The following is a 57671-nucleotide window of genomic DNA, read 5'->3' on the forward strand; positions in this document are numbered from 1 at the left end:
CTGAAACGCGGTGCGCGTGGGAGCCGGTGGTTCGTCAAAACGCCTGCCGCGCGTCTGCGCCGCGTCGCAGGCATAAGGCGCCAATGTCATAGAGGGAAATGAGCTTCTAGCCCTCGTTGAATGTACATATACAGCTACTCTATTGATAGCAATTTATACACAACAGGCGTTGATGACTTTGCGCACCATTGCGTCCGGCGCACCGCGCACGCTGGCGCGCGATGGCCCATCGATGACGACAAAACGGATTTCACCGGCATCTGCCTTTTTATCCACGCGCATCAGCTCCAGATAGCGCCCGGCGTTGTCGTCCGCGCGTAACCGGGGGCCAACCACGGGTAGTCCGGCCCGCTGAACCAAGGTACGCAGGCGTTGGACGAACGCCGAGTCCACCATTCCCAGTTCACAGGACAACTGCGCCGCCATGACCATGCCGCAACCCACCGCTTCACCATGCAACCATTGGCCATAACCCATACCGGCTTCAATGGCGTGCCCAAAGGTGTGACCGAAATTGAGAATGGCGCGCAAACCCGATTCCCGCTCGTCCTGCCCCACGACCCAGGCCTTGATCTCGCAACTGCGCTGCACCGCGTAGGCCAGCGCGTCCATATCCCGTGCCAGCATGCGATCTAAATTCGCTTCGATCCAGTCCAGAAAGGCCAAATCGGCAATCGGCCCGTACTTTATAACCTCGGCCAGTCCAGCGCTGAGTTCCCTGTCCGGTAGCGTTTTGAGCGTGTCCAGATCGCACACCACGCGCAGTGGCTGGTAAAACGCGCCGATCATGTTCTTGCCAAGCGGATGATTGATGCCGGTCTTGCCGCCCACGGACGAATCCACTTGGGACAGCAGTGTGGTCGGCACCTGGACAAAGGGCACGCCCCGCATATAGCTGGCTGCAGCGTAGCCAGTCATGTCGCCCACCACACCACCTCCCAGTGCAAACAAGATGGTCTTGCGGTCGCAGCCATTTTGCAGGAGCGCATCAAAGATCAGGTTAAGCGTTTGCCAGTTCTTGTGCACTTCGCCATCGGGTAACGTGACAACATGCACGGCCTTGTAGCGGCCTTGCAATGCAGATTGCAAGCGCTGTGCATACAACGGCGCCACCGTGGTGTTGGATACGATCAGTACCGACGTGGCGGCAGGCAGATCAGAAAAGCTCTCGGGATGGTCCAGCAGTGCTGGTGCAATCAAGATGGGGTAACTGCGCTCGCCTAGGTCGATGGCGACGCGCCGCAGGGATGTCGGTGCTTGCATAGACCGGTAGTTTAGAGGATTGAATGGCGAATCACTTCCGCACTCACGGTAAGCACAAGTACCCGGCCCGGGCCAATCCAGTCAAGACGCAGAAATGACGCCAGCCAACTCCAGCTGCATGACAATCATATTCACCAGGGTTGCCACCGAAGGCCGCCCGGTTTCGATCACGAAGTGCGCGGTCTCACGGTAGAGCGGGTCACGCGCAGCGTACAGATCGCGCATACGCCCTAACGGGTCCGCCACCTGCAAAAGCGGACGGTTCTGGTCGTGCCGCAAGCGACGATAGATTTCATCTGCCGAAGAATTGAGGTAAACCACTTGGCCCCGCTCCCGCAGACGCTGCCGCGTGGCTGGCCGGATTACTGCGCCGCCACCGGTGGAAACGACTGCATTGGGAATGAGGGTCAACTCTTCCAGCACCGCCTCTTCCAAGTCTCTGAAATGGTCTTCTCCATCACGCGCAAAGGCTTCACGGATGGAGTAACCAAGCCGCTCCTCAATGACGTGGTCCGAGTCGAAAAAGGGAAGTTGCAGCCGCCGGGCGAGTTGTCGCCCGACGGTGGATTTACCGGAGCCGGGGAGGCCTACTAAGCTGATCACACCAACATCGTCCCAGCAACGCACCACATGAACGCAGGCAAATCAACCGCCACTAGGCTGACTATTGCTTAAACTGCTGCCGGCCAAGCCTGCTAGAGCGCCTCTCCGACGACTCATTGAGCACCCCGCGAAGGCCATCCGTATCTGTCGCGGTAATCACACTTGTTCCCACCCGGCCTGTGGAGTCGAGCACAGTGATAGTGTTTGCGATGCTAGAACCGAGGGATATCGTCAATGGGTTGCTAAGAAGGGTTGGAATCCGGCAGTGTCAGTGAAGTTCCATTGGGCGGATAACTGTTGTCGACCCAGAAGCGGAATAACATTGGTGTTCCCCCCGTCAGAACGATGGTCCAGGTTCCAAGCATCTGATCGGTGTCTGTCGGCAACCCAGTATTCGTGGTGAAAACTTGCAGTGGGCCATTTGCACCATAAACCAGAAGTGATAGATCAGGCGTATTGGGGGCCCGATGGTACGGTGTTCCTCCTTTGATAAGAGCCTAAAGATAACACCAATGGGGCCTTTAAGTTCCTGGGGTTCATTGTCAAGTGGCGCTGTTCCAACGGTTACTGACGTAGTCAACGTAGCACCGGCTGCATCACGAATAGTAATGGTTGCCGCTGTAGTGCTTATTTGAACACCCGTAATGGTCATTTGATTGCCGCTAATTGATACAGTAGCGACAGAAGGGAAACTGCTGGTTGCTACATACGGCGCTGTTCCACCTCCAAGCGTATACGTTCGCGCAAATGCGACTCCCGGAGTAATTGTGATGTTCGAGGCTGCCGTGGTGTAAAACGCGGTGCTGGAGCCAGCTGTCACCGCGATATTTACTTTGGTTCCCGCTGCATCCGATACAGTAATCGTGACCTTCCCTGGCACAACGGTTCCGACATACAGAACACCATCACCACCAATCCAGCCAACCGCAACGGCTGGGTCGCTGCTAACCACCGAATAGGGCTTCACCCCGCCTTGAATGGCATAGGGCTGCAGTGAACCGACTTGCAGCGTAACAGCGCCGGGGCAACCACAGTGAATGTCGAGTTTGGCCCCGACGTCGATCCCGGCGAACCACCGCCACCGCCGCAAGCAGCAAGCACAACCGAAACAAAGAAGGCCAACAGGTATGAAAGTAAGCGCATAGTGAACTCGTGTGAAATCTAGTGAATCGGATTAACGCGTTGCGCCGCGTTCAGCTATCAGCTTGGGCGTAATAAAAACCAGAAGTTCCTTCTTCGCATTCGTTTTGGTTTTTGATTTGAATAGGTACCCCACTCCTGGCAAATCACCAAGTAAGGGTACCTTGGTTTCATCGGTGTTCTCGGTTTCTTCAAAAATGCCGCCAATAACCACCGTTCCACCGTTGTCTACCAAAACCTCTGTTTTGACATGCTTTGTGTTGATACCAAAGCCGGAGTCAGTTAACCGTCCGACCACGTCCTTGTTGATGTCAAGCTTGAGAATAATGCCACCATCGGGCGTGATTTGAGGGGTTACTTCCAGCTTCAAATTGATCTTTTTGAATGTGATCGTGTTGGTCGTTTTTCCCGTCGCCGCATCAGTTGATACGGTTGCATATGGCAATTCCTCGCCCTGCTCAATTATGGCCGACACTTTGTCTGCAGTTACGACTCTGGGGCTGGAAACTACTTTGCCCTTCCCATCCGCCTCTAGTGCAGATATCTCCATATTCAGGAAACGGTTGGCTGCAGAATTGAATACAGAGAGTGCAAAAGTAGCCGGCGACGCCGCTACACCAAGTGCCGAAGCGGGTAGACTGACAAATTGCCCCCCGGTATCCACGCCACCACCCGCACCGCTGGTTCCAATCGCATTCGCGTAGCTTGTGCCAAATGCGACACGCTCACCGTTATTTCCCAACTGGTAACCGCCGTCACCACCGCGCTGCGCCCGAATATCGCTTGCACCCAGTTTTACTCCGAGCGATTTTCCAAACGAATCCGACGCTTCAACCAGCCTGGCTTCAATCAAAACCTGTCTTACCGGTACATCCACTTTAGAAATAAGGACTTGAATCTGTTCCAGCTTGCTCGGAATATCCGTCACGAACAGTTGATTCGTTCGCTCAATGGCGATCACGCTACCGCGACCACTCAAAAGGCGGGCGTTGGGTGTGGAGATACTGCCGGCAGCTACAACACCACCTTGGGTTAGTTGGGTCGCCAGATCTTTGGCAGAAGCGTAATTGATCTGGAAAAACTGGGTTTTCAACTGCTCCAAGCTTTGGGTCGACGCAACTGATTCCAGATCAAGCTTCTCTTTAGCAACGATTTCGTCTTTTGGTGCTACCCAAAGCACATTGCCGCTCTTGCGCAAGCCCAGACCCTTGGCTTGCAAAATAATATCCAGTGCTTGATCCCAAGGTACATCCTGCAACCGCAACGTAACAGCGCCGGATACCGAATCGGATGTCACGATGTTGAAGTTGGTGAAGTCTGCAATCACCTGCAACAGGGAGCGCACTTCGATGTTCTGAAAATTGAGAGACAGTTTCTGGCCCGTGTAGCCGACGCCTTGTGTCAGCTTCTTCGGATCTGTTTTGATCTCTTTAACCTCGACCACAAATTGTTCGTCGCTTTGATAGGCGCTGTGTTCCCAGTTTCCGGTAGGCTCGATTACCATGCGTACACGGTCACCCACTTGCGTTGTTGTGACTAATTTGATGGGCGTACCAAAGTCCGCGACATCCAGCCGCCTGCGCAACCCTTCAGGCAAGGTTGAGTTCATGAACTCCACAACCAACGTCTGACCCTGCTGACGAATATCAACGCCAACCTGGTTATTCGGCAACGTAACAACAACACGGCCAGCACCATCGGCTGACTTTCGGAAGTCCAAATCCTTCAATGGAGCAGAATCCCGTGTTCGAGTTTCAGCGAAACTGGCATTGATCGGCGCAACCGGCGTGGCTTGCGCCGCTGAGTCCAGCACAATCAGCAATGATTTGCCTTGAATTTCGGCTCTGTAGCCCACTGGGGTTTTCAAGTTCAAAACGACCCGCGTCCGATCGCCCGCCTGTACCACGCTGACGGACTTCAAATTGCCCTGATTCATGTCAACGGTGGAACGCCCCATGGCACTGGTCACGCCCGGAAAATCAAGCGCGATTCGTGCGGGAGACTGGATGGCAAACCCAACAGGTGCAGCGGTCAACTCCTTGGACAAATCGATACGTACGATTTCGGCGCCACCTTGCGTCGACCCGACGACGGATTCAATCACCGTTTGCGCATGCGTCGCAGCACTGAGCAGTAAGGCGGCCGAAAACACAATTCCTTGCCACATTTGCATACCCCATCGCTGATTCTGGTTATTCATTTTGTCTTCTCCTGCAACTGGAGTGTTGCAACGCGTTCAATCCATTCACCGACTGCGTCTTGCACAATTTCACGTAAGGTGACTTCGGTTTCGCTGATTTTGGTGACCCGACCGTAGTTCTGTCCCAAATAGGCTCCTAACTTGACCTGATACAGCAGGTTGTCAACTTTGACCAAGACCACTGGCTGGCCTGCCTTGTAAATACTGCCAACAACGCTCATGGCATCCAGTGGAAAGGACTCCAGTGGCTCCTTGCGCCGCGCCAATTCTGGCGCCACTAGCGCACCATTGGCCGCCACCTGATTGGAATCCCGCTTCAATGCCTGAGTGAGCTTTTCCTTGCTAAACGGCTCCGTTACTGCGGCATTGGTATAGGCCTCCGGTTTGAACTGCTTCGGTGCGGAGATGGGCTCCACCTTGGGGCGCGTCTGATTGCGCTCTTCCACCATCCACTGCCGAATGTTGTCATCGCCGGACGACCCGCACGCCGTCAACAGCGTAGTTCCACACAAAATCGCCAATATGTAGCAATGCCTCATTTCGGGGCTCCCTTGACAGCCTTGCTCTGGGCAGCGATCTCATCCTTATCCAGATAGCGGAACGTCTTGGCGGTCGACTCCAGCGCCAACGAACCATCTGGCCTGGGTGCAATGGTCAAATTGTTCAACGTCACAATCCTTGACAGGTTGGCGATATCCGAGGCAAAAGCGCCAATGTCGTGGTACCGTCCATTCACCTTGATGGCAATCGGTAGTTCAGCGTAATAGTCTCTGACCGCAATTTGTCCTGGCCGGAACAAATCAAACTGCAGACTGCGGCCCAACCCTGCCTGATTGATGTCAGACAGCAACGCATCCATTTCCGCCTTACTGGGTAGCTGCTTTTCAAGCTGCGTCACATACTGCTGCACCTGTTCACGCTGCTTTTTAAGTACGTCAAGATTGACCGCCTTGGTCAACTTGGTCTTGTAGTCTGCGCGGAGTGTGACTTCCTTTTGCTGCTCTTGCTGCAACATTTCATCAGAGCCGCTCAACCAGAGGAACCAAAGCGCCACCACCACAATAATCGCGGTAAGCAAAAAAAGCGCATAACGGGGTATGGACGGCCAAGCCGATGGATCTTTGGGATCAAGGCCACTGAACTGGTCCACCAGCTTCTGCTGCAATTGCGCAAAATCGATGGAACCGGATTTATTGGATGCCATGGGGATTCTCGCTAACTCTTAACTGCGCCACTGGCACTAGAAACTGGTGCAGAAGCAGCCACACCCGCAGGTTCCGCAGCCGCTTTGGCGGCCTTCTCTGCTTCGCTCGCACGCACAAGATGAACCCGAATTGTGAAATTGGACACGCGCCGTTGATCACGCGCCGACAAGTTGACTGTTCCTGCCACAATTTCGACCAGCTCCGGCTTGTTAAACCAAGGTGTGTTGCTGGACAGATTACGCAGCAATTCCGACACCCGCTCGTTGGATTGCGCCACACCATTAATGGTCACAAGCTGGTCAACTTGAACCATTCTGGATATATACACTCCATCGGGCAACTGATTGACAAGTTCGGTCAGCAGATGCACTGGCAGATTTCGATCCGACTGCAGATTCTCCACGGCCTGCTGACGCGCACGTAATGCGGCAATTTCGGCCTCCAGACCAACAATATCCTTGATCTGGCCTTCAAGCTTCTTGATTTCCGTCTGCAACGCAAGGTTGATCCCTTGCTGTTCGGAAATGGCCGCCTGATACCAAAGAAAAATTGCACCAGCCACCAAAGCACCCGCCAAAGCGGAGGCACCCAAAGTTATGTTGAACAAGTCGCGACGGCGCTTGCGTGCCGCTTCGCGGTGCGGAAGTAGGTTGATCAGAATCACTGCGCAAACCTCCGCAGAGCAAGCCCGCAGGACGTCAGATACGACGGCGCTTCACGGGTCATTTTCTTGAGGCGCACACCATCGCCAATTTCCATGCCGTCAAAGGGATTGAGCAAACTGCACGGAAAGGTGGTGTGTTGCGTGACCGCAGTAGTCAGACCCGGCAATGCCGCCGATCCGCCCGCCAACATGATGTAGTCCACTTTATTGTGTGGCGTGCTGGTGAAAAAGAACTGCAACGCCCGGCCAAGTTCCTGAACCATGGTCTCAATAAAGGGGCGAAGCACAGACGACTCATAGTCTTCGGGGAGTTCACCGCTTCGCTTTTTGCTTTCAGCCTCTTCCTGCGAGAAACCATATTGGCGAACAATCAACTGGGTCAACTGCGCACCACCAAAAGCCTGATCCCGATCGTACAAAACCTCATCATCGCGCAACACCTGCATACTGGTGGTCAACGCGCCCACTTCAAACAAGGCAACGATCAAACCAGCTCCCTTGTTGGGCAGGTTCTCGATCAAGCGACCTGCAGCCAAGCGCGATGCGTAGGACTCAACATCCACCACCACTGGCGTCAAACCAGCCGCCTCGGCCAAACCTTGAATATCCTGGACCTTTTCCTTACGGGAAGCTGCAATCAGCACCTCTACGTCACCCGCCGATGTGGCACTGGGGCCAATCACACAGAAATCCAGACTGACTTCATCCAGCGGGAAGGGAATGTATTGGTTGGCCTCGTTTTCAACCTGCTGCTCTAGTTCGGAGTCCGACATGCCCCCGGGCAACACAATCTTTTTGGTAATGACCGCAGACGGTGGCAAGGCCATCGCCACGTTCTTGGTCTTGCTGCCGCTTTTTTTGATCAAGCGCTTGAGCGCACCAGCCACTTCATCGAATTTTTCGATATTGCCGTCCGTGATCCAGCCCCGCTCCAGCGGCTCTATGGCACAGCGCTCCAGCACGAGGTTGCCGGCCTTGTCGCGGCCCAACTCAACCAGCTTTACACTGGAGGAACTGATATCCAGCCCAAACATGGGGGCGGGCTGACGACTGAAAAAAGACCCCAAAGAGATCAAAACGGTCCCCTGAAACAAACCGGTCAAGCACCGGTCAGACTTAAGAAATCACTTCAATGCTATCAGTAAGCTCCTTGTCCCGCAAAGGTTTTTTCGATTTAAGACACTTGCAAGCGTTGCCAAAAGCAGACGTTTTTCTTTCGCGATTGGAATTCGCATGCCGAATTTCACCGGCATTGCATGAAGCGGCAACAATGCATGCGCACCCGCCCAACACACCGATACAGGTCTGCTTTTTATAATGCAGCGCGACCCACAGCTACCGTAAATATGTCCTCCACACCTAATCCGCCTGAAAACGAATCGTCCCCAGTGCGCAAACAAAACGCCTCCATGCACTGGTTGCTACGGCTGGTCTTGTGGAGCGTCGGTATCGCGCTCGCTGGTGCCCTGTCTTTGCTTATCGTCATTGGGTTGGCGCTTGCGGTGGCATTCCCCAATTTGCCCGACATTTCCGATCTATCGGACTACCGCCCCAAGTTGCCTTTGCGGATCTTCTCGGCAGAAGGCGATTTGCTGGCGGAATTTGGCGAAGAACGACGTAACCTCACCCCCATTGCCGAAATTCCCAAGGTTATGACCAACGCGGTTCTGGCCATTGAAGACGCCCGCTTCTACCAACATGGCGGGGTCGACTATCTGGGTGTGGTGCGGGCCGGTCTGGCCAATTTGGGCAAGTCCAAGAGCCAGGGCGCATCCACTATCACCATGCAGGTGGCACGTAACGTGTATTTGTCATCTGAAAAGACCTTTACCCGCAAGATTTATGAAATTTTGCTGACCTTCAAGCTGGAGCACTTCCTGAGCAAGGACCAAATTCTGGAAATCTACATGAACCAGATCTTCCTGGGCAACCGCGCCTATGGTTTTGCCGCAGCCTCAGAGGCCTACTATGGAAAACCGCTGAAAGACATCACGATTGCCGAAGCCGCCATGCTGGCCGGACTGCCGAAAGCGCCCTCTGCCTACAACCCTATCAGCAACCCGCAACGGGCCCGCATTCGCCAGCGCTACATCATCGATCGCATGCTGGAAAACGGTTTCATCACCGAAAAGGAAGCTGAAACCGCTAAAAGCGAGGAACTCAAGATCAAGTCCGGTACTGGCACCCACCAGGTTCACGCAGAATATGTGGCTGAAATGGTGCGCCAGCTGATGTATTCCCAATACGGCGACGAGACCTACACCCGGGGTCTGGATGTACGCACCACCCTGCGAACCGCCGACCAAAACACCGCCTACAAGGCTTTGCGCAAAGGGATCATGGATTACGAACGACGCCAGGTTTACCGGGGTCCAGAGAAGTTTGTCACCATTCCCACCAATGTTCAGGAAGCTGAAGATGCGGTGAACGATGCACTGGACGACAACCCTGACAATGGCGACGTGATGTCAGCAGTCGTGCTCGAAGCCGATACCAAGCACATCAAGGCCATGCGCGCGGGTGGTGTTACGCTGGACATCACGGGTGAAGGCCTTAAACCCGCCCAATCGGGCCTGTCCGACAAGGCGCCGCCGCATATCAAGTTGCGCCGTGGCGCCATCATCCGGGTCGCCATGACACCGAAGGACACCTGGGAAATCACCCAATTGCCCGAGGTGGAAGGCGCATTTGTCGCCATTGACCCGCGCGATGGCTCCATCAAGGCGCTGGTAGGCGGCTTTGACTTCGCCAAAAACAAGTTCAACCACGTGACCCAGGCCTGGCGCCAACCAGGCTCCAGCTTCAAGCCCTTCATCTATTCGGCAGCGCTGGAAAAGGGTTTCACGCCCTCCACCATCATCAATGACGCCCCCTTGTTTTTTGATGCCGGCGTAACGGGCGGTCAACCCTGGGAGCCCAAAAACTACGACGGAACCTTTGAAGGCCCCATGACCTTGCGCCGGGGCTTGGCCAAGTCCAAAAACATGATTTCCATCCAGGTACTGCGGGCCATTGGCCCCCAGTACGCCCAGGAATGGATCAGCCATTTTGGCTTCGACCCGGAGAAACACCCCCCCTACCTGACCATGGCACTGGGCGCCGGTTCGGTCACGCCAATGCAGATGGTGGTGGGCTATTCCGTTTTTGCCAACGGCGGCTTCCGGGTCAATCCCTGGCTGGTGTCCAAAGTGAGCGAGCAACGCGGCAAGGTTTTGGTCGAAACCAAAACGCCCGTGCTGGAAAACCAGCAACGCGCCATTGAACCCCGCAATGCCTTTCTGATGACCAGCTTGTTGCAAGAAGTCACACGCTCTGGAACGGCAGCACGTGCCCAAGCCACCCTCAAACGCCCCGACATCTACGGCAAGACCGGCACCACCAACGACTCCATGGATGCCTGGTTTGCAGGTTACCAGCAGACACTCACGGCGGTAACCTGGATTGGCTACGACACCCCCCGCAAGCTTGGTGACCGTGAAACCGGTGGCGGCCTGAGCCTGCCGGTGTGGATCACGTTCATGGCGAGTGCCCTCAAAGGTGTGCCGGTGATGGAGCCAGCCCCGCCAGCAGGCGTGGTCAATGTCGGCGGCGAGTGGTACTACGATGAATTTTCCAAGAGTGCCGGTGTCTCTAGCATGGGGCTGGAAAACAGCCCTGAACCCGGCACCATTGCACTGCCTCCAGCCGAGGAAAAGAAGAAGATTCTGGACCTGTTTCGCAACTGATCAAGGGGTAAATCGCAACTCGGTTCCCGATTGGGCCGTCGCGTTGGTGGAGAGGGCCTCAAAAAATTCGCCCTGCCCCTTGGTGTCCAGCCACCGACCATCCACGCAACGGTAGTGAAAGCCACCCGCGCGGGTGGCCATCCAGATTTCATGCAGCGGTTTTTGCTGGTTAATAACAATCTGGCTGTGGTTGGAGAAGGTCAGCGTCACCATGCCACCCACGCGCTGGTTGTCCACATCGGCATCGGTTTCGTCGTTGATGCGGTCACAGCCCGACTCCACGGCTTTGAGCAGGGCTTCGGCGAAATCCAGATATTCAGTGTCAGTCATTACAATTTCACCATGTTGAGAGCAAAGCAACTTTTAGTCAGCGCGCTTGTCCTTGTGGTGTGCATGGTGAGCTTGTCGGGTTGTGGGCAAACTGGGTCACTGTATTTGCCCAAACGCCCTGCACCCGTAGGATCTGTTCCCGCTGCAGGAACATCGTCAGCCACCGATATCACCCCGACATTTATCTGAACCCCATTCATGACACCGTTCACACTGCCTGGCGAGCCCCACATTCACTATGCCAATGGCCACCTTCAGATGGAAGACTGCCGATTGGACAATTTGGCCGCCACCCATGGCACACCCTTGTTCGTCTACTCCAAGGCGTCGATGTTGGCCGCACTGGCAGCCTACCAACGCGGCTTCGCTGAGCGCAAATCGCAAATTTGCTACGCCATGAAGGCCAATTCTTCGCTGGCCGTGCTGCAGGTTTTTGCGCAGGCCGGTTGCGGCTTCGACATCGTCTCGGGCGGCGAATTGGAGCGGGCATTGGCCGCTGGTGCTGATCCCGCCAAGATCATCTTCTCTGGCGTGGGCAAGACCCGCCAGGAAATGCGCCGGGCACTGGCCGCCGGTATTGGCTGCTTCAACGTAGAAAGCGAAGCGGAAATCGACGTACTCAATGCTGTGGCTTTGGCCGAAAACAAAGTTGCCCCCATCAGCATCCGCGTCAACCCCAACGTGGACCCCAAGACGCATCCCTACATTTCTACCGGACTCAAGGGCAACAAGTTTGGCATTGCGCATGAGAGCACATTGGCCACCTACCAGCACGCAGCCTCGTTGCCCGGTTTGGCAGTGGTGGGCATTGACTGCCATATCGGCTCCCAGATCACCCAAGAGGCGCCTTACCTGGACGCCATGGATCGGATGCTGGACCTGGTTGCTGCCATCGAGGCAGCGGGCATACCCATCCACCACATCGACTTTGGCGGCGGCTTGGGCATTGACTACCAGGGTGACACACCACCATCGGCCGACACCCTGTGGGCAAAGCTTTTGACAAAACTGGACGCACGGGGCTTCGGCCAGCGCCTCCTCATGATCGAACCCGGTCGCTCGCTGGTGGGCAATGCCGGTGTTTGCCTGACCGAAGTGCTGTTCATGAAGCCCGGCGAACAAAAGAACTTTTGCATCGTGGACGCAGCCATGAACGACCTGCCCCGCCCCGCCCTGTACCAGGCCTACCACGCCATTGTTCCGCTGGAGCAAAGCAAGCAAGCGCGAGCTGACTCACCCGTGTGCGACGTGGTGGGACCAGTCTGCGAAAGTGGCGACTGGATTGGCCATGACCGCCCACTGGCGGTACAAGCTGGCGACCGGTTGGCGGTGCTGTCAGCTGGGGCCTACTGCATGAGCATGTCCAGCAACTACAACTCCCGCCCCCGCGCAGCCGAGGTGCTGGTGGACGGCAGCAGTGCCCACCTCATCCGCAAACGCGACAACTTGGCTGACCAGATGCGGGGTGAACAACTGCTCTGACCGCTCCAGGTACAACGGTAGATCAATTGGTCGCTTCAAACAATTACTACGTTTTTGATAGCTGCTTACGTAACATTGACGGCGGCTGTAGCCTTATTTTTCGTACAAGTTTTAGTACACGCCAACCTAGCAGAACCCCCAGAATGGACGCATAAACCGCCACTTCGGCAAAGTTGTTTTTGCCTGCGCGCATCCAGAAGAAATGCACAATGGCCAGCACGGCAATGACATAAACCAGGCGGTGCAAGAGGGCCCAGCGTTTCCCACCCAGCGCGCGGATAGCACGATTGAACGAGGTCAGCGCCAGTGGTGTCAGCAATACCACTGCCGAAAAGCCAACCAGTATAAACGGCCGTTTGACGATGTCTTTGGCGATATCTACCAGCTCAAAACCCATGTCAAACCAGGCATAAGTCAGCAGGTGCAGCACCGCGTAAAAATAGACAAACAATCCCGCCATGCGCCGAAAACGTGCCAGGCCTGGCAACTGCAAAACGGTACGTACCGGCGTAATGGCCAGTACTACGCACAGCATGCGCAGAGTCCAGTCACCGGTAGAACGTTCCAGTGCTTCGGCTGGATTGGCCCCCAGCCAATCCATGGCGGCGGCCAGCACCAGCCACAGGATAGGCAATAGCGCCAGCACAAAAGTAAACGGTTTGGCAAAGCGGCTGAGCAGCCAACGGTTAATCGATACCTGCATGAACGGTCAGTAGAACTTTTTAAGATCCATGCCAGCGTACAACTGACCAACCTGGGCCTCATAGCCGTTGAACATCAACGTCTTGCGCTTCTTGGTAAACAGGCCATCTTCACCAATGCGACGCTCGCTGGCCTGGCTCCAGCGCGGATGATCGACAGTGGGGTTGACGTTGGAATAGAAACCATACTCATTGGCCGCTGCCTTGTTCCAGGCCGTACCGGGCTGTTTTTCCGTAAAGCGGATCTTGACTATGCTCTTGCCGCTCTTGAACCCGTATTTCCAGGGCACGACCAGCCGCACGGGTGCCCCATTCTGGTTGGGCAGGACTTCACCGTACATGCCAAAAGTCAACAAGGTCAGCGGGTGCAAGGCTTCGTCCATCCGCAAACCCTCCACATACGGCCAGTCCAACACGCGCGAACCCACACCCGGCATGGTCTTGGGGTCGGCCTGGGTGACAAATTCAACATATTTGGCACTGCCCAGCGGTTCAACCCGCTTGATAAGCTCGGCGAGCGAATAACCCACCCAGGGAATGACCATGGACCAGCCTTCGACGCAGCGCAGGCGGTAAATGCGCTCTTCCATGGGGCTGAGTTTCTGCAGGTCTTCCAGCGCCCATTTGCCGGGTTTCTTGACCAGCCCTTCAATCTCGACCGACCAGGGTGTGGTTTTCAGCGTATGGGCATTGGCGGCCGGATCGGACTTGTCGGTGCCAAACTCATAGAAGTTGTTGTACGCAGTAGCGTCTTTGTAACTCGTGGGCTTTTCGATGGTGGAAGCCCCGGCCAGTGTAGACGCGCGAGGATTGAGCGCGGCCAGCTTGCCCGCACGCGGCACAACGCCTTCGGCCAGAGCCTGGCGCGAAGCCCAGCCCGCCATCGCCGTACCTGCCATACCAGTGGCCATCATCTTGAGCAGGTCACGCCTGCGCTCGTAGACAACGCGGTCCGTGATCTCACTGGTTGCCAGGTGTTGAAAGCCGTCGGTGCGATTCTTGATCAGCATGGTCCATATCCTTAGATTGACAGATGGGTCGCCGGCCACGGTGGAAAATACGCACCAGCAAAAGAGGGCAGGCCCACCTTGCGGTGAGTCTGCCCTCTTTGGGTGATTTCTGCCCGATTGGTTCCCTAAAGAACCAAGGCGTAAAAGGTCTATGGCTTAGCGCAAACCGGCAATGTAGTCGGCAACGGCCTTGATTTCACGGTCGTTCAGCTTGGCTGCCTCTTGGGTCATTTGCAGGCTGTTTTGGCGTCCGCCATCACGGAAAGTTGTCAATTGGGCCGCGGTGTATTCCGCGTACTGGCCACTCAGACGGGGGTATTGCGCAGGAATACCAGCACCGTTGGGGCTGTGGCAACCTGCACAGGCGGCAATTTGGCGGTCTGCAATGCCGCCGCGGTAGATGCGCTCACCCAGCATGACCAAGTCTTTGTCGGTAGACGCACCCGCCTTGGCTTTCTTGGAGCCCACAAAATAGGCCACGTTCTTCATGTCTTCATCCGACAGCATGGTGGCAAAGCCCTTCATGATGGCGTTGGCACGCTTGTCCGATTTGAATTCCTGCAATTGCTTGACCAGGTATTCTGGGTGCTGCTGCGCCAGCTTGGGGTAGGCCGGAACGGCAGAGTTGCCGTCGGCGCCATGGCACGCGGCACACACCGATGTAAACATTGCCTCGCCCTTGACCAAATCGGGCTTGGCAGCCTTTGGGGCCGCCTCTGCATGCGCTGCAGGCGCGGGCGCCGGGTCAGCCGCAAAAGCAAAGATTGGCGCGGCAGCCGCTGTGGCGGCGATAAGCAAATGGGCAATCAACTTCATGGTAGAGCAATGTGTTTAGTGGGCAAAACTGCACCATTCTACAATGCCGGCTCGGGTCCCCCGCCTTCAACAATGACTACCAAACCAAACACCCCCCCACTTTCGCGACCCGAGCCTTCCCCCAGCGTTGGCGAGAAGTCCCCGGCGACCATCGCCCTGGGATGGCTGCACACAGCCAAATTCCTCACCACCGCGCCGCAATTGCATTTTTTGCCAGCGCTGGATGTGCCCGAAATCGCATTTGTGGGGCGCTCCAACGCGGGCAAGTCCACCTGCATCAATACGCTGACCCAGCAAAAGCAGTTGGCATTTGCCTCCAAAAAACCCGGACGCACCCAGCACATCAACCTGTTTGCGTTGGGCAAGCAGGGCGTGATGGACGCCGTACTGACCGACCTGCCTGGCTATGGTTATGCTGCAGTGCCCAAGCAGGACAAAATTCGCTGGCAGCAGGTCATGGCCAATTACCTGGTCACCCGCGAAAACCTGATGGGCATCGTGCTGATGTGCGACCCCCGCCATGGCCTGACCGAGTTGGACGAGATTCTGCTGGATGTGATTCGCCCCCGGGTACAAGAAGGCCTGAAGTTTTTGATCATCCTGACCAAGGCCGATAAACTCACCCGCAGCGAGGCCGCCAAGGTTTTGTCCATCACCAAGCTGCAGGCCGGTGGTGGCGAAGTGATGCTGTTTTCTGCCCCCAAACGCATCGGCATTGACGATGTAGCCCAACTGTTGTGGAAATGGGCCCACCCCCAGGGGAAGACACCCGTCACCTTGGAAGCTCCTGCGCCGGCACCAACGCCCGCCGAATGATTAACACCTACCTGCAGCCGCTGCCCCATGGCATCACCCTAAGTTGCCGATCGGCTGGCGAACCCGGTCGCCCGGTTTTGGTGTTTTTGCATGGCTTCCCGGAAGGGGCTTTTGTCTGGGATGCGATGCTGGCGCATTTCTCCAAAGCCGAGAACGGCGGCTACCGTTGCGTGGCACCCAATTTGCGCGGCTTCGAGCAGTCCTCCGCTCCATCGGAAGTGAGCGCCTACCGCCCCAAGCACCTCGTTCAGGACATTGCGGCCTTGGTCGCCATTGAAACCGGCGGTACACAGCCGTTGGCATGCCTGGTGGCCCACGACTGGGGTGGCGCGATTGCCTGGAATTTTGCCAACCAGTTGCCCTACCTTGCCGACAAGCTGGCGATCATCAACTCGCCGCACCCCGGAACCTTTTTGCGCGAACTCAAATCCAATCCTGCGCAACAACAGGCCAGCGCCTACATGAATTTCCTGATCCGCGAGGATGCGGAATCGCTCTTGACCGAGAACGATTTCGCACGGCTGTGGAAGTTTTTGTCTCAGGAGTTTTCGGGTGGTGCCCCAACGCCGTGGTTAACCGACGCGGTGAAAGACCAGTACCGCGCCGTTTGGTCTCAGGGGCTGCGTGGTGGCTGCAATTACTACCGCTCCTCACCCCTGCGGCCGCCCCGACCAGAAGACCCGGCAGCTGCGGCCATCGACCTGCCCGACAGCATGCTCACCATAGACCTGCCCACTTTAGTGGTGTGGGGCATGGATGATGTGGCATTGCCACCCGATTTAATCCAGGGGCTGGACCATTACATTCCCGATCTCACGCTGCACAAAGTTCAGGGTGCCACGCACTGGATCATTCACGAGCAACCGGAACTGGTCATGCATTACCTACAGGAGTTTTTGACACCAAAGCCATTCTGAACAAATGGCCCTGTCCCACTACCACTTGTATCCGAATTCAACCATTCCCATCGCATCGGCATAGTCACCTATTTGCGGAATTAACGTCACATCGGCAAATAGCCCTGTGCGAGCACCAATTCTGATTTTTGGCACCGCATAACAATTTGTCACCATTCGGCTGGTATCTGAGCCGCGCCCTTTGTGGATGCAAGTCAGACGCAGCATGGGAGTGAGCATTCCATAAACAAAATCGGCGTGCGAGACATCGCTGAAAACGCTATAGCTTCTTTTTCCAAACGTATCAATAAAGGTATTGGCACCGCTATCAAATTGATAAGCCTCGTAGCTCGCTTCTTTCGAAACACCAAAATAGTCCATGCCTCCTTCGCGATATCCTGGCTCTCGGTCAACATGCTTCAGGTAGCCATAGAAGTTGACGCTCCAATGGTCTTCAGCGAACGCCGGCTGGCAGCCAGCGCAAACAAGCAACAGGATGCAAGAACGCATAAAAGAATTGGTAAAAATTTTAAACATGCTTCTCTTACCTAGTTAAATTAACCATTTCCTGCAAACGCAATGCGATTCTGCCATCCGACGTAACCGACTTGATCGGTGGTGCCGCCATCTCAATAGGGTGGTGCCTCTCCATTGGGCCGATCCTTGAAGCGCTTGTGCACCCAGTAGTATTGACTTGGGTCAACCACAATATAGCGCTCCAGTTCCTGGTTCATGCGCGTAGTGTCCTGCAACAAGTCTTCCGTGGGAAAATCAGTCCAGGCCTCCAGCACCTGCACGCGATAGCCTTCTGGCGTCATTTGGGTCACGATAGGAACCACCTGGGCCCGCCCCAACCGTGCGAAGCGCGACAGCGAAGGAACCGTGCAGGCACTCACACCAAAGAAGGGCACAAACAGCGATTCCGACGGATCAAAGTTCATGTCCGGCAACAGGTACAGCGGCTCGCCGGCGCGCACGGCAGCGATGATGGGCTTGACACCGTCCAGTCGTGCCACCATTTTGGGTTGCCCAAACCGCTGGCGGCCAGCATGGATCCAGGCATCGGCTTCTGCGTTCATTTGGGGTGAATAAATGGTGGCAAAACGCCTTGGGACCTGCAGCGTCAATGCCGTCCAGGCAGCGTCCAGGCCCATAAAGTGGGGCGCAAACAAAACCGTGGGGGTATTCCCGTCAAGCGCGCGCAGATTGCCATCAAGCCGTAAGCGCTTGCGAAGCACTACATCACTGGCGTGCCACAGCCAGCCCCGATCGAGCCAGCTTTGTGCAAACCGGACAAAAACCTTGCGGGTCTGCACGCGCAATTCTGGCGCCGACCATTGGGGAAAACAAAGCCCCAAGTTGACCTGCACAACCCGGCGCCGCGAGGCCACCAGCGCATACAACAGCAGGCCCAGCCCCACACCGAGTGCCCGCACCACGGGTAATGGCAATTGACCCAACCAAACCAACAGCTTGAGTACCCCACGGGTCAGCACGGGTACAGTTCCTGGTCACCGGTCAATACCCACACTGGCGAAAGTGATGTCATTGCATGCAATTGGCTGCCCTGTCTGAGATAAAATGGCCGCTGTCGCTGAGTTACGGAACTACTTGCAGGGCGACCCACATAATGGTGATTCCTGATCGGGATGCCATTGTGCCTTGTCAATTTTGACGAATCTGCTAAAGCGTTCGCTGCAAGCTCCAAGGCCCAAGCAACGCGACTTGATGTTTTTTTGGAGTATTGACACATGGCGAACGATTTTCTCTTCACATCCGAATCTGTTTCTGAGGGTCACCCCGACAAGGTGTCTGACCAGATTTCCGATGCCATTTTGGATGCGATTTTCAAGCAGGACCCCAAGTCCCGCGTAGCAGCCGAAACGCTGTGCAACACCGGTCTGGTGGTGCTGGCAGGTGAAATAACCACCAACGCACATGTGGACTACATCCAGGTGGCACGCGACACCATCAAACGCATCGGCTACGACAACACCGACTACGGCATTGACTACAAAGGCTGTGCCGTGCTGGTGGCTTATGACAAGCAATCCAATGACATCGCCCAAGGTGTGGACCATGCGTCTGACGACCACCTCAACACCGGCGCCGGCGACCAGGGCTTGATGTTCGGCTACGCCTGCAACGAGACGCCTGAGCTGATGCCCGCGCCCATTTACTACGCCCACCGCCTGATGGAGCGCCAAGCCCAGCTGCGCAAAGATGGTCGCTTGCCGTTCTTGCGCCCCGACGCCAAGAGCCAGGTCACCATGCGCTACCTGGACGGCAAGCCCCACAGCATTGATACCGTGGTGCTCTCCACCCAGCACAGCCCCGACCAGTCTGAAAACCAGACCCACATGAAGGCCAGCTTTACCGAAGCCATCATCGAAGAAATCATCAAACCCGTGCTGCCCAAAGAGTGGCTTAAAAACACCCGCTACCTGGTCAACCCCACCGGCCGTTTTGTCATTGGCGGCCCCCAGGGTGATTGTGGCCTGACCGGTCGCAAAATCATTGTCGACACCTATGGCGGCGCCTGCCCCCACGGTGGTGGCGCGTTCTCTGGAAAAGACCCGTCCAAGGTGGACCGCTCTGCCGCCTACGCCGCACGCTACGTTGCCAAAAACATCGTGGCCGCTGGCTTGGCGCGCCAGTGTCAAATCCAGGTGGCCTACGCCATTGGTGTGGCCCAACCCATGAACGTGACGGTGTACACCGAAGGCACCGGCGTTATCTCTGATGAGCAGATTGCCAAGCTGGTGAGCGAGCATTTCGACCTGCGCCCCAAAGGCATCATCCAGATGCTGGACCTGCTGCGCCCCATCTACGAGAAGACGGCTGCCTACGGTCACTTTGGCCGCGAAGAACCCGAATTCACCTGGGAGCGTACCGACAAAGCCCAGGCGCTGCGTGTAGCTGCGGGATTGAAATAAGCTTGTGGGTCAGACCACTCGCTTAAGCGATGTGCTCTGACCCCAACTGACTAGACCATGAAACTGCAGACACAACGCTTCATCGACCGCTGGGTTGGCCAGTTGCTGTGCGGTGTGGTGTCGGCCTGGGTTCGCTTCACCGGGCTTTTTGGTGCACCCGCACGCATGGGCATAGTACCCAAGAACATTTTGGTTATTTTGCTGTCCGAGATGGGCAGCATCGTGTTGGCCGGCCCGATGTTTGCGCAGTTGCGCCGCCAATACCCGGGTGTGGCCATCCACATCCTGCAACTCAAGAAAAATCAGGAAGTTTCCAAACTCCTGTCGCTGACCGACGTCGCCCACATGCACACGCTGGACGACAGCTCGGGCGGATCACTCATCCGCGACATTCTGGCGGTGAGCCTGGCCATGCGCCGCTTGGGATTGGACGCGGTGATCGACTGCGAGCTGTTTTCGCGCGTGAGCGCGCTGTTGTCATTTTCCACCGGTGCACCGGTTCGGGTGGGCTTTACGCCGCACACCCAAGAGGGGCTGTACCGTGGCAGCTTCATCAACCACGCCATTCCCTACAACCCCTACCAGCACATCAGCAAGCAGTTTTTGTCGCTGGTGGATGCGCTGCAATCACCCGACGGGATGCCGCGCAACCGCGCAGCAGCCATCCGCGAGATCCCGGCCGAGCCCGAACTGGCCGTGCACTTCTCCACAACAGAGCTTGCTGTTTACCGCAGCAAAGTGGAGACCGATCACCCAGTCATCCAGGCGCGCCAGCTGGTACTGGTGTATGCCGGCGGCGGCATCCTGCCCGTGCGTGCCTGGCCTGCCGCCCATTACGTCCGCGTGGTGCAGGGCCTGTGCGCAGCGGGTCATGCAGTGGGACTGATTGGCCTGAAAGACGATGCGGCGTTGGCCAGCGAACTCAAAGCCCAGGTGGGCCATGACGCCTGCATTGACCTCACCGGTTACACCAAAAGCATCCGCGAACTGCTCATGCTCATGCATGCCAGCGCCCTTCTCATCACCAACGACGGTGGCCCCAGCCATTTCGCCACGGTCACACCGATCCAGACCATGGTGTTCTTTGGCCCCGAGACCGGCAAGCTGTATGGCCCATTAGGCAAACGCACCACCATTCTGGAAAGCGGTATTGCCTGCTCGCCCTGCCTGACGGCCTACAACCACCGCCTGACGTTTTGCGATGGTGACAACCAGTGCCTCAAACGCATCGCACCCGACCCGGTGCTGCAACAGGCCCTGGCCTTTTTGCACGCCCCCGCAGTCGCCACCCCATGAGTGCCCATTCGCCGTTGCAACGCGCCACGCTGTGGGCGCTGGGCTGGATTGAGCGCTACCGCTACATCAAGTTCGGCATCGTTGGCGCCAGCGGCACCGTGGTGAACCTGGTGGTGCTGCATCTGGGGCACGAATATGTGTTCAACGCCATTGAGGCGTCCTACAAAAAACCCTATTTCTCACTGGCCCTGGCGATTGCCCTGGCCACGCTGAACAACTTCACCTGGAACCGGCTGTGGACCTGGTCTGACCGCGTGCAAACCTTGGAGGCCGAAGAAGCCGCCCCGCGCGTGAGCCTGCGCATGCTGGGCACCGAGTTTGGCCAGTACGTTACGGCATCAGCCTTTGGCAGCGCGTTGCAATATGTATTGACCTTGCTGCTGTCGGGCAGCATGGACTACCGGCTGGCCAACGTCATCGCCATTCTTGCCGCCAGCGTGAGCAACTTTTTGGCCAACGACCGCTGGACCTTCAAGCGCCGCGGGAAATGACGCCCCCACGCTCCGCCACTACGCGGGTCGCTGCCCCCCAAGGGGGCCGCATTTTTCCTTGGGGCAGCCCGGCGGAAAAACGGTCCGCGCGCTCCACAGTTTCCCGACCCTGGCCCTGGTTGGCGCTGCTGGTAATGGTGACGGGGCTCTACCTGTACGGGTTAAATAGCCCCTATGCACCCACCAATGGCGATGAAATGGTGTACATCCACATCGCCCGCATGACGTCTGAGTCCGGCCACTGGTTGCCGCTGCAAAGCGAAATTGTGGGCACCCGCAACACCAAGCCGCCGCTGTTGTTTTGGCAAGCCATGGTGGCGGGGGATTGGGGCCAACACTGGAACCTGGTCGCACTGCGCTTGCCCAGCATTGCCTATACCTTTTTGACCACGGCCTTGCTGGCATTTTTTGCCCACCGCATCAGTGGCCGTGTGCGCACGGCCTGCCTGGCGGCGGTGCTATACCTGTTGTTCTTTTCCACCTTTCGCTACGGCCGGGTCTACCTGACTTCGGCGCCCGAGACCTTCTGGCTGGCCCTGCCCATGTGGTGGCTGCTGTGGGAGCACCTGCGCGCCGGCACCCAGCGCTTCAGCGCCCAAAGCTGGGGCGATGGAACCTACACGCTGTTTGGCGTGGCCATGGGTCTGGGTTGCGCCTACAAGTCGTTTGCGCTGGCCGCACCCACCGCTGCTGCCCTGTGGTGCGCCGTTTTGCTGTGCGAGGCCCGCTGGTCCTGGCCGGTGGTCGTGCGCACCACGCTGGGTGTGACCTGGAGCACCGTGCTGGCGGTGGGCATTTTTGCGCTGTGGTTTGCGCTGGACCCGGACCCTGCCTCGGTCTGGCAGGAGTTTGTGGTGGCCGAGAACGCCGGGAAGATGTCCAACTCCCAAGGCTACTGGCACAACGCGCTGTTTGGCACCTACCCCATGTGGATCCAGTTGCTGGCCTACCCGGTCAACGCCGGGCTGATGGCCTTTTCTGTGCTCGGGCTGGGCTGGGTGGGGCTCAAAGCCGCATTGCAGCGCACGAATATCAACCGCACCACACCAGCGATGCATCTGTTGTTGGTCTGGCTGGTGGTGTGGCTCATCGTCTTTACCATTCCCAGCCAGCGCTCGGAGCGTTACCTGATTCCCGCCATGCCCGCGCTGGCCATTGTCATGGCGCTGGCGTGGGACAAAATTCCGCGCCTCTGGCACTGGATCACACTGGCCATAACGGTGCCCGCCTTGGTAATGCTGGCGCGCATTGCCTGGGTGATGGGCGATTTGCAGATTGCCAGTTCATCGCAACTGACTATGACTTTGATAGCGGCTTGTGTTGGTCTGACGGGGGCTGGCATTGGATTTATTCATAAGAATTGGTGCCGCAACGCCAGCTTGGTAGCCGTGCTGGCGGTGTACGCGAGCTTTGGCCTGATGGTGCAACCCCTGAGCACCGACGCCGCCGGTTACAGCCCCACCGTCCAGTCCCGCCTGCAAGGCCAGCGCGTGGCGGTGCCCAATGGCTTTACCGGCCAGTACGAACGGTTTCACTTTGTGCTGCCCGGTGCGCGCATCACCCCGTTTGATGCCGAAGGCCGCAACACTGGCGCCCTGCGTCCCGATTTGCCTGCACCGGAGCGTCTGGCTTTTTTGCTGGGCCAGTTTGATGCGGTGGTGTGGTTGCAAGACAGCCTGGAGCAAAGCCAGCCCAGTTGCCTGCCGCACTGCACGCTGCTGGGCACGCGCTGGCATGTGAAGAGCCGCCACAAGGAGGGCGAAATCACCCTGGACAACCTGTGGTACCCGCAGCAATGGTTGTTCCGCCACGAATGGCTGGTGACGCGCCAGCCTGCTACGGCTAAAGACTCATAACGAAATGGGGTTCTAGCCCTCGTCGAATATACGTAGTCAGCTATTATTTTTATAGTTTTTCCAAAGCAACCGCCCCACATGGAATTGCAGCACCAGCCACAGCCAAGGGTCCAGCACGGCATCCCACGCATTGCCGGTGGGCAGGTGCGCAGCCACCAGCAATAGCAGGACCGCCGGCACCACGGCCACGCGCCCAACCCAGCCGGTGCCGCGCGGCGCCAGCAGCGTGGCCGGCAACAATGCCGCCAACGCGATGACCCCCACTGCCAACGGGCTGAAACCCCAGGCGTACAGCTGCAACGGCAATAGCGCAAAGCTGTCCAGCAGCAGTGCCCAACCGGCCAGCACGCCCAAGACGCACAGCGCCATCACGTCGCCAGTACGCCAGGCGCCATCATCCAAAGCAAGCTTGTGCGCAACGCCTGGGTGCAAGCGCCGCACCACGGCACCCGCACACAGCAGCACGGCCACGATACTGGGCGCCTGAAACGCCAAACCCAGCCAGTAGGCCGGCGAGGCCGTGCCTGGCACCCAAGCCCACAGCCCCACTGCCAGCGCCACGATGGCACTCAAACGGGTACTGCTGCGTGCGGAGGGCCAGACGCATTGCACAACCACCAGCGCCAGCCAGGCCAGCACCACGCTCCAGCCCAGATGCAGCCAGATCTGTTGCGCCACCAGCGTGGGCATCAGGGCAGTGTCCGTGGCGCGCACGGCATCCAGCCAGTTCATGGCGTACTCCCCGCACGGGGCTGCAACCGCGCCCAGGCAATGCGATGGCGGTCCACCGTGTAGGTAACCCACAGGCTGCCGTCTTGCCACAACAGGGCCGGGTAAGAAAACTCATCAACGGGCGCGCCATGCTCCAGCGTCTGCACGGGTGTCCATTGCCGGCCATCGCGGGATTGGCTCAGTTCCAGCGTGCCGCGCGAGGCGATGGAGGAGTTGTAGGCCAGCAGCAGTTGCCCTGGCGCCAACCCCAACCCGGCCACTGCTGCATCGGGGTTGTCCAGGTCTAGGTCTGGCAAGTCGTTCCAGTGGCGTCCGCCATCCTGAGTGGCGGCGGCGATGATCTTGCCGTGGGGGCGCTCGTCGCGCATCAGGGCCAGCCAGTTGGAGGACGACTGCATCACCAAAGTGGGCTGCAGCGCATAGGGGCGTTGCGACACCCGCTCCAGCCCCCGGAAATTGCCTTGTGCGTCCATGCGCACCACCACGGGGTATTTCAGGCCCAGCTCAAAATGCACGGGCAGGACCATGCCACCATCTTGCAGCCGCAGGGGCGCGTTGCGCACCAAAAAGCTGGTGTTCCACAACCACGACAAGGGCAGCACGCGCACTGGCGCAAAGGCCAATTCCTGCAAGCTGCTGCCTGCACTGCTTTGGCGCAGGTGCAGCACCCGCGACGCCGCCCAGCCACCTCCGCCCGTGGCCACCACAAACAGGTGGATGCGGCCATCGCCATCCAGCCAAGCCACGGGGTTGCCCAGGCGGCGTAACCCAAAACCCAGCTGCTCGCCCATGGCAAAGCGATTCACCACGAAGCGCGCCGGCGTCCATTGCCCGGTGGCACGCAGGTATTGCGATGCGGCAATCTGCACATTGGGACCGCTCTCGCGGTCACCCGAAAACCAGAATACCGTTAGCGCCGCCGGGTGACCCGCCGGCATGGCCAGCAAGGTACTGGCGTGCGCTGCCGCCATGCCTTCAGGCATGGGAATGGGGCCACGGTCCACCACCCGCAAGGTAGACAAATCGGGCGCCGCCGTGGTCACAGGCCAGGCCGCTAACGCCGGCGGGGGCTGATGGGGGCGCTGCACCACATCCAGCACCAGCAAGGCGCAAGTCGCCAGCAATGCCAGCAGCAAACGCAACAAAACCGAACGACCGAATATTGATTGCAGCAAGAGGGATGCGCCCAAGAATAGAAACACCGGTATCTTAGTGGCTGGACTACCGTAAGAAGACCCCGCAGCCAGCGTGCTCACGCACAGGCTGCAAAAATGGGCATCATGCAAACACCCTCCTCACCCGTATTGAGTATTCAGCCCCTGGGCTTCCCCTGGCAGACTCTGGATCCATTCTTGTTCTGCGTGCACCACAACGACGCCTACCCGCGCGGCAATGCGGCCATGGGGCCGGATGCGCCGCTGGACGGGCGTGATTTGGGCCAGGACTTTTCGCAGAAAGACGGCTGGAGCATGTACCATGGGCAGACCATTCCCGGCTTCCCCTCGCACCCACACCGGGGGTTTGAAACGGTCACCATCACCCGCCGGGGACTGATTGACCACTCCGATTCTCTGGGCGCTACGGCCCGCTTTGGCGGGGGCGATGTGCAATGGCTCACCGCCGGCAAGGGCGTTGTGCACTGCGAAATGTTCCCGCTCGTGCAAACCGGGCAGCCCAACCCGGCCGAGCTGTTCCAGATATGGCTCAACCTGCCCGCCAAATCCAAGATGGTGGAGCCCCACTTCACCATGTTCTGGCGTGAAGACATGACCCGTGTAACAGCGCAGGACGCACAGGGCCACAACACCGAAGTCGTCTGCGTGGCGGGCACCCTGGGCCATGCCAAGGGCCTGCCACCGCCGCCGGATTCATGGGCATCAGAGCCTGATTCGGACCTGGCCATCTGGACCCTCAAAATGGATGCAGGCGCACGCTGGACACTGCCCGCTGCCAGCGGCCAGGGCACGCGGCGCATGCTGTATTTCTTTGCAGGCAGCGCTTTGACCATTGCCGGTCAGGCCGTGCCACCGTCCAGTGCCATCGAACTGGCCGCGGGTCACGTTGTGGAACTGGTTGCCGGCCCCAGCCCGGTCGAACTGCTGGTATTGCAGGGGCGTCCCATTGGCGAACCCGTGGCGCAGTATGGCCCGTTTGTCATGAACACCCAGGCCGAAATCCACCAGGCCTTTGCCGACTACCGCCGCACGCAATTTGGCGGCTGGCCCTGGGGCACCAGCGATCCGGTGCACCCGCGCGAGCAGGGCCGCTTTGCCCGGCACGCAAATGGGCACGAGGAAACCCGGCCATAGCGTTTGGAGAGACAACCGGCTGACTTGATACGATGCGTCCATGCGCTTTGTCTGTCGGTTTTGGGGGAGGGCTCTGCTGCTGTTGTGCTGCAGCACCGCGCTATGGGCCCAGGACGCCCCGTTGGCCCTGGAGCATGCCAAGGCGGAAATATCCATCAATGGTGTCTCGACCTTCGCCACCGTGGATTTGCCCTACGGCTGGGACTTTCACCACAGAGGCCTGTCGGGTGTGGGGCAATTTGACCTCCCATTTGATGGGCCACTAACGACTGATGAAGCCTGGGGGCTGTACTTTTACCGCCTTGGCAATGCGTATCGGGTCACACTCAATGGCAAGTTGCTGGAGGGAGATGGCGACATCGCCGCCCTTGGCATTGGCGACTACGCCAAGGTTCCACGCTTTATTCGCATTCCCGCCGATTTGCTTTTGCCCCACAACCAGTTGGAAGTGGTGATCCGCTCGGACAGTGGCCGACGCTCCGGCATGCCCGTGGTGTGGGTAGGCCCCGTTTCTGGCGTAGAGGACTTGTACCGCAAAGAATTTGCCTTTCGGGTGGGGGGGTCCGCCATACTGGCGGTGTTCAGCCTGGTGGTTGGGGCTTTTGCTGCAGTGCTGTGGATCAGCCAGACCGATCCGCGCCCAGAGCGTCGTGGCGTTCGGGACAACCTGTACCTCTTTGCCGCCTTGGCCGAATTTTCATGGGCTTTTTTTGTGGGCGACACCCTGATTGAGCGCACACCATTGCCCTGGGCGTGGTGGAGTGTGGTGGTGAACATGTCCCTGGGCGTATGGATGAGTGCCCTGCTGCTGTTCTGCCACAACGTGGCCGGCTGGGAACACCACCGCACCAGCCGTTGGGTCAAAGGTCTGTTGACCACTCTGCTGGTGAGCGGCCCGGTGGTGGCCTATGCCGCCATCAGTGTCCCAGCACCCCTGCTGCTCACTCTGTGGCAAATTTCCTTTGCCGTGATTTTTATTCCTTCCACCCTATTATTTTTGGCGCTAGCCGCCAACGCGGCAACAACCATGCACCGCGTGGTCGCGCTGGCGTTTGTGGTGAATGTGCCAATAGGAATCCATGACTTTTACATCATGCGCATTGCAGACTCCTTTACCAACCAGGCCCTGCTGCGCTATTCCGCCACCCTGTTTGGATTGGCGCTGGGCGCCATTGCCATCGACCGGTTCCGCACGGCCAATTTGCGTGTGCGTGACATGCTCGATTCACTTTCCGTGCGGGTGCAGCGCAAAGACCTGGAATTGTCACAAAGCTACCAGCGCATGGAGTTGATTGCCCGTGAACAGGCGCGCACCCAGGAACGCGCCCGCATTCTGCGCGACATGCACGACGGCGTGGGCTCCCACATCAGCTCTGCCATTCGCCAACTGCAATCGGGGCACTCCAATCCCGATGAAGTTCTGCTCACCCTACGCGACTCGCTGGACCAATTGAAGTTGTCGATTGATGCGCTGAACCTGCCGCCCGGAGACATCACCGCTTTGCTGGCCAATTTGCGTTACCGGCTGGAGCCGCGTTTTCGCGCCATGGGTTTGACGCTGGAATGGGCCGTGATCCTCTTGCCCAACCTGCCGCAGCTCGACGCATCGGCCATGCGCCAATTGCAATTCATTTTCTTCGAAGCGTTTTCCAATGTCATGCAACACGCCCACGCCAGCATCTTGCGGGTTGACGCCGCCCCCACACTTACGCCCCGTGGAGCTGGCGCACCCGGCGTGCGCATCCGCATCTGTGACAACGGCGGCGGCTTTGACACCCAGCTGCTTCGCCGCGGGGGATTGAATTCCATGCACGAGCGCGCCCAGGCTTTGGGAGCCCAGCTCAATTTTCAGAGCCGTCCAGGGGAAACCGTGGTGGAACTATTGCTGCACTGAGTGACGGGTCACCTGGGCGTGGGCCCACTGCAACCATGGCAGCAGCGCGCGCAAATCGTCCGCATCCACCGTTGCGCCGCACCAGACGCGAATGCCCGCTGGCGCATCTTTGTAGGCGGCAATGTCAAACGCCACGCCCTGCGCTTCCAGCAATTGCGCCATCGCCTTGACCTGGGCGTCGGTCACATCCACCGTCAGGCAAACGCTGGTGTTGGACCGTGTGGCAGGGTCTTTTGCCAAAAAGGAGATCCAGTCTTGTGCGGCGACAAAATCGGCAACAATCTTGAGATTGGCTTCGCTGCGCGCCATGGTGGCCTGCACACCGCCCAGGCGGCCCACCCAGGCCAGTGCATCCAGGTAGTCGGCTACGCACAACATGGACGGGGTGTTGATGGTGTCGCCCTTGAACAGGCCCTCATTGAGCTTGCCGTTGGAAGTCATGCGAAAGATCTTGGGCATGGGCCAGGGCGGTGTGTACTCTTGCAGCCGCGCAACGGCGCGCGGACTCAAAATCAGCATGCCGTGCGCGCCCTCGCCTCCCAGCACCTTTTGCCAGGAAAAGGTCACCACATCAAGTTTGTCCCAGGGCAGGTCCATGGCAAACACGGCCGAGGTGGCGTCACAAATGGTCAGGCCGGCACGCTCAGAATCAATCCAGTCGCCGTTGGGCACCTTGACGCCCGAGGTGGTGCCGTTCCAGGTGAACACCACATCGTTGTCGAAGTTCACACGACCCAGATCAGGAAGCGAGCCGTAGGGCGCCTCCAGCACGTTGACATGGGGCAGCTTCAGTTGGTGGACGATATCGTTCACCCAGGTGGCGCCAAAGGTTTCCCAGGCCAGCACATCCACGCCGCGCGGACCCAGCAGCGACCACAACGCCATTTCCACCGCGCCAGTGTCAGAAGCCGGCACCGCGGCCACGCGGTAGTCCGCAGGCAAGCCCAGAATGCGGGCGGTCTCAGAACACACCCGCCCCAAAGCTTCCTTACCCAACGCGGAGCGGTGGGAGCGGCCCAGGGTGTCGAGCGCCAGGGTTGATACATCGTAGCCAGGGCGCTTGGCACAGGGGCCGGAGGAAAAGTTTGGATTTTTGGGCTTGACAAGGGGTTGCTGCATCGTCATCTCATGCGGAAAACAGGGCCTCAAGTATCGCACCCCGTTGACGCCAACACCGCAGCGGCGAGGCGATTATTCGGCAGCACCAGCCAGCCGGTGGCCACTCTTGCCATGTGTCTTGACCACGTACATGGCCTGGTCGGCCGCTTTTAATAGCGTCTCACGGGTAAGGCCGTGCTGTGGGTAGATCGCAATGCCGATGGACGCCCCCACCTGAACCGGCAAACCATCGAGGGCAATGGGCGCGCCGATGCTGGCAACAATCTTGTCCGCCAACGACACCACCATGCCGGTACCCGCGATATCGTGCAACAGCAGAATGAATTCATCCCCCCCCAGACGCGCCACGACATCGGTCTGGCGAACCGCATCCTGAAGCTTTTGGGCCACGCGCACCAGCAGGGCATCCCCCACATCATGGCCACAACTGTCATTGACATGCTTGAAACCATCAAGGTCCATGAACAGCACGGCAAACTCGCTGCCATTGGCCTGGGCACGCTGCAAGGCCTGCTCCAGTTGCTCATTGAGACTCAGGCGGTTGGGCAAGCCGGTTAGCGCATCTTGCAACGCCAATACACGAATGCGCTCTTCCGCCTGCTTGCGTTCGGTGATGTCGATATAGCTGGTAACAAAGCCGCCACTGGGAATCACCGTACCGGTCACTTCCAGCCATGTGCCACCCGGACGCGCCCGTTCGATGTGGTGGGCCTGAAAGTTGCGGGCGCGCGCCATGCTGGCGGCAGTCAACGTCTCCACATCGCCGGGGCCGTATTCACCGCGTTGCGCGTTGAAGCGGATCAAATCCTCAAAGTGCACATCGGGCTTTTCAAACAACTGCGCGGGCAGTTCCAGCAAGGTCTTGAATTGCGCATTGCAAGCGGCCATGCGCAGATCGGCATCGAACAAGGAAATGGCCCCGGGGAAGTTGTCAATCACGGTCTTCATCACGTCGCGCTGGCGGGTCAATTGGTCTTCTGTTTGCTTGCGCTCCGTGATATCGGTGTAGGTCGTAACAAAGCCCGATACCTCGCCACCAAACCGAAACGGGAACCCCTCAACCAGTACCGTGCGCCCGCCGGTCTGGGGGCGCTCAAACCGATGCGGCTGAAAGGCCCGGGCGCGATCCACCAGGTCTTTCACATGTTGCTGGGGGTCTCCGGGGCCATATTCACCCCGCATGGCGTTATACAAAAGGAGATTTTCAAAACTTGCATAGCGATAGACCATGTTTTGCGGCAACCCCAGAATTTCAAAGAAACGCCGGTTCCACAGGATGAGTTTCAACTCCCGGTCAATCACGCTCACCCCCTGTGGCAGAGCGTCCAGCAAGGCCTGCATCTGGGTGATGACTTCTTCCCGTTCACTCTCTATGTGCTTGCTTTGGGTGATGTCCTGAAACGTGCCTGCAATTCCCACGATGCCACCCCGTCCCGTCAACGGTGCACCACGGACCACCATATGGGCAGGCTTGGGAGTCCCGTTGGACAGGGTGATTTCGAGGTTGAAGGCCAGACGCTTGGCATGGGCTTGGTCCAGTGCAGCGAGAAGGCGCCGCCGTTCGGCCTGCGGCAGCACCTTCATCAACGAGTGGCATTTGTCGTGGCTGCCGCCCACCATACTGTGCAACAGTTCTTGCGAAGTCTCTGGCAATGCCATGGATTGCGATTGCGCGTCGTATTCCCAATAGCCGACACGCCCCACCCGCTGGATCAGCTCCAGCTGTCGCTTTTCAATGCAATCCTGGCACGGATCTTGTTGCATATAGTCTCCCAATACTGGACACGCTGGCATTATGACCGTGGCCTTGGCTGGCGTTGCCCTATTTTTCTGCAGCGTTCCCTCCAGGCACCAACTCTTTAAAATAGGGTCCATGGCTACCAACACGCTGCGACTGTTCTTTTTGGGGGACGGTGTGCAGGTGACTCGCCCCATCGTCTGGATCATTGGTTTTTTTGCTTTTTTGAACGTCTATTCCGTGCAGGCTGTGCTGCCCATGGTGATGGACGACTTCCACGCCACCGCCCTGCAGGCCGGGCTGACCGTAGGTGCCACGGTGCTGGCCGTGGGCTTGGTATCACCCTTTATGGGCATGTTGTCCGATGCGCTGGGGCGCAAGGGCGTTATCTGCACCTCGCTGTTTGCGTTGACGGTGCCCACGGCACTGATTCCCCTTTCACACGACCTCAATATGCTGATCGCGCTGCGTTTCTTGCAGGGACTGGCCGTACCAGGCATTGTGGTGGTGCTGATTGCCTATCTGTCGGAAGAAAGTCGCGCAGGCAACCTCGCGCGCATGACGTCCACCTATGTGGGTGGCACCGTCATGGGTGGTTTTTGCGGACGATTCATCACTGGCCATTTGGGCCACCTCATGGGTTGGCGCGGCGCCTTTGTGACACTGGCCGTCATGAACCTGGCCGGTGCAGTACTGGTGTGGTGGGCGTTGCCAGCGTCGCGTCATTTTGTGGCCAACCGCAACTTCAGCGGCGTGTTGCAGACGCTGCTGCGCCACCTGCGCAACCAACGCCTCATGGCCGCTTGTGCGGTGGGTTTTTGCGTGCTGTTTTCGCTGGTGGGAACCTTCACCTATGTGAACCTGCATCTGGCGAAAGCGCCCTTTAACCTGACGGCTGCCGGCCTGGCCAATGTGTTCACTGTTTACCTCGTGGGCGTATTCGTTACACCGCTGGCGGGGCGCCATATCGACCAGCTGGGTTTCATGAAATCCATGCTCGGGGCGTTATCCATCTCCGCTGCCGGCCTTGCCCTGACCTTGGCACCTTCACTGTGGTTGGTAGTGACGGGGCTGGCGGTGTGCTCCACCGGGGTGTTTTTGTGCCAGTCGGCCACTATCAGCTCGATTGCCAGGAACGTGAACGAAGGCCGCTCGTTGGCCACCGGCATCTACTACATGAGCTACTACTGTGGTGGTGCGGTCGGCACCTGGGCGGCGGGTTTGGCCTACGAGGGCTGGGGCTGGGATGGATCAGTGGTCACGATTGCGCTGGCGCAGATGCTTGCCGCCGCACTGGTGGCCGCGGTGTGGATGCGGCCCCCGTCTACCAATTGACCCTGCGGTATCGTCAGACCCACAGGCTTGTTACGATTCAGCTTATCCAACGCAACTCAGGAGCACTTTATGGGATTATTTGATTCGGTTATGGGCGCGATGAGCGGCCAACTGCAACAACATGGCGGGCTGACCCAGGTACTGGGCGGCCTGCTGGCCAATAACTCGGAACTGGGCGGGCTCAACGGCCTGACCGAAAAATTCAACCAGGCCGGCCTGGGCAACGTCATCAGTTCCTGGATTGGTAAAGGTCAGAACATGCCCATTTCTGCCGACCAGATTGCCAGTGTGCTGGGCAGCGGCACTCTGGGCAATATTGCCAGCCAGTTGGGTATGGACCCGGCCCAGGCATCACAGCAGTTGTCACATATCCTGCCCGGCCTGATTGACCACCTCACGCCCCACGGCACCGCCCCCGAGGGTGGCCTGGGGCATACGACGGACTTGATGGGCATGCTGGGTTCGTTGATGCAAGCCCGATAGAAGCACTGACAAAGAGCAGAGGTTTACTATACTTTTTATAGTATCTTACGTATGTTTCACGAGGGCTAGAGCCCGATTTTCCATAAACTAGTCCACAGAATGGGCGGGTGCGTCCAGCCACAGCAGGCAAAACTGCCGCGCCGGATCGGTCCAGACCGGGCCCGGTGTCAGCCCAGCCTGTACGGCCAACTGCTGCAGGCCATCCACGGTGAACTTGTAGGAGTTTTCGGTGTGCAAAGTCTCGCCTTCGGCAAATGTGTAGGCGTTGCCTGCCACCTGCACGGCCTGTCGGCAGGTGCTCATCAGGTGCATCTCAATGCGCTGCACAGCAGCGTTGTAAAAGGCGCTGTGGGCAAACTGGTGCAGTTGAAAGTTGGCGCCCAACTCGCGGTTGGCGCGGGCCAAAATATTGCGATTGAACTCTGCCGTTACGCCCAGCGTGTCGTTGTAGGCCGCGTGCAGCACGGCGGGACTTTTGACCAGATCGGCGCCCAGGAGCAGCGCGCCGCCGGTGAGAACCCGCGCGCACTGTCGCAAAAAACGAAATGCCTCACCAGGCTCAAAATTGCCCAAAGTTGAGCCAGGAAAAAACCCCACGCGCCGGCCCCGTGCTGGTGCCTGTTGCGCCAGCACAATCTCCTTCGTGAAGTCTGCAATGTGGGGCTGTACGTCCAGCGACGGATAGGCTTGCCGCAGGCTCTGTGCGCACACGTTCAGGTAGTCGCCAGAAATGTCGATGGGAATGTAGCGGCGCGGCTGCTCCATCGCATCCAGCAGCAGGCGCACTTTGTGCAAAGAGCCGGCGCCAAACTCCACAATTTCCGCATGAATGCCCATGTGCGCGGCCATGTCACGCGCATGCGTTTGCAAAATGCCCAGCTCGGTGCGGGTGGGGTAGTACTCCGGCAGGGTGCAAATGCGATCGAACAGGGTCGAACCTTGCTCGTCATAAAAATACTTTGGCGAAATGCTTTTCTGGCTGCGGGCCAGTCCGGCCTGCAGGTCGTTCAGAAAGCTACTGGGCGCCGCCGCGCCATCGGTATCAACCTCGTTGGCCGCAATGTCATCCAGCGGATCTGCACGATGTGCCGCAAACGCCAAATTGTCTTTCATGGTGCGTCCTTTGCCAGCCGGATGCCTGAGAACTGCCAACGCGCCCCCGGCGGAAAGAAGTTGCGGTAGGTGGTGCGGCTGTGTCCCGGCGGCGTGACCACACTGGAACCACGCAGCACTTGCTGACCCACCATGAACTTGCCGTTGTACTCGCGCACCGCACCGCTGCGGGGTTTGAAACCGGGATAGGGGTCGTACGACGAACGTGTCCACTGCCAGGCGTTGCCCAGCATCTGGGTCATTGCTGGTAACGATGCTGCCGCCTCCCATTCAAACTCGGTGGGCAGGCGGGCACCGGCCCAGTCGGCGTAGGCGGTGGCCTCGTAAAAGCTCAGGTGCGTCACCGGCGCGGCGCGGTCTAGTGCATGCACGCCGCCCAGGCCAAATTGCTGCCACTGGGCGCTGGGCGCGCGCGGATCACCGGGCGCCAGCCAGTAGGCGGGTGCGACCCAACCCTGGTTGTTGACGGCGGCCCAGCCGTCGGACAGCCAGCACTGCGGATTGCGGTAACCGCCGTCCTGAATAAAGTCCAGATACTCGCCACAGGTCACCAGCCGGTTGGCGATCTCAAACGGGTGCATCAGCACCTGGTGCTTCGGTGTCTCGTTGTCAAACGCAAAACCCGCACCCGCATGACCCACGCTGCAAAGACCACCGGCCACTGCCAGCCACTGAAGGGGTGCGGCACAGCCAGCATTCATGCCCACATCTGCCACAGGGGTTTGGTAGGTGGGCAGCAGGGGGTTACAGGACAATAGATGCAAGATGTCCGTCAACAACAGTTCCTGGTGTTGCTCTTCATGCTGCAAACCCAACTCCACCATGTCCGCCAGCGCGGGCCACTGCGCGCAATCAGCCCCTTGCAGCAGGGTCAGCATGGCGGCGTCCACATGTGCGCGGTAGGCCTGCACATCGACCAGCGGGGGACGGGTCAGCAGGCCGCGTTGGGGGCGCGGGTGGCGCGGACCCAGGGCCTCATAATAGGAATTGAAGAGGTACAGGTAACGCGGGTCAAACAGCGCATAACCAGCCTGAAAGTTTTGCAGCACCACGGCCTCAAAGAACCAGCTGGTGTGGGCCAGATGCCATTTGGTTGGGCTGGCGTCCGGCATGGACTGCACGCATTGGTCCTCGGGCGACAGTGGCGCAGACAGCGCCAGTGTGTGGGCGCGCACCGATTGGTAACGTGTGCTCAGCCAAGCACGTGGATCAGACGTTCCCTTGGTACGGGGCGTTTCAGGCAGGATTTGCATTGTTCGCAAGATTGTTACAGTTTATGCAGATGCTTGCTGGTATCAGACGCAAACCAACTATTACATAGGAGCCATTCATGAAGCACGCTTTCAGCAACACCTTCAAGCCTTTCACAACCGCCTCAGGCAAATCCGGCACGCTGGTTTCGCTACCGGCACTGGCCAAGAAGTACCCCAACGTCCACCGGTTGCCCGTATCGCTGCGCATCGTGTTGGAAAGCGTGGTGCGCCACTGCGATGGCAAGCGAGTAACGGCTGACCATGTGGCCGAATTGGCCAACTGGCAGGCGCAGGGCGTGCGCAGCGCGGAGATTCCATTTGTGGTGTCACGCGTGGTGCTGCAAGACTTTACCGGCGTGCCGCTACTGGCCGATCTGGCTGCCATGCGCAGCACTGCCCAGCGCCTGGGCAAAGACCCGAAGTGCATCGAACCGCTGGTGCCAGTGGACTTGGTGGTGGACCACTCCATCATGGTGGATTCCTATGGGCAAAAAGACTCGCTGGACATCAACATGAAGCTCGAATTCCAGCGCAACCGCGAGCGCTACGAGTTCATGAAGTGGGGCATGCAGGCGTTTGACACCTTTGGCGTGGTACCACCCGGCTTTGGCATCGTGCACCAGGTCAATTTGGAGTATCTGGCCCGCGGCGTGCACAAAACCAAGGACAAACTTTACTACCCCGATTCCCTGGTTGGTACCGACAGCCACACCACCATGATCAATGGCATCGGCGTGGTGGGCTGGGGTGTGGGCGGCATCGAGGCCGAGGCCGCCATGCTGGGCCAGCCGGTGTACTTCCTGACGCCCGACGTGGTGGGCTTTGAGCTGACCGGCCGCCTGCGAGAAGGCGTGACCGCCACCGACCTGGTGCTGACCGTGACCGAGCAACTGCGCCGTGAAAAAGTGGTGGGCAGTTTTGTGGAATTTTTTGGCGAAGGCACCCAAAGCCTGGCCGTGCCAGACCGTGCCACCATCGGCAACATGGCGCCTGAATACGGTGCCACCATGGGCTTCTTCCCGGTGGATGAGCGCACGCTGGATTACTTTAGGGGCACGGGTCGCACCAAGGCCGAGATCGACGCCTTTGAAGGCTATTTCCGCGCCCAAGGCATGTTTGGCGTGCCTGGCACCGCCGGCGCACCCAAGAGCCTGCAAGACATTGCCTACAGCCGCGTGGTGCGGCTGGACCTGGGCACGGTCACACCCAGCTTGGCCGGCCCCAAGCGCCCGCAAGACCGTATTGATCTGGGCCAAGTGGCCACGCAGTTTGCCAGCCTGTTCAGCAAGCCCGCCAGCGAAAACGGCTTCAGCCAGCCCAGCGAGCGGCTGCACACGCGCTTTGAGGTGCAGGCCGCACAGGACGGCGCGGGCGCTGTCGCACCGTTGGCGCCGCCGCTACTTGCGGGCAGTGCACGCCCCGCTGTCGAGATGGTGCAAAACCGCCCCACGCTGGAGGCCAGCAAGTCCGTCGCAGTCGCCCCGCAACACACCCACAGCGGTATCCAGGTGGGCCATGGGGACGTGCTGATTGCCGCCATCACCAGTTGCACCAACACCTCCAACCCCAGCGTATTGCTGGCGGCAGGGCTGTTGGCCAAGAAGGCGGTGGAGGCGGGGCTCAAAGTAGCGCCGCACATCAAGACCAGCCTGGCTCCGGGCTCGCGCATCGTGACCGAATACCTGACAGAGGCCGGCCTGCTGCCCTACTTGGGCAAGCTGGGCTTTACCCTGGCGGGCTACGGCTGCACCACCTGCATCGGCAACGCGGGCGATTTGACGCCCGAGCTCAACGCCGCCATCACGCAGAACGATCTGGTCTGCGCCGCCGTGCTTTCGGGCAACCGCAATTTCGAAGCGCGCATCCACCCCAACATCAAGGCGAACTTTTTGGCCAGCCCACCGTTGGTAGTGGCCTATGCCATTGCCGGCAACGTGATGCGCGACCTGATGACCGAGCCCCTGGGTAAAGGCAAGGGCGGACGTGACGTGTACCTGGGCGACATCTGGCCCAGCAGCGACGAAATCCATGCCCTGATGCGCTTTGCCATGAAGGGCAAAGCCTTCCGCGCCAATTACGCCAAGGTGGCCACCGAGCCCGGCGCGCTGTGGGAAAAAATCAAGGGCGTATCGGGCCAAGCCTACACTTGGCCGGCCAGCACCTACATTGCAGAGCCGCCATTTTTTGATGATTTCGCTATGGATTCAGGAGCTGCTCATGTAGATCCGACGAGGGCTAGCGGCCGAAATGATTCCGAACAAGTCCACGGTGCACGCATCATGGCGTTGTTTGGCGACTCCATCACCACCGACCACATCTCGCCTGCCGGTGCCATCAAAGAGAGCTCGCCGGCTGGCCTGTGGCTACAGTCCCACGGCGTGCAAAAGGCCGACTTCAACAGCTACGGCTCGCGCCGGGGTAACCACGACGTGATGGTGCGCGGCACGTTTGCCAATGTGCGCATCAAAAACCTGATGCTGGCGGTCCGCGCCGATGGCTCCCGTTTGGAGGGCGGCGTCACCCTGTACCAGGGGCCGCAAGGTGCCGGAGAACAAATATCCATCTTTGACGCAGCCAGCCGCTACATGGCCGCCAAGATTCCAACGGTGGTGTTTGCTGGCGAGGAATACGGCACCGGCTCCAGCCGCGACTGGGCTGCCAAAGGCACGCAACTGCTGGGCATCAAAGCCGTGGTGGCGCAGAGCTTTGAGCGCATCCACCGCTCCAACCTGGTGGGCATGGGCGTGTTGCCGCTGCAGTTCAAGGCCGGCGAAAGCTGGCAAAGCCTGGGCCTGACAGGCCAGGAAGTAATTGACATTGTGCCCAACGCAAACCTGACTCCACAGAGCGAGGCCCAGCTGACCATCACCCGGCCCGACGGCACAACGTCGCGGCACACCCTGCTGCTGCGCATCGACACGCCAATTGAGGTGGACTACTACCGCGCCGGGGGCATCCTGCCGTATGTGCTGCGGCAGTTGCTGGCGGCGTAGGACGCTTGCGTTACAACAACCGCATCAACAGCCGGCGGCATTGCGGAAGCGGTTCCTCGCAAATGTAGTCGCGCCCAGACTGTTACCCGGCAAAAATCCGGGTGGCGTTGCGCCCTTGCGTCTTGGCAAGGTACAGCGCTTCATCGGCGTGGTGCAGTAACGCTTCCTTGTGCATACCCTCTTCTGGTACGCCTATAGCCACACCACCGCTGATGGTCACCAACCCGTAGGATGACGGTGCGTGCACGATGCCCAGCGCTTCAACGGATTGGCGCACCACCTCAGCCAGCCGGTGGACGCCCTCTGCATCCACATCGGCAGCAACAATGACAAACTCCTCGCCGCCATAGCGCGCCGCCAGCTCGCTGGGACGCCGGGAACAGCCTCGCAGAGCATTGGCAACGGCCTGCAAACAGGCATCACCGGCCTGGTGCCCGTAGTGGTCGTTGTACTTCTTGAAGTGATCAATATCAAACAGCAAAATCGCAATGTATTCGCGGTTGCGCAATGCACGCGCCCATTCGTGGGCGAAGAACACGTCAAAGCGGCGGCGATTGGCGAGCCCTGTCAAACCGTCCGTGTTGGACAACTCCGACAGTACGCCATTGGCCTGCTCCAGCTGTGCCGTGCGCTCGGCCACCTCGAGGATCAAAGTCTCGTTGTAGTCGCGTATCAACGCATCGGCCAACATTTCCTGCGAAACGTCGATTGCGGTGCCGCGAAAACCACGCACACGACCCGTTTCGTCCCGCAGCGGCAGGCCACTGAGGCGAATCCAGCACGGACCCGACGCTTCGTCCACCAGGGTCAGTTCAACCTCCACGTTCTGAAACGCCTCGTGATTGGCCAACGCCTGCTGCAGTGCCATGCGTTGATCTGGCTCAGTTCGCTCACCCAGGATAGACAACCACGAATACCCCAACATAGGCACATCGTGATCCGCCAAGCCGCCGGATGCATTCACCAGAATGCCCTGCACATCACTTTCCCAAAGCAAGTCGTTGGATATGCTGGCAAAGTCACGGTAGCGCAGCAGCAACCGCTCACGGGCATCTACGGCCCCGCCCAGCCACAAACCCACCGCGGCGATGGCAATCATGACGAACTGGTACTGAAAGGCCTGTTCTGCCAGTCCGTTCAGCGCCATCAAAATCACCAGGCCGGAATCAAGGATCAACGCCCCCAGCAAGGCACTGCGCATTCCATACAACATGGTGACCGTCACCAACGGCAACAGCAGAAACAAAGCCATGAGCGGAAAGTGCGCTTTCAACCCCAGATACCAGGGAATACCAAACACCAACACGAGCGATGCCACCATGGCCAGCGCTGTGTTTCGATCCGCCGCTCGGATGGACAAGTGGCTGGAAGTTAAATGAAACCCGTCTCCGTGTTCGATGTAGTGCTGGATGCGCGGCCAAGCCCTTACCAACAGAATGGGAACCAGGGTAATGACGCCAACGAAGTTACCCAGCATCCAGTTTAAATAGGCATCTGGCCATTCGGACCGGGCGATGATGCCGGTGTACAAAAGGCGATAAGAGCCGGCCAGCGCCTCCAGCGCGCACATCACAAAGGCCGACCCTATCAGCAAAGCCGTCGCGCTGGCTTGCGTAAAGTCCCAGGGCACTGGCTTCCAGCGGCGCACCGGCACAATGACCATGAGGAACACCAGAAACGATGCGGCCCCGTGGTAAGCCAGTTCAAACAGCATTTCCCCCACAGTTGGGTGGGACGGCATCAATAACTGGATTAGCCAGAAGCACCCAAACGTGATCAATTCCACGATCATGCCCGGCAGACCGAACACCAGCAGACAGAAATACCGCAGTCCCATTGGCAGGAACCACAGGCTCACGCTATCCGATTGGTTGAGCAGCCCGGCCAGGTACCAGGTGGACAACCAGGTGACGATGTAGACACCGACGACAAACGAAAAACGTCGTCTGGCAGCCGGTGTGGCGAGGAAGAAATACGCGGATTTCATCATGCGGCAGCGCACGCACTGCCCCCCCCCTGTTTATTGGTCTAATGCCAATAGTATGCACCCACTATGCCCAGCGCCGCGCCGCGCCGCAGCCCTGTCACTGGAGCCGTGGACCAGCGAGAACGGGCTGTACAAGCGCTGACATGGTGCCGCGCGCATCGACAATGCGGCACACACCAATGGCGAAATCACAGCAGCCGGGGTTGCGGCTCAATGACTTGCGATTGCTATTACAAATATAGCTGCATGCGAAGATTCTGCGAGGGCTAGCGGCCTATTTGGCATTGAATTTTCTGGCATGCGACGGCCTTGTGCAGGGCAGGCGTTATTCCGCTGGCCAGCTTGGGCCCCGCCAATGGCTGGTTGCAGTGGTTCAGCGGACATTCAAGTAAGTGGCAATGCTGCGAAAGCTGGAGTAGCCCAAAGTGAAAAGAAGTCGTTCAGCCTGCTGAGGGATCGGTTTCAACGCTTGAGTTAGGGCTCAAGTTGCGGGATGCCCAGCGCTTGACGAATGTACTCGGCGCGCTCGTCGGACAGAACGGTTCTACAGTTTCCATGATGCCACCATCCCACATACGTAGAGTTGTTTGCCCACGCCGGCGGCGGAGATGTTTCACCAGCGCTCCTTGTGAACCAAGTGCTTGCTCCGGAGGCTAGCTGTACGAGCGCAATGCCGTGCGCATCCGCAAACTCTATGGCCCCTGATTGAAAAGCAGACGTAGAGAACAGCATTGCCTTTTGTGCTCCAAGCGACAATAGCTTGGCATGCAAAACTTGGACGTCCTGGCGCTCCACTTTGCGCTTGTGGTGCTTGCACTCGACTAGAACGCAAAACTCAGCGCCTAAGGCCTTGAATGTTGCAGTTACGTCAATGATGTAATCGCCGTCCGCCGCGGACAGAGCATCGAGATGCTTCGACTGGTAACTGACAAGTGACTCAGACGCGGCATCCAGGATGCCTTTTACCGCTAGCTCGAACTCTGCTGGGCTTATTTCGATTGGGTCTGCTGAGATCATGACCATGAGCCCTAACGCTCAAGCTAAGCGGCAGGCACGCCGGAGGCGGGACTGTCCGCTTGAGCGCCTTGTTGGGTGACAACGCCGCATGAAATAAGGAATGCGCGCAACTCATAGAACTGCTGAAAGCAAAGCTCAGTGACATCCGTAAGCTTGCCTTCATACTCAATGTAGTGAGTGGCGCCGATGTGTAGAGCGACCCCTTTTGAAGCTGATCGTTCTTCTTGAACTAAGCGTGGCGTTTTGCGGAGGTCAAAATTAACTGCGTCTCCCTGCGGCGGTATGTACCCGGAGTGATCAATGCCGACGTGCTTCTCATGAATGGTGATGTTGCGAATACCTTGACCGCCGAGTAGCGTCGAGTGAGCAGCCTTGTATGCCTTGATTGCCTCAACGCCTGTAAATGGTTTGGCCTGCTCAAGCGCGGAATAAAGGGAATTGAGGACGGCACCAAGCAAATACGACACTTCCAGCGCTGATGCCGAACCATGAGTGAGTGGGCGTTTCCTTTTTTCAAGAGCGTCCAGGAGCTCTAAGAAGAATCCAGCTTCTGCGAGTTTGGCAGCACTGCTCATGTTGTCAGCAAACGTAATTTAGTTTGGTCAGCCCGGTTGATACACCCGGAACGTGACGATACATCTTTTTGGAAAAAACAGCGGAACCCGCTTGCCTGTTGGCTCTTCAATCCATATACTGGATAGATAAACAGGTATAAATTTTCCATGAAACCCGGTGCGCCTCCACTACAGTCTCCCCGCTTGCTCGATCAGGTTCGCGAGCGGGTTCGGTACATGCACTATAGCTTGAAGACCGAGAAGGCTTACCTGTACTGGGTGCGATTTTTTGTCCGCTGGAGCGCAACCCAACCCGGCGGCATGCGCCACCCGCGAGAGATGGGCGTCCATGACGTTGAGGCGTTTCTGAGCATGATGGCCAACGAGCGCAAGGTCTCGGCATCCACCCACAACCAGGCGCTTAGTGCCCTGTTGTTTCTCTACCGTCACGCGTTGGACGTCGATTTGCCGTGGCTCAATGACGTTAACCGCCCTACGCAAAAGCGCCGCATTCCCAGTATGTTGACCAAAGACGAAGTGGCTGGGCTACTGGCGCACATGGACGGCCCAGCCGCGTTGATGGCCCGCCTGCTTTACGGCACCGGTATGCGGCTGATGGAATGCATGCGCCTGCGCATCAAAGATGTCGATTTTGACCGTCACGTCATCATCGTGCGTGACGCCAAGGGGGGCAAAGACCGGGTGGTGATGTTGCCCCGCTCACTGGCGACGCCGCTGCGCCAGCAGTTGTTGGCCGCACGCAACCAATAGGAGCATGATCGGCAGGCGCAGTGCACCAACTGCACTACACTTTTAATAGCGCTTACGCATATTTCACGAGGGCAGAGGCCCGATTTGGCATAAAAAAGCCACCCAAAGGTGGCCTTTATCGTGTGGCGCACAGCAACCGCTTAATGGCGGAAGTGGCGCACGCCGCTGAACACCATGGCCACGCCGCGCTCGTTGGCGGCGGCGATCACCTCGTCGTCGCGCATGGAGCCGCCGGGCTGGATGATGCAGGTGGCGCCTTGGTCCACCACCACGTCCAGGCCGTCACGGAACGGGAAGAAGGCGTCGCTGGCGACTACGGTTCCAGCCAGTGACAAGTTGGCGTGGCCGGCCTTGATGCTGGCGATGCGGGCCGAGTCCAAGCGGCTCATCTGGCCTGCACCCACGCCCATGGTCATGCCGCCTTTGCAGAAGACGATGGCGTTGGATTTGACGAACTTGGCCACGTTCCAGGCAAAGAGCAAGTCGTTCAACTCTTCTTGGGTGGGCTGCTTGGTGGTGACCACTTTCAGGTCGGCCAAGGTCAGTTCGTGGTTGTCGGAGGTCTGCAGCAAGATGCCGGAGCCAATGCGCTTCATGTCCATGGCGTTGCGGCCATTGTCCCAATCGCTCGCACCGCCCTTGGGCAGGTCGATTTGCAGAATGCGCACATTGACTTTGGACTTGAACACTTCCAGCGCCGCAGCGGTGAAGCTGGGGGCCATCAGCACTTCGACAAACTGCTTGGCAATTTGCTGCGCAGCCGCTTCGTCCAGCTCCGTATTCAGGGCAATGATGCCGCCAAAGGCCGAGGTCGGGTCGGTCTGGAAGGCCTTGGCGTAACTCTCGGCCGCATCCGCGCCCACCGCCACGCCGCAGGGGTTGGCATGTTTGACGATCACGCAAGCCGGGGTAGTAAAGCTCTTGACGCATTCCCAAGCCGCATCGGCATCGGCAATGTTGTTGTACGACAGTTCTTTGCCCTGCAACTGCTTGGCCGTGACCAGCGAGCCGGGTGCGGGGTACAGGTCGCGGTACAGCGCGGCACTTTGGTGGCTGTTTTCACCGTAGCGCAGGTCTTGCACTTTGATGAAACGGCCATTGCTTTGACCGGGAAAAAGGTCCAGCTTAGGCGCTTGGTTACCAGCAGGCACCTCATCACCCACCTGCACGGCACTCAGGTAGTCGCTGATCGCGCCGTCGTATTGGCTGACGCGGTTGAAGGCGGCCACGCTCAACGCAAACTTGGTCTTGTCGCTGACTTTGCCCTTGGCTTTCAGCTCGGCGATGACGGTGGCGTATTGCGACGCATCGGTCAACACGGCCACGTCTTTCCAGTTCTTGGCGGCGCTGCGCACCATGGCGGGGCCGCCGATGTCGATGTTCTCGATCGCGTCTTCCAGCGTGCAACCGGCCTTGGCCACAGTGGCTTCAAACGGGTACAGGTTAACCACCAGCACGTCGATGGTGTCGATTTTGTGCTCGGCCAATGCGGCCATGTGCTCGGGGAAGTCGCGGCGAGCCAGCAAGCCACCGTGCACGCGCGGGTGCAGGGTTTTGACACGGCCGTCCAGCATTTCGGGGAAGCCGGTCATCTCGGCCACTTCGGTTACGGGCAGGCCTTGTTCAGCCAGCAGTTTGGCGGTGCCGCCGGTGGACAAGAGCTTGATGCCTTGTGCGTGCAAGGCTTGCGCCAGTTCGACGATGCCGGTTTTGTCGGAGACAGAGAGAAGTGCGTTCATAAAGAGGCGGGCGAAGTTAAAAATGGGTGTGGCCACAGCGGCCGTAGGCGGATGGCCCACTTACGAAATCAGCTTGTGCTCCAGCAGTTTTTTGCGCAGGGTGTTGCGGTTCAGGCCCAGCCACTGGGCGGCTTTGGACTGGTTGTGGTCGGCCTGGGCCATCACCACTTCCAGCAAGGGTTTTTCAACCGCGCGAACCAGCATATCGTGCATGCCGTCGGGTTCAGTACCACGCAAATCCCGGAAATAGCCTTCCAGGCTGGTGCGCACGCAGTCTTCAATAATCTTCTTGCTCATGTTGCACATTCCATGGTCATGTTGTTGTGTCCTCGTTCTACGGTCGCTTGCCCCGGCACGGGAATACGATCCATTTTTTCATTCAACGTATCCAGATATTGCTCCACCGCCGCGACCTGGTCCGCGCTGGATTGCAGCGTGTTCATGTGGACGCGAAAGCCCTCGCCGCCAGGCAGGTCGCGCAGGTACCAGCCTATGTGTTTGCGTGCCGAGCGCACGCCGATGAACTCGTCATACAGGCTGTAGTGGTCATACAGGTGTTCGACGAGCAGGCGTTTGACTTCACTCACCAACGGCGGGGCCAAATGGGTGCCAGTTGCCAGGAAGTGCGCGATCTCGCGGAAAATCCAGGGTCGCCCCTGGGCCGCACGGCCGATCATGATGGCATCCGCGCCAGTGGCTTGCAACACCGCGCGGGCCTTTTCGGGGCTGGTGATGTCGCCATTGGCCACCACCGGAATGTGCACTGCGGCTTTGACTGCCGCAATGGTGTCGTATTCGGCTTCGCCCTTGTAGCCCTGCTCACGCGTGCGACCATGTACCGCCAGCATTTGCACGCCAGCGTTCTCGAATGCGCGCGCCAAGGACGCCGCATTTTTGTGCGCCTGGCACCAACCCGTGCGCATCTTCAGGGTCACCGGCACATTGTGCGGGGAACAGGCTGCCACCACCGCTTCAACAATGGACAGGGCCAGGGCTTCGTCCTGCATCAAGGCCGAGCCAGCCCACTTGTTGCACACCTTTTTTGCGGGACACCCCATATTGATGTCAATGATCTGGGCACCACGCGCAATGTTGTAGACGGCGGCCTCGGCCATCATCTGGGGTTCGGTGCCGGCAATCTGCACGGCGATGGGGCCAGGTTCACCTTCGTGGTTGGCGCGACGAGAGGTCTTCAGTGTGTCCCACAGGTCGCGTCGTGAGGTGACCATTTCGCTCACCGCATAGCCAGCGCCCAGACGCTTGCACAACTGGCGAAACGGCCGATCTGTCACCCCCGCCATGGGCGCGACAAACAGGGAATTCGCCAAAGCGAAATGGCCGATCTGCATGGGTAGCTGGTCCTGGGGTTTGGGGTGGGTGCAATACGCTGGGCTGAAGCCCGGTCTGATTCTAACTGCCCAAAATTTCAGCAATTGAAATAGCACCCGAAATTCAACCAAAACTTGCACCTACACTGCCACTATGCCCGACTGGATTCATCAACTGCTTGCCCTGCTCGCCCTGCCGCAGTACAGCCTGGGAACCGTGTTTGTGGTGTCTTTCATTTCAGCCACGCTGCTACCCTTGGGGTCAGAGCCCGTGGTGTTTGGTCTGGTCCAGCTCAACCCGAGCCTGTTTTGGCCGGTGGTTTTAGTGGCCACTGTGGGCAATACGTTGGGCGGCGCGGTGGACTGGTGGATGGGCTATGGTGCCCACCAAGCGGTAAACAAGTACCACCATTCAGCCACCCACACCAAGGCACTGGTCTGGCTTGAGAAGCTCGGCCCCAAGGCCTGTTTGCTGGCCTGGCTGCCCGGGGTGGGTGACCCGCTGTGCGCGGTGGCCGGTTGGCTCAAGCTGCCGTTCTGGCCCTGTGTGGCCTACATGGCAATTGGCAAGTTTGCCCGCTACGTGACCATGACGGTTGCAATGATCGGCATAGCTGCTATTGTTTAAATAGCTGCTTATGTATATTTGACGAGGGCAGGCGCCCGATTTTGCTCAAGAACTGAACAGGAAGTTCATGACATCGCCATCCTTGACCACGTACTCCTTGCCTTCGGCGCGCATCTTGCCCGCATCCTTGGCGCCTTGTTCACCCTTGAAGTTGATGAAGTCGTCAAACGCAATGGTCTGGGCGCGGATGTAGCCACGCTCAAAATCGGTGTGGATCACACCGGCGGCCTGTGGCGCGGTATCACCCACATGGATGGTCCAGGCACGCACTTCCTTGACACCCGCGGTGAAGTAGGTTTGCAGACCCAGCAGCGTGTAGGCGGCGCGGATCAGGCGGTTCAGGCCGGGCTCGGTCTGGCCCAGTTCTTCCAGAAACATCTGGCGGTCTTCGTCGCTCATCTCCGACATTTCCGCTTCCAGCTTGGCGCTGATGGCCACCACCGGTGCTTTTTGCGACGCCGCAAACACCTTCAGCCGATCCAGAAACGGGTTGTTCTCGAAGCCATCTTCGGCCACGTTGGCCACAAACATGGCGGGCTTGGCGGTGATCAAAAAGAACTGGTCCAGTAGCGGACGCTCTTCCTTGCTGAACTCCAGCGTACGCACCGGCTTGGCTTGATCCAATGCGGCCTGGCATTTCTCCAGAATGGCCACCAGCTTGATGGATTCCTTGTCGCCCGAGCGCGCGGTCTTGGTGACGCGGTGCAAGGCCTTCTCAACCGCGGCCAGGTCGGCCAGGCACAGCTCGGTCTGGATCACTTCAATATCGGAAATCGGGTCGACCTTGCCCGCCACGTGGATCACGTTGTCGTCTTCAAAACAGCGCACCACGTTGACGATGGCGTCGGTCTCGCGGATGTGGGCTAGAAACTTGTTGCCCAAGCCTTCGCCGGTGCTGGCGCCAGCCACCAAACCCGCAATGTCCACAAATTCCACCACAGCCGGGACCATGCGCTCGGGTTTGACGATCTCAGCCAGTTGCGCCGAGCCGCGGATCTGGGACTTCGACGATGCCCACATTGGGCTCGATGGTACAAAACGGGTAATTCTCGGCAGCAATGCCGGCCTTGGTCAGGGCGTTGAACAACGTGGATTTACCGACGTTGGGTAGGCCTACGATGCCGCACTTCAAACTCATGAAAATATCCTTAATTATCAGAAACCCATTGCGGCCAATGGAGCATTGTCGGGGAGCCCAGTCAGCGCACAGGTGAATGCAAGGCCAGTAACGGCAAGCAGGACATCACTGGTTTTTACACCGTTTTAAGGCTTGGCTAGGTCCGGGGGAGTAGCTAGGGATTGTAATGACCCCGTCGGAATCGGCCCAAATAGCCTTTGAGCCTCGACAAGAAGGTCGGCGAAGCCGGCTTTGGCTGAACCTGTCCAACGCCATAGACAAAATACTTTTCAAGGTCTGCCGATCGACCACCAATGAATGAGCAACTTCCGGCCACCGCTACATCAGGGTATTTTTCTGCCAAGTAGCGCAGCCCAGAGTGATACCGGTCTGTGATGCTGCCATGCGAGTAATGCTGGAATGTCAGTGGGAACACCATTGAAGTGATTCCCAATTTGTGCTTCGCATTGATACAAAAGTCTTCGGCGTAGAGATCAAACGTCAGTCGCTCATCAAAACGCAGCTGGGGGTTTTTATGCAAAAGCGTCGTGTGTACCAAGATACTTTGGCAATCCAGCGTCTGAACTGCCACCGGCTGTGAGACCACGTGTCCAACCTCCACAGCACGACTTCCATCTTTATTACTGCAAATATGGCGCCCATAGGGGGCAGGTGAATTGTTTTCGAAATTCAGTCCGAACGTCCCATAAACATGGGTCTTATCCAAAGTATCAACAACTGACAGCCCAGCCTTGATTTCATAGTCTTCGTGGACAAACAGCAGCCAACAATCCTCATCTAGATAGCGCGCTATCAATTCGTTGTAAATAATCGGCAATCCCCGATTGAATTGGCGGTTATCTATTGAGACCAGATCACAGCCCTTGAGAACCGGATTGAGCGAAAAGAATCTTTCATACATTGCCGGATCTATGACGACCGTGATGATCTTGAGCTTTGCCACGACATTCATCCCTTCTTGTTAAGCACATGGTCGCCGAAATGGCTGCCCAGAGTCATGGCGTGCTTCACACCACCGAGCTGTTCCACATCTTCTTCCGATGGATGCACTTGTAGCGCGCCAAAAAGTGCTTCGAAATCGCGGGGTTTCAAGAAGCTCAAATCGCCAATCTTGCGATCCCTGACAATTTGCGCAAACTCCAGAATCCCTGCCTGAATCTCGGCAGCAATAATTTGGCGCTTCGATTCATCGGCGTTCTTTCGCCCGGTCACAGATACATATGCACCATCAACCTCTTCAACCCTCACAACTCCATCTCTTGGAGACGAAGTGAGCAGTTCGATCAGATTCAAAAACTCAGCAAAACGGGATCGGTCTCCCTGGAACAGGAAGCCTGTCTTGAACTCCTCGTGCGCCACCTGATCGCCGACACCAAGATAGATTCCATGCAAATTGCGAGGGCCTTTTCCCGACTGCTTCAGTAACTTCATGAGCGCATTCTGGATACTCCCTCCCCAGCCGACGTCCGCAATGACAATATCGGTGTCTTCAAAAAAATGCATCACATCAAGGTAGCGCAATAAGGTATGCCGTTCCGCGTCCGCCTTGGACAATATCGAATCTTTGTTATCAATGACGCATTGCTGAATTTCCAACTCGCTATGGAGAAGTCCCCTGGACTCCAAATCGATCAATGCGTCTCTCAAGTCGTGCAGGTCTTCGTATCCAAACCGTTCCATCAGGTCGTTCACGCCTGCAACTCCAACTGGGGTGGTGAACAACTTGAGGGCATCCCCATCGTCAGCTGGACTGAAAGTACTCAACGCAGGCAAACTCATACAGCGACGGGAAGCTAACAAATAGACGGGTTCATAGTCAGAATGCAACAAGCGGTAGACCTGACTCATGATGTCACCGTCTCGAGCAAGAAAGAAGACCCGTGATGTGGACAGATTGGCGTTCAAGATGGTTCTGTTGACAAATTCACAGAATGCGCAGACCAGCGCTCCACCATAGAAGAAGCCAAATTGCTTCCAATATCCGGGTTTTTCCTGCAAGAAGCCCGACTTCCAGTACTTGAACATACCCAGAATAAAGGAAATCCCCAAGCTGTTTTCTTCAATCAAATAGGGGGCTTTTGAAAACAGGAAGGAATCATGACGGTAGAACTCAATGCTCTCCAGGAAAAGAAACGCATCGTATCCATGCTGGCGTGGTTGAACCCAGTCGGAAACATGATTGTCCCCAATATGAATAGTTGTACCGACAGAATCAGGAACTGAGTTTTTTAACCATGCAAACCGGCTGCCGTCGCCTTTAATCAGATCATCTTCGGACGAAACAAAGATTTCTTCGTAGATGTTGAATCCGTTTTTGGAAAGAATCTTCCCGATCGTTTCCCGGTCGAGGTACATATCCGAAACAAAGTAAATTTTCTTGCCCTTGGCGACGAGATCAGAATAAAAGGCGAGCGTTTCGGGGTGCGCTATGCAAAATTTCAACTCGGCATCTATTTCACGCTTCAGGTCAGCCCCTTTGAAGCCCCGGTATATTTCGGTCAACTTGATGTCTTTGTGCGACTTGTTCACCTCGCGCGCTTTGCGTTCTTGGTTAACCCTTTGGTTTTCAAAGTCGTTTGCCCCCGCCATACATCCAATGTATTTGAAGATATCAACCGGCTTTTCGAGCAATCGAATCACTGCGGTGTCAAACACGTCAAAAAAGAAATACGCATATTTGTCTACGTCGATGGATGCCAGCGGCAGATAGTCATTTCGCTCCACTCTCACCGCTTCGCTTGGCTGTAGTCCGTTAGTCGCCACGAGTGAATTGAAACTTAACGGACTCAGTGTGCTGGGTGTGCTGGGCGCTCTTCGGGCCAGCCGCTGCTTTATTCCAGGCCAACCCTTTTGTCGAACGAATCGATAGGCGTCTCCTACCTGATTGCCAATCGAATCACGTCGAAGAAATTGCCAGGTTAACCTGGCGAGCAATTTCACCGCACTGACTTTTCGACGCAACACCCCCATCCAGTGACCGACGTGGCGTATGGGCGCACTGAGCCTCCAACTGGTAGACGACAGCATTTCTTGAATGCTTGCGTTCAGGGTCCTGATTTGCATATCCCGAAGGGTCAACTCCCTGTCCCGCTCCGCCAAAGAAACATCAAGCACTGCAACCTTCAGACCAAGACTGGACACCTGCTGTACTTGTTCGTCCAATGACTGCTGCAATGCGGCAACGTCGTGTTGCAACTGCTCATTCTTATCAATCTGCAGACCGAATGCACTTCTGAGCTCCGCGTTTTCCCTCTCTTTTTCTTCCTGCTTTTGTTCCAAATCCAATGCCAAGCGATCCAGATTGTCAACGCTCCAAAATGGCCACCATTTTCTCCAAACTACTGACCTTCTCTGCCTTTGCAATGGGCGATGTTCCGGGTGCGCCATACCCGAATCTCCCAGAAACGAGCGATAAGCCGCAGTAACTTTTCCCGTTTTTGCAAAATCCGTAAGCTGTGAGACCTGGAGCCAAAAATCCCAGTCCTCGTACGTTTCGAGTGTGACGTCAAACCTGCACCCAGCCATCACCAGTTCACGGCTGAAAAGAACTGAATGGATGGGCAATAAATTCCCGATTAGCAACTGCGCTCCCGAAAAGTCTTGGTTATAAACTCCCAGCGTTGCGCCCGTGGCGTCTACAACGCGCGTGCCTGAGAACGCCGCCTTGAAATGGGGAGATTCGGCCAAGATGGAGGCCAATGACGCAATGTGTTCAGCGTCAATGAGATCGTCATCATCCAGAAACATCAAATACGTGCCGTGCGCCTGCTCAAGCCCCAAATTCGCCGCCGCACTCCGCCCCAACCCACCGGCGGTTCCGACAAAACGAATGGGGAATCGACCACACCACTGCCCGACATCGCTGTGTCCGTCACCCTTTGCATTCACCAAGACAACTTCTATGGAGGGGTATGTCTGCGCAGCCACAGACGTAAGGGCATCCGACAAACTGGCGCGATCCATGCTGCGGATCAAAACACTGACTAACGGACTGGCTTCAAAGATTTCGACAGACATTGAAAGTTAAAGTTCGATTCAAAAAAGTACAAGTAATCTTGACCATTCCTGGCGAAAGTTGCGGCATGGTACAGAGCATTGACTGGGGTGAATAGATCGACATCGGGCAAGCCTACAATGCCACACTACTAACCAATAAAAACCTCTAAAAACGGCGGAGACAAGTGTATGCCATCCCTGCTTGCGCGCCTGCTGCTAACGGTTTGGTGCCTGTGTGCCAGCCCGTTATGGGCTGCCAACACGGTGCCAGACAATGCGATTGTGCTGAACGACCAAACGCCCGTGCTGGAAGTCAACACCCCCATCCAGACCTGGATCGACGAGGGCTCGCACGCCAACATCGACCTAGTGGCCGGTGGCGCCGCCCACTTTACCCCCGCACCTGCACTGGGTCACTTTCCCCTTAACAAGTACAACACCCTGTGGATCAAGCTGCGCCTGGTGCGCGCGCCCAATTCGCAAGCAGCGTGGACCCTGAACCTGCCCCTGCCCTTTGTGGACATGGTGGCGCTCTACCAACTGGATTCCAACGGTCAATGGACCGTGCAGCGGGCGGGCGACACCCTGCCACATTCCGAGTGGCGCACCAAGGGCCTGTACCCCGATTTTGATCTCCAGATTAATGGTGACGCGCCACACGACGTCTACCTGCAGGTTCGCAATTTCAAGCAAGTGGGCCTGCCCATTCGCTTGGCCACTGGCCAGCAGCGCGATGGGCAGCGCCAAGTTGAATTGCTGAGCCTGGGACTGATGCTGGGTGCACTGTTGAGTCTGGCCGCCCTGTCGATCCTGCGCTACCTGGAGCACCGCAAGGCCATCGACGGCTGGGCGTCGCTGTTCGGCCTGCTGGTAGCCGTCACCATCGCCCAGATCTCCGGAGTGCTCAATGCTTTTTTATGGAGCAACGTGCCCGAACTGGGCAACTTGGCATCCAGTACGCTGCCGGTAATCGCGGTGGGCTGTGCGCTTCTGTTCATTCGCAACGTTTTCTCCCTGTTTGTGCATTACCACCGCTTCGACCGCTTCCTGTCCAGCGTGGGCTGGGGCACGATTGCGTCGGTACTGGCCTTTGCTGTCATGGACCGCTTCGTCGCGGATCGGGTTTGCGGCATGATTATGCTGTTTGCCACTGTGGTCGGGCTGATTGCCGTTTTTCTGAGCTGGCGAGGCGGCTCGATGGTGGCGCGTTGGCTGATGCTGGCTCTGGCCCCTCAATTTTTGGGCTTGATCTACATGGTGGGCGAGGCTATCGGCATGCTTCCGGTGCTGTGGGAGGTGCGCTATTGGGCCTCGTTGGGTATTGCACTGACGGTGCCCATCATGCTGTATGCCCTGAGCCATATCACCCATGACCGCAAGGAACTGGTGGTGCGCGCCAACCACCTGCCCACCCAGGATGCTCTGACCGGACTATTAACAGCTGAGGTTTTTCAAACCCATCTGGAAGAGGCTGTGCTGCGCGCCATTGAAAACCGCGAGCCGCTGGCCTTGGTTGTGGTGCGGGTTGTCAACCACGACAAGATCCGAGAAGTCTTTAGCGACACCACGGGTGAACAATGTCTGTTGCGTGCCGTAGTCAAGATTCAGCGCATCCTGCGCGACGTGGACCCTGCCGGGCGCGTGGGCACGGCGCAGTTCGGCTTGCTGATGGAGGGGGTGTCCACACGCAAGGCGCTGACCGAGCGCATGGTCAAGCTGATTGCCTCCGGTCTGATCCCCCTGCCCGGCTTGGTGCCAGAGGTCACGCTGCAGTTCCAGGCCGCCTGTGTCCTGCTGCACGAGATCCCGGTCCCGGCCGAGCGCGTACTCGACGACCTGAGTGACCTGCTGGAGAGCATGTCCCCCCACACCCGCCGTCCAATCCGCTTTCTGGAGGCGGTGCCCACCGAAGCCTCTGAGCTGCACACACAAAGTCCGTCTGACTGAGTGGCATGGGCAGGCATACCAGCACTGCTTTGCACCGGCTTTTACAATCCACTGATGACACAACCGTTTGATATCTGTATCCGGGGTGCCGGCATTGTCGGGCGCACGCTGGCCCTGCACTTGGCGGCCAAGCAGTTGCGCGTGGCTTTGGTCGCACCTGCCGACAAGCCTGTGGCAGTGTTGACGGCTCCGCTGCCCGATGTGCGGGCCTACGCCCTGAACCTGCTGTCGCGGCAATGGCTTGAAGCCGTACGCTGCTGGCCAGACACATCTGACGCCACGCCGGTTTTGTCGATGCAGGTGCAGGAAGACGACGGCGGCCAGGTCGCCTTTCATGCGTCGGAGAGCGGCTCAAACGCCTTAAACTGGATTGTTGACGTGCCGGCCCTGGAAGCCCGGCTGCAGAAGCCGTGCGCTTTCAGCCCTTTATTGAAGTGGTGGAATCCCCACAACCGGCGGCCCTCACCGTGGTTTGCGAAGGTCGCACCAGCAGCACCCGTCAAGAATGGGGGGTGGACTGGGACGTCAAACCTTATGACCAATGGGCTCTGGCCACTCGCGTACGATGCGCCCAACCCCACGCCCAAGTGGCCCGACAGTGGTTCCACCAAGGTGAGATCCTGGCTTTTTTGCCCCTAGGTGGGCCAGAAGGGAACTTGTGCGCCATTGTGTGGTCTGTATCTCCAGAACGCGCACAAACCCTGCAGGCGCTGGAGGCCGAAGAATTTTGTCAGGCGCTGCAAACCGCCAGCCACGGCGCGCTCGGCGTGCTGACACTCAGCGGAGATCGCAAGGTATGGCCACTGCAACAGGCTGTGGCCCGACGTTGGAGCGGTGTTTCGGAGCAAGGTGCCTGGGTTTTGGCGGGTGACGCCGCCCACAACATGCACCCGTTGGCTGGTCAGGGGCTGAACATGGGCCTGGCCGACGTAGCTGAGTTAGTGCGTGTGCTGGATGCACGTCCGTATTGGCGCAGCGTGGGCGACCCCAAGCTACTGCGGCAATACGAGCGCGCGCGCAAGGCCGACTTTGCGGTGATGGGTCAGGCCAACGATGCCTTGCAGCAGTTGTTCACCAACCCCCATCCCGCCCTGCAAGCCATGCGCAACTGGGGCATGAACCGTTTTGAACACAGCGGACCGATCAAACAATGGGTTGCCAGACGCGCCATGGGCGTGCTGGGCAAACCTGCAACACAAGGCAAGAAACACGCATGAAAACTCTCCTCAAATCCCTACTGCTCGCCGTCGCCGTCCTGCTGGCGCATGGCGCCACGGCCCAGGAAGCCACCATCCGCAAAGCCATTCTGGAGCGCCTGCCCCAGATCAAGTCCATTGATGAGGTCAGCAGAACGCCTATGCCCGGAGTGTATGAGCTGCGCATCAACGGTAGCGAAATCTATTACACCGACGCTCAGGGCAACTACCTGATCGAAGGCAACGTGATCGACCTTCGCGCCAAACGCAATCTGACGGAAGAACGCGTAACCAAGCTCACTGCCATCAAGTTCGATGAACTTCCCATCAAAGACGCCTTTACCATCGTGCGCGGCAACGGCAAGCGCAAACTGGCGGTCTTTGAAGACCCTAACTGCGGCTACTGCAAGCGCTTTGAGCGTGACATGCAAAAGATCGACAACGTGACGATCTACATGTTCCTCTACCCCATTCTGGGCGCAGATTCTGCCGAAAAATCCAAGGCCATCTGGTGCTCCAAAGATCCAGCCAAGGCCTGGCAGGACTGGATGGTGCGGGACCAGGCTATTCCAGCCCTGCCTGCGGGCTGCGACACCACCGCGCTAAGCCGCAACGTGGATTTGGGCCGAAACTACAAAATCACCGGCACCCCTACCCTGGTGTTTGTCGATGGCAACCGGGTACCCGGCGCCATTGATTCCAAGCAGGTCGAAAAGCTGCTGACCGATTCCAAGAGTTGATCGGATGCGCCGAAACGCTGCCCCTGCCATCCACTACCGTGTGGAAGTAGCCAACCTCCATGCCCACTTATTCACCGTCACGCTGACCGTGGCGCAACCGGCCACCCGGCAAACGCTGCGCCTGCCGGTGTGGATTCCGGGCAGCTACCTGGTGCGCGAATTTGCCAAGAACCTGCAAAACCTGCAATGCCGCCAAGGCAAGCGAAAGCTGGAAGTCCAGCAATTGGACAAAGCCAGTTGGCAGATGGACTGCAAGCCGGGCGAGCCTTTGGTTATGCAGTACGAGGTATACGCCAATGACCCGTCGGTGCGCACTGCCTGGCTGGATGCGGACCGTGGCTTTTTCAATGGCACCAGTCTGTGCCTGCAAGTGGACGGCCAATGCGACACGCCGCACCAACTGGAACTGGTAGCCGGCGAATACATGGACGACTGGTCCGTGGCCACCAGCCTAGAACCGGTCAAGGTCAATAAGCGCGGCTTTGGCCGCTACTGCGCCGACAATTACGACACCCTGGTGGATTGCCCGGTCGAAATGGGGCCGTTCTGGAGCGGCAACTTCACCGCCTGCGGCATCCCGCACCGTTTTGTGGTGGCCGGTGCTCCACCAAGCTTTGATGGTGCCCAGTTGCTGGCTGACAGCCAGGCCATTTGCGAGGCCGAGATTCGCTTCTGGCATGCGGGTTGCACTAAAAAGAATAGCAAAACAGGAAGCAAAGACGAGGGCCAGAGCCCGATTCCATATAGAAGCTATGTATTTATGCTCAATGCCGTGGCCGAGGGCTACGGTGGTCTGGAGCACCGCAATTCCACTGCACTGATCTGCAAGCGCGCCGACTTGCCCCGCCTCCCGCGCACCACGTTGGCGCCCACCGTGCACAAACAACCCGAGGGCTACACCCAGCTACTGGGATTGATCAGTCACGAATACTTCCACACCTGGAACGTCAAGCGTCTGCGTCCTGCTGAACTGGCGCGCTACGACTACACCCAAGAAAATTACACCGAGCTGCTGTGGTTTTTTGAGGGTTTCACCAGCTACTACGACGATCTTCTGCTGCGCCGCGCCGGTCGCATCGACAACGCCACCTACCTCAAACTGCTGACCAAGACCGTTAACGGCGTGGCGCAAACACCCGGGCGCAAGGTGCAGACAGTGGCCCAGGCCAGTTTTGATGCATGGATCAAGTACTACCGTCAGGACGAAAACACAGCCAACGCCACCGTGAGCTACTACACCAAGGGTTCGCTGGTAGGTTTGTGCCTGGACCTCACGTTGCGCGCCGAAGGCAAGACCACGCTTGACGCCGTGATGCGCAGACTGTGGATTCGCTGCGACGGCGGCCCCATGGCTGAGGCGGATCTGCTAGCGGTTTTGGAGCAACTCAGCGGACGCTCGTACGCGCGGGAACTGGCGCAATGGGTGCACAGTACCCAAGACCTGCCGATTACCACTCTGCTGGAAAAGCACGGTATCCAGGTGCACCAGGAACCCAACCAGGTGGCCCAGCAGTTGGGGCTGCGCGTCAAGGAAGGCAATGGCCTCTTCATTCAGCATGTGCTGCGCGGCGGTGTGGCCGAGCAGGCTGGTTTTGCCAGCGGTGACGAATGGATCGCCATTCAGGCACTGGGCAACAGCAACAGCGCATGGCGCCTGCAAAGCCTGGACGACTTCACCCTGTACGCCGGCAACGCCAAGAAAGTGACCGCCACGGTGGCGCGCGACAAGCGCCTGCTCGCCTTGAGTCTCTCCTTGCCCAAGGCCAGCCAGGCCGTGCGCCTGGCGGTGCGTGACGCCGCTTTGGTGGATGCATGGCTCGCGCCCCAACCGGATCCACAATAGGCACGCGGTACGCATCATTTAAATTTCTGCTCACAACCCAAAGACCACCATGAACTACGAATGCATCACCACCCGGATTGAAGGCGAAAAAGTCGCCATCATCACGCTCAACCGCCCCAAGGCGCTCAATGCCCTCAATGACCAAATGATGGACGAACTGGGTCACGCACTCAAAGGGTTTGACGCCGATCCGGCAATTGGCTGCATGGTCGTCACCGGCAGCGAAAAGGCCTTTGCCGCCGGGGCGGATATCACCGCCATGGCCAAACTCACGTTCGCCGAGACCTACAAGACCGACTTCATCACCCGCAATTGGGAAACCATACGCACCATCCGCAAACCTGTCATCGCGGCGGTGAGTGGCTTTGCACTGGGCGGTGGCTGCGAA

The 57671-nt window shown here is 58.1% G+C and carries 48 protein-coding genes and 2 pseudogenes (2 of these 50 running past the window's edge); 21 read left to right on the forward strand and 29 right to left on the reverse strand.

Annotation, left to right across the window (positions count from 1 at the left end; translation table 11 throughout):
- From IPI80_RS01200 to IPI80_RS01235, 8 genes are all read right to left on the reverse strand, one after another.
- On the reverse strand, positions 1-90 hold the start of the coding sequence (locus IPI80_RS01200) for a deoxyguanosinetriphosphate triphosphohydrolase (protein ID WP_413856365.1). 1110 nt of this gene lie to the left of the window's left edge; the window shows 90 of its 1200 coding nt (coding positions 1-90); the start codon lies at positions 88-90; its stop codon lies off the left edge, out of view.
- Positions 91-153: 63 nt separating this feature from the next.
- Entirely contained in the window at positions 154-1263 is a 1110-nt protein-coding gene (gene aroB, locus IPI80_RS01205; RefSeq protein WP_413856367.1) for a 3-dehydroquinate synthase, read from the reverse strand.
- Between the two features lie 81 nt (positions 1264-1344).
- On the reverse strand, positions 1345-1866 hold the full coding sequence (locus IPI80_RS01210; RefSeq protein WP_413856369.1) for a shikimate kinase: 522 nt from the start codon (positions 1864-1866) through the stop codon (positions 1345-1347).
- A 1174-nt stretch (positions 1867-3040) separates the two neighbouring features.
- Entirely contained in the window at positions 3041-5206 is a 2166-nt protein-coding gene (pilQ, locus tag IPI80_RS01215; protein WP_413856371.1) for a type IV pilus secretin PilQ, read from the reverse strand.
- Positions 5203-5745: a pilus assembly protein PilP gene (locus IPI80_RS01220; RefSeq protein ID WP_413856373.1), complete on the reverse strand. Its 543-nt coding sequence runs from the start codon at positions 5743-5745 to the stop codon at positions 5203-5205. Before IPI80_RS01220 ends, pilQ begins: the two co-directional genes overlap by 4 nt.
- Positions 5742-6410 (reverse strand): type 4a pilus biogenesis protein PilO, encoded by a 669-nt coding sequence (locus IPI80_RS01225; protein ID WP_413856375.1) that lies wholly within the window; start codon positions 6408-6410, stop codon positions 5742-5744. Before IPI80_RS01225 ends, IPI80_RS01220 begins: the two co-directional genes overlap by 4 nt.
- Before the next feature lie 11 nt (positions 6411-6421).
- Complete coding sequence (locus IPI80_RS01230) at positions 6422-7075, reverse strand: PilN domain-containing protein (RefSeq protein ID WP_413856377.1); 654 nt, start codon at positions 7073-7075, stop codon at positions 6422-6424.
- Positions 7072-8151 carry a pilus assembly protein PilM gene (locus IPI80_RS01235; protein WP_413857556.1) on the reverse strand — a complete coding sequence of 360 codons (1080 nt, stop codon included), beginning with the start codon at positions 8149-8151 and terminating at the stop codon, positions 7072-7074. The genes IPI80_RS01230 and IPI80_RS01235 overlap by 4 nt, the downstream gene beginning before the upstream one ends.
- Before the next feature lie 270 nt (positions 8152-8421).
- Here IPI80_RS01235 and IPI80_RS01240 point away from each other — a divergent pair, with 270 nt between their 5' ends.
- On the forward strand, positions 8422-10800 hold the full coding sequence (locus IPI80_RS01240) for a penicillin-binding protein 1A (protein ID WP_413856379.1): 2379 nt from the start codon (positions 8422-8424) through the stop codon (positions 10798-10800).
- Here IPI80_RS01240 and cyaY read toward each other — a convergent pair whose 3' ends face one another.
- A complete protein-coding gene (cyaY, locus tag IPI80_RS01245; RefSeq protein ID WP_413856381.1) occupies positions 10801-11130 on the reverse strand; it encodes an iron donor protein CyaY in 330 nt (109 codons plus the stop codon).
- Positions 11131-11142: 12 nt separating this feature from the next.
- On the opposite strand from cyaY, the gene lptM reads away from it, so the two are divergent.
- Positions 11143-11319, forward strand: coding sequence for an LPS translocon maturation chaperone LptM (lptM, locus tag IPI80_RS01250; RefSeq protein WP_413856383.1), 177 nt, complete (start codon positions 11143-11145; stop codon positions 11317-11319).
- Positions 11320-11328: 9 nt separating this feature from the next.
- Entirely contained in the window at positions 11329-12612 is a 1284-nt protein-coding gene (gene lysA, locus IPI80_RS01255) for a diaminopimelate decarboxylase (RefSeq protein WP_413856385.1), read from the forward strand.
- 46 nt (positions 12613-12658) lie between these two features.
- On the opposite strand, the gene IPI80_RS01260 is transcribed toward lysA, so the two are convergent.
- From IPI80_RS01260 to IPI80_RS01270, 3 genes are all read right to left on the reverse strand, one after another.
- Complete coding sequence (locus IPI80_RS01260; protein ID WP_413856387.1) at positions 12659-13315, reverse strand: sulfite oxidase heme-binding subunit YedZ; 657 nt, start codon at positions 13313-13315, stop codon at positions 12659-12661.
- 6 nt (positions 13316-13321) lie between these two features.
- Positions 13322-14323, reverse strand: a complete 1002-nt coding sequence (gene msrP, locus IPI80_RS01265; RefSeq protein ID WP_413856389.1) for a protein-methionine-sulfoxide reductase catalytic subunit MsrP — start codon at positions 14321-14323, stop codon at positions 13322-13324.
- A 156-nt stretch (positions 14324-14479) separates the two neighbouring features.
- On the reverse strand, positions 14480-15139 hold the full coding sequence (locus IPI80_RS01270; protein ID WP_413856391.1) for a c-type cytochrome: 660 nt from the start codon (positions 15137-15139) through the stop codon (positions 14480-14482).
- A 72-nt stretch (positions 15140-15211) separates the two neighbouring features.
- Between IPI80_RS01270 and yihA the strand changes: the two genes are divergently transcribed.
- Together yihA and IPI80_RS01280 are read left to right on the forward strand one after the other, a co-directional pair.
- Complete coding sequence (gene yihA / locus IPI80_RS01275) at positions 15212-15955, forward strand: ribosome biogenesis GTP-binding protein YihA/YsxC (protein ID WP_413856394.1); 744 nt, start codon at positions 15212-15214, stop codon at positions 15953-15955.
- Complete coding sequence (locus tag IPI80_RS01280) at positions 15952-16872, forward strand: alpha/beta fold hydrolase (RefSeq protein ID WP_413856396.1); 921 nt, start codon at positions 15952-15954, stop codon at positions 16870-16872. The genes yihA and IPI80_RS01280 overlap by 4 nt, the downstream gene beginning before the upstream one ends.
- 18 nt (positions 16873-16890) lie before the next feature.
- Here the strand turns inward: IPI80_RS01280 and IPI80_RS01285 are convergent, their stop codons facing one another.
- Complete coding sequence (locus IPI80_RS01285; RefSeq protein ID WP_413856398.1) at positions 16891-17388, reverse strand: hypothetical protein; 498 nt, start codon at positions 17386-17388, stop codon at positions 16891-16893.
- A gap of 92 nt (positions 17389-17480) precedes the next feature.
- Entirely contained in the window at positions 17481-18344 is an 864-nt protein-coding gene (locus IPI80_RS01290) for a lipid A biosynthesis acyltransferase (RefSeq protein WP_413857558.1), read from the reverse strand.
- 258 nt (positions 18345-18602) lie between these two features.
- Here IPI80_RS01290 and metK point away from each other — a divergent pair, with 258 nt between their 5' ends.
- The 4 genes from metK to IPI80_RS01310 all read left to right on the forward strand — a co-directional run bounded on the left by metK (position 18603) and on the right by IPI80_RS01310 (position 23430).
- Positions 18603-19787: a methionine adenosyltransferase gene (metK, locus tag IPI80_RS01295; protein ID WP_413856400.1), complete on the forward strand. Its 1185-nt coding sequence runs from the start codon at positions 18603-18605 to the stop codon at positions 19785-19787.
- Between the two features lie 57 nt (positions 19788-19844).
- A complete protein-coding gene (locus IPI80_RS01300) occupies positions 19845-21083 on the forward strand; it encodes a glycosyltransferase family 9 protein (RefSeq protein ID WP_413856402.1) in 1239 nt (412 codons plus the stop codon).
- Positions 21080-21574, forward strand: coding sequence for a GtrA family protein (locus IPI80_RS01305; protein ID WP_413856404.1), 495 nt, complete (start codon positions 21080-21082; stop codon positions 21572-21574). The genes IPI80_RS01300 and IPI80_RS01305 overlap by 4 nt, the downstream gene beginning before the upstream one ends.
- A 119-nt stretch (positions 21575-21693) precedes the next feature.
- Positions 21694-23430, forward strand: a complete 1737-nt coding sequence (locus tag IPI80_RS01310) for an ArnT family glycosyltransferase (protein ID WP_413856406.1) — start codon at positions 21694-21696, stop codon at positions 23428-23430.
- 36 nt (positions 23431-23466) lie between these two features.
- On the opposite strand, the gene IPI80_RS01315 is transcribed toward IPI80_RS01310, so the two are convergent.
- Both IPI80_RS01315 and IPI80_RS01320 read right to left on the reverse strand, forming a co-directional pair.
- Entirely contained in the window at positions 23467-24162 is a 696-nt protein-coding gene (locus IPI80_RS01315) for a hypothetical protein (RefSeq protein WP_413856408.1), read from the reverse strand.
- Positions 24159-25352 (reverse strand): exo-alpha-sialidase, encoded by a 1194-nt coding sequence (locus IPI80_RS01320; protein WP_413856410.1) that lies wholly within the window; start codon positions 25350-25352, stop codon positions 24159-24161. The genes IPI80_RS01315 and IPI80_RS01320 overlap by 4 nt, the downstream gene beginning before the upstream one ends.
- Before the next feature lie 90 nt (positions 25353-25442).
- On the opposite strand from IPI80_RS01320, the gene IPI80_RS01325 reads away from it, so the two are divergent.
- Both IPI80_RS01325 and IPI80_RS01330 read left to right on the forward strand, forming a co-directional pair.
- Entirely contained in the window at positions 25443-26471 is a 1029-nt protein-coding gene (locus IPI80_RS01325; RefSeq protein ID WP_413856412.1) for a pirin family protein, read from the forward strand.
- A gap of 40 nt (positions 26472-26511) precedes the next feature.
- Positions 26512-28365 (forward strand): sensor histidine kinase, encoded by a 1854-nt coding sequence (locus tag IPI80_RS01330; protein ID WP_413856414.1) that lies wholly within the window; start codon positions 26512-26514, stop codon positions 28363-28365.
- Here IPI80_RS01330 and IPI80_RS01335 read toward each other — a convergent pair.
- Both IPI80_RS01335 and IPI80_RS01340 read right to left on the reverse strand, forming a co-directional pair.
- Positions 28351-29484, reverse strand: coding sequence for a phosphoserine transaminase (locus IPI80_RS01335; RefSeq protein WP_413856416.1), 1134 nt, complete (start codon positions 29482-29484; stop codon positions 28351-28353). The two genes, IPI80_RS01330 and IPI80_RS01335, sit on opposite strands and share 15 nt — an antisense overlap.
- Before the next feature lie 72 nt (positions 29485-29556).
- Positions 29557-31248, reverse strand: coding sequence for a PAS-domain containing protein (locus tag IPI80_RS01340; RefSeq protein WP_413856418.1), 1692 nt, complete (start codon positions 31246-31248; stop codon positions 29557-29559).
- A 109-nt stretch (positions 31249-31357) separates the two neighbouring features.
- Between IPI80_RS01340 and IPI80_RS01345 the strand changes: the two genes are divergently transcribed.
- Entirely contained in the window at positions 31358-32557 is a 1200-nt protein-coding gene (locus IPI80_RS01345; RefSeq protein WP_413856420.1) for an MFS transporter, read from the forward strand.
- A 69-nt stretch (positions 32558-32626) separates the two neighbouring features.
- Positions 32627-33040 carry a YidB family protein gene (locus IPI80_RS01350; RefSeq protein ID WP_413856422.1) on the forward strand — a complete coding sequence of 138 codons (414 nt, stop codon included), beginning with the start codon at positions 32627-32629 and terminating at the stop codon, positions 33038-33040.
- Positions 33041-33127: 87 nt separating this feature from the next.
- On the opposite strand, the gene egtD is transcribed toward IPI80_RS01350, so the two are convergent.
- The gene (gene egtD, locus IPI80_RS01355; RefSeq protein ID WP_413856424.1) at positions 33128-34153 is read right to left on the reverse strand and encodes an L-histidine N(alpha)-methyltransferase; all 1026 of its coding nucleotides are present in this window, start codon (positions 34151-34153) and stop codon (positions 33128-33130) included.
- Positions 34150-35406, reverse strand: coding sequence for an ergothioneine biosynthesis protein EgtB (egtB, locus tag IPI80_RS01360; protein ID WP_413856426.1), 1257 nt, complete (start codon positions 35404-35406; stop codon positions 34150-34152). Before egtB ends, egtD begins: the two co-directional genes overlap by 4 nt.
- A 77-nt stretch (positions 35407-35483) precedes the next feature.
- Here egtB and IPI80_RS01365 point away from each other — a divergent pair, with 77 nt between their 5' ends.
- Complete coding sequence (locus IPI80_RS01365) at positions 35484-38399, forward strand: aconitate hydratase (RefSeq protein WP_413856428.1); 2916 nt, start codon at positions 35484-35486, stop codon at positions 38397-38399.
- 82 nt (positions 38400-38481) lie between these two features.
- Here the strand turns inward: IPI80_RS01365 and IPI80_RS01370 are convergent, their stop codons facing one another.
- The 3 genes from IPI80_RS01370 to IPI80_RS01380 form a co-directional block, all read right to left on the reverse strand.
- Positions 38482-40389, reverse strand: coding sequence for a diguanylate cyclase domain-containing protein (locus IPI80_RS01370; protein WP_413856430.1), 1908 nt, complete (start codon positions 40387-40389; stop codon positions 38482-38484).
- A gap of 471 nt (positions 40390-40860) precedes the next feature.
- Complete coding sequence (locus IPI80_RS01375; protein WP_413856432.1) at positions 40861-41403, reverse strand: restriction endonuclease; 543 nt, start codon at positions 41401-41403, stop codon at positions 40861-40863.
- A 23-nt stretch (positions 41404-41426) separates the two neighbouring features.
- Complete coding sequence (locus tag IPI80_RS01380; protein ID WP_413856434.1) at positions 41427-41978, reverse strand: hypothetical protein; 552 nt, start codon at positions 41976-41978, stop codon at positions 41427-41429.
- A gap of 147 nt (positions 41979-42125) precedes the next feature.
- Between IPI80_RS01380 and IPI80_RS01385 the strand changes: the two genes are divergently transcribed.
- Positions 42126-42728, forward strand: coding sequence for a phage integrase N-terminal SAM-like domain-containing protein (locus IPI80_RS01385; RefSeq protein WP_413856436.1), 603 nt, complete (start codon positions 42126-42128; stop codon positions 42726-42728).
- Between the two features lie 140 nt (positions 42729-42868).
- On the opposite strand, the gene purH is transcribed toward IPI80_RS01385, so the two are convergent.
- Genes purH through dusB form a run of 3 tightly spaced genes read right to left on the reverse strand, consistent with a single transcriptional unit; the run spans position 42869 to position 45816 of the window.
- Positions 42869-44467, reverse strand: coding sequence for a bifunctional phosphoribosylaminoimidazolecarboxamide formyltransferase/IMP cyclohydrolase (gene purH, locus IPI80_RS01390; protein ID WP_413856438.1), 1599 nt, complete (start codon positions 44465-44467; stop codon positions 42869-42871).
- A gap of 60 nt (positions 44468-44527) precedes the next feature.
- Complete coding sequence (locus IPI80_RS01395) at positions 44528-44764, reverse strand: helix-turn-helix domain-containing protein (protein WP_413856440.1); 237 nt, start codon at positions 44762-44764, stop codon at positions 44528-44530.
- On the reverse strand, positions 44761-45816 hold the full coding sequence (gene dusB / locus IPI80_RS01400) for a tRNA dihydrouridine synthase DusB (RefSeq protein ID WP_413856442.1): 1056 nt from the start codon (positions 45814-45816) through the stop codon (positions 44761-44763). The genes IPI80_RS01395 and dusB overlap by 4 nt, the downstream gene beginning before the upstream one ends.
- 133 nt (positions 45817-45949) lie before the next feature.
- On the opposite strand from dusB, the gene IPI80_RS01405 reads away from it, so the two are divergent.
- The gene (locus tag IPI80_RS01405) at positions 45950-46423 is read left to right on the forward strand and encodes a YqaA family protein (protein WP_413856444.1); all 474 of its coding nucleotides are present in this window, start codon (positions 45950-45952) and stop codon (positions 46421-46423) included.
- A 45-nt stretch (positions 46424-46468) separates the two neighbouring features.
- Here the strand turns inward: IPI80_RS01405 and ychF are convergent.
- The 3 genes and pseudogenes from ychF to IPI80_RS01420 form a co-directional block, all read right to left on the reverse strand.
- A pseudogene (gene ychF / locus IPI80_RS01410) lies at positions 46469-47561 on the reverse strand (redox-regulated ATPase YchF).
- A gap of 154 nt (positions 47562-47715) precedes the next feature.
- The gene (locus IPI80_RS01415) at positions 47716-48504 is read right to left on the reverse strand and encodes a hypothetical protein (RefSeq protein ID WP_413856446.1); all 789 of its coding nucleotides are present in this window, start codon (positions 48502-48504) and stop codon (positions 47716-47718) included.
- A 5-nt stretch (positions 48505-48509) separates the two neighbouring features.
- Complete coding sequence (locus tag IPI80_RS01420) at positions 48510-51578, reverse strand: glycosyltransferase (protein WP_413856448.1); 3069 nt, start codon at positions 51576-51578, stop codon at positions 48510-48512.
- Between the two features lie 168 nt (positions 51579-51746).
- On the opposite strand from IPI80_RS01420, the gene IPI80_RS01425 reads away from it, so the two are divergent.
- The 5 genes and pseudogenes from IPI80_RS01425 to IPI80_RS01445 form a co-directional block, all read left to right on the forward strand.
- Positions 51747-53504, forward strand: coding sequence for a 7TM diverse intracellular signaling domain-containing protein (locus IPI80_RS01425; protein ID WP_413856450.1), 1758 nt, complete (start codon positions 51747-51749; stop codon positions 53502-53504).
- A gap of 54 nt (positions 53505-53558) precedes the next feature.
- Positions 53559-54721, forward strand: a pseudogene (locus IPI80_RS01430) (FAD-dependent monooxygenase).
- Positions 54718-55440: a DsbC family protein gene (locus tag IPI80_RS01435; RefSeq protein WP_413856452.1), complete on the forward strand. Its 723-nt coding sequence runs from the start codon at positions 54718-54720 to the stop codon at positions 55438-55440. The pseudogene IPI80_RS01430 and the gene IPI80_RS01435 overlap by 4 nt, the downstream one beginning before the upstream one ends.
- Positions 55441-55444: 4 nt before the next feature.
- A complete protein-coding gene (locus IPI80_RS01440) occupies positions 55445-57283 on the forward strand; it encodes a M61 family metallopeptidase (RefSeq protein WP_413856454.1) in 1839 nt (612 codons plus the stop codon).
- 49 nt (positions 57284-57332) lie between these two features.
- Positions 57333-57671, forward strand: the 5' portion of a protein-coding gene (locus IPI80_RS01445) for an enoyl-CoA hydratase (RefSeq protein WP_413856456.1). The gene runs 441 nt beyond the window's last position; the window shows 339 of its 780 coding nt (coding positions 1-339); it begins with the start codon at positions 57333-57335; the stop codon falls past the right edge of the window.

Source organism: Candidatus Aalborgicola defluviihabitans, assembly GCF_016705985.1.
Taxonomy (GTDB): domain Bacteria; phylum Pseudomonadota; class Gammaproteobacteria; order Burkholderiales; family Burkholderiaceae_C; genus Allorhodoferax; species Allorhodoferax defluviihabitans.

Coding starts and splice junctions, on each gene's coding strand:
- egtD (WP_413856424.1), bottom strand. CDS start 34,153: ATGAAAGACAATTTGGCGTTTGCGGCACATCGTGCAGATCCGCTGGAT.
- IPI80_RS01300 (WP_413856402.1), top strand. CDS start 19,845: ATGAAACTGCAGACACAACGCTTCATCGACCGCTGGGTTGGCCAGTTG.
- aroB (WP_413856367.1), bottom strand. CDS start 1,263: ATGCAAGCACCGACATCCCTGCGGCGCGTCGCCATCGACCTAGGCGAG.
- IPI80_RS01285 (WP_413856398.1), bottom strand. CDS start 17,388: ATGTTTAAAATTTTTACCAATTCTTTTATGCGTTCTTGCATCCTGTTG.
- IPI80_RS01220 (WP_413856373.1), bottom strand. CDS start 5,745: ATGAGGCATTGCTACATATTGGCGATTTTGTGTGGAACTACGCTGTTG.
- msrP (WP_413856389.1), bottom strand. CDS start 14,323: ATGCTGATCAAGAATCGCACCGACGGCTTTCAACACCTGGCAACCAGT.
- IPI80_RS01425 (WP_413856450.1), top strand. CDS start 51,747: ATGCCATCCCTGCTTGCGCGCCTGCTGCTAACGGTTTGGTGCCTGTGT.
- egtB (WP_413856426.1), bottom strand. CDS start 35,406: ATGCAAATCCTGCCTGAAACGCCCCGTACCAAGGGAACGTCTGATCCA.
- IPI80_RS01280 (WP_413856396.1), top strand. CDS start 15,952: ATGATTAACACCTACCTGCAGCCGCTGCCCCATGGCATCACCCTAAGT.
- lptM (WP_413856383.1), top strand. CDS start 11,143: ATGTTGAGAGCAAAGCAACTTTTAGTCAGCGCGCTTGTCCTTGTGGTG.
- metK (WP_413856400.1), top strand. CDS start 18,603: ATGGCGAACGATTTTCTCTTCACATCCGAATCTGTTTCTGAGGGTCAC.
- IPI80_RS01325 (WP_413856412.1), top strand. CDS start 25,443: ATGCAAACACCCTCCTCACCCGTATTGAGTATTCAGCCCCTGGGCTTC.
- IPI80_RS01380 (WP_413856434.1), bottom strand. CDS start 41,978: ATGAGCAGTGCTGCCAAACTCGCAGAAGCTGGATTCTTCTTAGAGCTC.
- IPI80_RS01240 (WP_413856379.1), top strand. CDS start 8,422: ATGTCCTCCACACCTAATCCGCCTGAAAACGAATCGTCCCCAGTGCGC.
- IPI80_RS01435 (WP_413856452.1), top strand. CDS start 54,718: ATGAAAACTCTCCTCAAATCCCTACTGCTCGCCGTCGCCGTCCTGCTG.
- IPI80_RS01375 (WP_413856432.1), bottom strand. CDS start 41,403: ATGATCTCAGCAGACCCAATCGAAATAAGCCCAGCAGAGTTCGAGCTA.
- IPI80_RS01225 (WP_413856375.1), bottom strand. CDS start 6,410: ATGGCATCCAATAAATCCGGTTCCATCGATTTTGCGCAATTGCAGCAG.
- pilQ (WP_413856371.1), bottom strand. CDS start 5,206: ATGAATAACCAGAATCAGCGATGGGGTATGCAAATGTGGCAAGGAATT.
- IPI80_RS01420 (WP_413856448.1), bottom strand. CDS start 51,578: ATGTCTGTCGAAATCTTTGAAGCCAGTCCGTTAGTCAGTGTTTTGATC.
- IPI80_RS01365 (WP_413856428.1), top strand. CDS start 35,484: ATGAAGCACGCTTTCAGCAACACCTTCAAGCCTTTCACAACCGCCTCA.
- IPI80_RS01340 (WP_413856418.1), bottom strand. CDS start 31,248: ATGCAACAAGATCCGTGCCAGGATTGCATTGAAAAGCGACAGCTGGAG.
- IPI80_RS01350 (WP_413856422.1), top strand. CDS start 32,627: ATGGGATTATTTGATTCGGTTATGGGCGCGATGAGCGGCCAACTGCAA.
- cyaY (WP_413856381.1), bottom strand. CDS start 11,130: ATGACTGACACTGAATATCTGGATTTCGCCGAAGCCCTGCTCAAAGCC.
- IPI80_RS01385 (WP_413856436.1), top strand. CDS start 42,126: ATGAAACCCGGTGCGCCTCCACTACAGTCTCCCCGCTTGCTCGATCAG.
- lysA (WP_413856385.1), top strand. CDS start 11,329: ATGACACCGTTCACACTGCCTGGCGAGCCCCACATTCACTATGCCAAT.
- IPI80_RS01335 (WP_413856416.1), bottom strand. CDS start 29,484: ATGCAGCAACCCCTTGTCAAGCCCAAAAATCCAAACTTTTCCTCCGGC.
- yihA (WP_413856394.1), top strand. CDS start 15,212: ATGACTACCAAACCAAACACCCCCCCACTTTCGCGACCCGAGCCTTCC.
- IPI80_RS01440 (WP_413856454.1), top strand. CDS start 55,445: ATGCGCCGAAACGCTGCCCCTGCCATCCACTACCGTGTGGAAGTAGCC.
- purH (WP_413856438.1), bottom strand. CDS start 44,467: ATGAACGCACTTCTCTCTGTCTCCGACAAAACCGGCATCGTCGAACTG.
- IPI80_RS01395 (WP_413856440.1), bottom strand. CDS start 44,764: ATGAGCAAGAAGATTATTGAAGACTGCGTGCGCACCAGCCTGGAAGGC.
- IPI80_RS01330 (WP_413856414.1), top strand. CDS start 26,512: ATGCGCTTTGTCTGTCGGTTTTGGGGGAGGGCTCTGCTGCTGTTGTGC.
- dusB (WP_413856442.1), bottom strand. CDS start 45,816: ATGCAGATCGGCCATTTCGCTTTGGCGAATTCCCTGTTTGTCGCGCCC.
- IPI80_RS01345 (WP_413856420.1), top strand. CDS start 31,358: ATGGCTACCAACACGCTGCGACTGTTCTTTTTGGGGGACGGTGTGCAG.
- IPI80_RS01270 (WP_413856391.1), bottom strand. CDS start 15,139: ATGAAGTTGATTGCCCATTTGCTTATCGCCGCCACAGCGGCTGCCGCG.
- IPI80_RS01315 (WP_413856408.1), bottom strand. CDS start 24,162: ATGAACTGGCTGGATGCCGTGCGCGCCACGGACACTGCCCTGATGCCC.
- IPI80_RS01405 (WP_413856444.1), top strand. CDS start 45,950: ATGCCCGACTGGATTCATCAACTGCTTGCCCTGCTCGCCCTGCCGCAG.
- IPI80_RS01260 (WP_413856387.1), bottom strand. CDS start 13,315: ATGCAGGTATCGATTAACCGTTGGCTGCTCAGCCGCTTTGCCAAACCG.
- IPI80_RS01370 (WP_413856430.1), bottom strand. CDS start 40,389: ATGATGAAATCCGCGTATTTCTTCCTCGCCACACCGGCTGCCAGACGA.
- IPI80_RS01305 (WP_413856404.1), top strand. CDS start 21,080: ATGAGTGCCCATTCGCCGTTGCAACGCGCCACGCTGTGGGCGCTGGGC.